Origin of the sequence: Nocardia sp. NPDC058518 (assembly GCF_042719655.1) — a bacterium.
GTDB lineage: Bacteria > Actinomycetota > Actinomycetes > Mycobacteriales > Mycobacteriaceae > Nocardia.
The window spans coordinates 1-56,682 of the sequence record NZ_JBHXNJ010000026.1 but is presented as its reverse complement, the minus strand read 5'-3'; the positions used below and the strand labels follow the sequence as shown (position 1 = coordinate 56,682).

The window sequence follows — 56,682 nt, the reverse complement described above, 5'->3', positions numbered from 1 at the left end:
CCGCGCCACCCCCCCCCCCGGGCGGGGGGGGGGGGGCCCCCACGCCGGCCTCGCGCTTTTCGGCGCCCCCCGCGGCGCGGGGGTCTGCCCCCGGCCCCCGCAACCGGATTCGCACCGTGCGCGCTGAACCCGGCCGCCGCTGTCGTCGACCACACGGTGCGAATGCTGGTCGTCGATGTGGACGACCTCCGCATTCCGGGCAAAACCGTCACTGTTGTTGCATTGACGGCGATTTCGCGTGCGCTGGCCGACTACCTCGCCGAGTGCGGCGAGCGGCCGGAACGGCTGGGGACGGCCCTGCCGATGGCACTTCCGGCGCCGAGCCCGGCGCGCAACAACTACCGCGGACTGTCCATCGACCTGCATGTCAACGAACCCGACCTGCGCATTCGCGCGAATCTCATCGCCGATGAACTCGCCGCCCGGCGCGAACGAGCGCTGAATCCGCTGCTTTCCGCACAGGATCGAGTCGGTGAGGTGGTCCCCGCTGTCCTGGCGGTACGCGATGTCGACCGTGCCGACCTGGACAACGTTCCAGCGACGCTCGACGGCAACACCGTTGTCTCCAGCGTCTACCGCGGTCCGGCTGACCTCGCCTTCGCAGGGGCTCCGGTCCTGTTCACCGGCGGTTTCCCTGCCCTCGGCAGTGTCATGCACCTGACCCACGGCGTCCACGGAATCGGCGAAACCATCACACTGTCAGTGCATTCCGATCCGCGGGTCGTGCCCGATCCCGACCGCTACCTGCAACTGCTCGCCGAGTCACTCGACGCGGTGGTCGCCGCGCACCGCTGATCCGCGCCCGGTTTCACCGAATTCGGCCGGGGCCGGTGCTGTTTCCCGCCCGGTTCAGCTCGGCACCCACCGCCAGCAGTGCCGAGTGCAACGCCGTCGCCGGATCTGTTCCAGCGGCTTCGCCCTCGATCACACCGTCGATCCGGAACGGGCAGAAGTACCCGGTTCCGCTGTCGCCCTGGTGCGGTCGCCCGATCTCGATGAGCGGGCCCTTTCGGTGTGCCGCGGCGATCGCCGTCGCGAGCGCCGCATCGGCGGCCCGCGGATCACGTCGACGAGCGACGGCTAGCGCGGGCGTCGATTGCGCGTGCACCCGCTCGTACCAGGCGATCACCTCGAAAGAGGCTGCTCGCGTGCCGGTTTCGTAGTGGCCGAGCGCCGCCCTGCTGTAGGGAACGCGCGTGGCCAACGCGGCCAGCGACAATCCCGCCTCTTCCCGCAGTCGCCGCAACCGAGCTCCGACGATGCCGTTCCCCTGCTCGCCCCGACTGGACATGGACTCATCGTAGAGAACTGTAGACGTTTGTAGACGCTTTTTGCTGTCCAAAAGGTCTTGACGGCGACCATACTTTTCGTGGCGGCTTGGTGACCACAATACCGCGCCACTCGTGCAAGCACTGACTCGTTCGGAGGGGAACCGATGGAGATCTTTCTGTGGATTGCTGTGGGGCTGTTCGTGTTCGGGGCGCTGAGCCGCTACCTACTACTGCTGCCGCCCGAAGACCACGGGCGCCCGAGCGTCGCCGAGATCCGGCGGCGGCTTCAGGCCGAGCGCGAGGGGCCGGGCCACGACTCGACACTGCCGTCGGTGCGCAGCATTTCCGCCAGCAGCTTTTCGGCATCGGACTTCTCCCGTGCGAGGACGCTCCAGCCGCGCACCAGACCGTCGGGGCCCGCCTTCGTCGTCCACGAGCCGACGGCGTGAGCACCCTGGGGATGGAGCGAGTAGTAGATGGTGCCCACCGGGAACGCGATATCCATACCGCGCACCCAGCCGGTGAGCGCCTCGCCCTCCCATACGCGCATCTCGCCACGCACCTGAGTGCCCGGATCCGACTCGGGCGCAGGCGATTCAGCGGCCGAGTCGAGCATCAGATGGTCGCCCTCGTGCCGGATGGTCACCGCCGCTACCTCGACCTCGTCCGGGTGGTTCGCCGGTTTCTGCCAGGCTGCCCACCAGTGACCCGCCAGGTCGACGCGGTTGTCCACGATGCCGGCCAGCTCCGCCAGCGAGACCTGCAACGCGTCGGCCAACCGGACCGCGACCGGCAGCGTCGGCGACTGCTCCTCGGACTCGTACCTGGTGATCTGGCGCGAGCTCACCCCGATCGCGGTGGCCAGCGCGGGCTGCGAGAGCCCGAGCAGCCTGCGCCGCTCCTGGATCACCTTCCCCGTCCCGGTGTTCATACAGTCATCGCCTCCATTGCCTGCCCCTCCCGTCACACCCTGCTGGACACATCCGCACCAGACCCGCCGCCATCGCGGGCGGCCACCCTCCGTCACGAAGAGCACTGGCGCGCCGCACATGCCGACTGTGTGGCCGATTCTTCCATTTCTTCGCTCCAGCAGGCCCGTTTCGTGCTGACTCAGCACAACGGATGCGGTCCGCGCTGTCTCCAGCACCTGGCAGCGACGGCTTACAGCACCGGATTGATCGACGACATCTGACCCTACGGCTCGACCTGGAACCTCGCCACGCGCTCCTCGCCGGCCGAATCCGGACCCGACACGTTGACGAACTGATTGCGAGAAGGCGAAGGTCCTGCGATCGCCGTTACCGTCGAGGTATGAGTGCGGACCCCTTGGCGGAAGGCGACGGCGCCACTGTTCTCGAGCGCCCAGGTCTGCGCCATCGATGGTGGCGATTGCGCAGGCCGTTCGTGTTGCCGTCGCAGCGGGCCACCGCCGACAACATCGTCGCCGCGCCGACCCCGCTGCAACCGATCGACCTCGGCGACGACGCCGAGGTGTCGCAGGTACTCGACCTCGCGGTGCGGGTGGGTGAGGTGGTGCTGTCCGCGGGCACCGGTGTCGGTGACACCTCCGCGCAGGTCCGCTTCATCGCCTCGACCTACGGACTGAACAGCTGCGATATCGATGTCACCTTCGACGCGATCCGCATCTGGGCCGATCGCGGGCCCAGCCTGCCACCGGCCAGCGATATGCGCGTCGTGAAATACCGTTCGCTCGACTTCACGCGGTTGGCCGCGGTCGACCGGCTCACGCGCCGCATCCGCAGCCAGATCGTCCCCGTCGACCAGGCGCACGCCGCCCTCGACGAGCTGATCTCCTCGCGACACCCCTACCCGCGCTGGGTGTCGACGGCGGGCTGGTCGCTGCTGGCGGCGGCGATCGCGGTGCTACTCGGTGGTGGGTTCGTCCTGGCCGCGATCAGTTTCGCGACCACCGCGGTGATCGATGTGGTGAACCGGTTCCTGCATCAGCTCGGGCTACCGATGTTCTTCCAGCACATGATCGGTGGTGTCATCGCCACCATCCCGGCCATCGCGCTCGCCTCGATCAGTGATCACTGGAGATCCGATGCGGCGCTGATCGTCGCCGCGGGCATCACGGTGCTGCTGTCGGGTCAGCAGTTGGTGGGTTCGGTGCAGGACGCCATCACCGGCGCGCCGATCACCGCGGCTGCCCGCATGCTCGAAGTGGTGATGATGACCGGCGGCATCGTCGCGGGCATCGGTCTCGCCCTGCGGATTTCGACGATGATGGGCATCGCGGTGCCGGAGATCGCGGCGAGTGCGGGCCGCGACACCGAGTATCTGGCGATCAAACTGGCGGCCGGTGCGGTCGCGGCGATCGCCTTCGCGCTGGCCTGTTACGCCGAGCGGCGGGCGCTGTTCGCGGCCGGGCTCAGCGGTGCGGGCGGCACGATGGCCTTCCTCGGCGCGCAGGACATCGGCTTCGGGCCGGTGGTGTCGTCGGGGCTGGCGGCCATCCTGATCGGTCTCGCCGGTGGTCTGATGGCGCGTCGCGCGCTCACGCCACCCCTGGTCGTCGCGGCGGCCGGTATCACCCCGCTGCTGCCGGGTCTGAAGGTGTATCGCGGGCTGTATGCCCTGCTCGAGGACGAAACGCTGCTCGGGTTCGGGCAGATCCTCGCTGCGTTCGGTGTCGGCTGCGCGCTGGCCGCGGGCGTCATCCTGGGTGAATGGTTCGACCGCTTGCTGAGTCGCCGCGGTGCGCCGCGCGACTTCGATCCGACCTACACCAGCGACCGATGAACTCCGACGAGCGTGCGGGCCTAGATCTGCACGAGGGTGCGTGGCCCGTCGGCCGCCGTCTCGGCGGGCGCCGGGTCCTGGACACGCGGTTTGCCTGCCGCCCAGCGCATCTGGCTGCGGGCCGCGGGTGCCTCGGTGGCCGAGGGGATGACCAGCAGCGCGAGCGCGGCGCCGTTGCTGCCGACCACGTGCATGATGCGCGCGGCCTGTTCGTTGGAGGCTGTGCTGTCACCGGATTCGCTGGTGGTCCAGTCGAATCCGAGCCGCGCCAGCTTGCCGATCCGCGGTCCGACCGCGGTCACCAACTGGTGCAACTCGGTCATCGGCTGGTCGGTTCGCGGCCACCAGGCGCCGTCGATCGGCCCCGTGGTGGCTGTGCGGTCACGCAGCATCAGCCGGATCGGCCCGGACGCGTCGCGCCCGATGCTCGTTTCTGGTGATGTATTCACTTCGTTCTTGTACTTTCTGATTTCTGTGCGATCGAGACCGCTCGCGGCATCGACCGGCGCGGTCCGAAGACGGACCGGCGCGAAGGCTGGGGTACCCACTGCGCAGCGTCATCATGCTCCGCACTGTGTCGGCACGCACATTGATGTTGGGGCGGCGACGACGGCTGTGGGTGTGGTGGGGGTCTCCCGCACCATCGGGGCTCACTCTACGGAAGCCCACTGACAGATCCACCGATTAAACGAACAGGGCCCCGACCGGCGAACCGATCAGGGCCCTGCTGTTGCGGAGGATAGGGGATTTGAACCCCTGAGGGCGTTAACCCAACCCGCGTTCCAGGCGAGCGCCATAGGCCACTAGGCGAATCCTCCGTGGAGCAGCATAGCGGGTCGCAGGGGGTCGATGCCAAACCGGGCCCATGCGACCGGTTCTGACCTGCTACTTCTTCAAAGCCGCAAGTACCTTGCGGACCTGCGCCTCGGCGGCGGTGCGCATGGCGGCCTTGTCGGCGGTGCGCGTTGTCGACACCTCGATCTCCACCTTCACCGAGATGTTGCTGTCGTGCGCGGCCACCACGACGGAGTAGTCGCTCGGGATGGAGCCGTAGATGTGCTGCTCGGTGGCGTAGTACGCCTCCGTGCCGAGACCGCTCACCGCTCCCTGGTCGTAGTCCTTGCCGGTGGTCTTGGTGTCGTAGCCCTTCCAGCGCGCATAGTCGGACTCGGTCTCGCTCTCGGTCTTGAACTCGACCTCGAGCCCCAAGCTCGCGGCGTTGGCGTTGCGACCCGACTCCTTGTTATTGGCATCGCAGTCGTAGGAGCCGCCACCGATGTACTCCGACGGTCCGCGCTCGGTGTGGGTGGTGGTCTCGCGCGTGGACGACCACTGGTTCAGCACGGTGAGATCGACCAGGTCGCAGGCGTTCTTGCCGTCTTTGTAGACGTAGCTGCCCGCCCATTTCTCCGGATCGGGTCCGAAGGGGTTGTCCTCGACCTTGTTAGCCGTGAACGCGATCAGCCCGATCACGAGAACGCCCACCGCGACGATGGCGCCACCGACGATCCACCACACCGCCTTGTTGCCAGAGGAAGGCGGCCGCGGCGGTGCGCCCCACTGCGGGCGCGGCGCCTGATAGGCGCCCGCTTGCGGATGCGCGAACTGCTGCGGCTGCGCGAACTGCTGAGGTTGCGCGAACGGTTGTGGGTTCGCGCCGCTCTGGTACGGCCCGGGCGGCGCGGTATAGGGCTGGGGGTTCGCGCCGCTTTGATAAGGCGTCGGCGGTGCGGTGTAGGGGCCGGGCGCGCCGATATTGCCGCGCAGCACCGTCGGGTCGGCTTGCGCGGGGTTCTGAACTGCGCCTTCGCCTGGTCGTTCCCACCACGCGACGGTGGGGTCGGACGGCGGCACGCCGTCGCCGGGTGGTTGCTGATTCGGGCCGGTCACGATCGGGCCCCCCTCTCCAGTCTTGGGGAACACCGAACCCCCCGCTGCCGATATCGGATAGATCGTAGCCAGCGTCACCGTCGGCGCGGTGGTTATACGGCTGCGTACACTCGAGTATCGACTGGTCGGGTGTGGTCGTCGCTGGATGGATATGAGGTGGAACACGTCGTGGGTACCGCGCGAACTCCCCGGGTCAGATGGGTCGAGGAAGGGCTGGCCGTGCTGGCGTCCTCGGGCGTCGACGCCGTCCGGATCGAGGCGCTGGCCAAACGCATCGGCGTGACAAAAGGTGGGTTCTACGGCTACTTCGCCGACCGCGACGCACTGCTCACCGCGATGCTCGACGTGTGGGAGAGCGAGGCGACCGACCAGGTGCTCGAGCGCGTCGAGCACGCGGGCCTCGACCCCAAGACCAAGGCGCGGGTGGCCGGGCTGCTCACGTTCTCCAGCAATCGGCTGCTCCCGATCGACCTCGCGATCCGCGACTGGGCCCGCCGCGACGACGACGTCGCCGAACGCCTGCGCCGCGTCGACAACGCGCGAATGGCATTGCTGCGCGAGACAATCGGCGTGTTCTGCGAAGATCCCGATGAGGTGGAAGCCAGGAGCCTGCTCGCCTTCTGCGCCACCATCGGCAGCCACTTCCTGGCAGCCGACCACGACGGCCGCACTCGCGTCGAGGTACTCACCCGTGCCGCCGACCTGCTGTTCGAAGACCGGAATCGCTAGTAGTGAGAACAACCGCTACACTGGCCGACGGATCCCGCGCGGCGAGCATCCTGTGAACTCCCCCAGGGCCGGAAGGCAGCAAGGGTCAACGGGCTCTGCCGGGTGCGCGGGGTCCCCTTTAGTTTCAGGGGACCCTCCTCCGACTGATCGGCCTACGCACCTTCGCAGCGTGCGAGCCTGATCCGGGCCCGGATACCCCGCCGATTCCGAGCAACCTCCGGGTAACGTTGCGGGTGTCAGCACGCACAGCGTGCACTCCCCTTGCTGCTTCGAAAGGCTGCCCAGGATGCCCCGGCAAACGCAGATCGGTTTGATGAGCCACGAGGAACTCGTGTCCGAGCACGAGTCCCAGACCGCGAACTACGCGACGCTCAAAACTGAGAAGCTCACGCTGGATCTCACCCGAGGTAAGCCGTCGCCGGAACAACTCGACCTGTCCTCGTCGCTGCTCTCCTTACCCGGCGACGGCGACTTCCGCGACAGCTCGGGAACCGACTGCCGCAACTACGGCGGCCTCACCGGCCTGCCGGAACTACGCGCGATCTTCGGCGAACTACTCGGCATCCCCGTCGAGCGACTGCTGGCGGGCAACAACGCAAGCCTCGAGATCATGCACGACCTCATCGTGTTCTCGATGCTCTACGGCACCCCCGACTCGCCACGTCGCTGGGTCGACGACGAGCCGATCAAGTGGCTGTGTCCGGCGCCCGGGTACGACCGCCACTTCGCCATCACCGAGGCACTCGGCATCGAGATGATCACCATCCCGATGCGCCACGACGGCCCCGACACCCACGCCATCGCGACGCTGCTGGCCGACGATCCGCAGATCAAGGGCCTGTGGGCGGTGCCGAACTACTCCAATCCCACCGGCGTCGTCTACTCCGAAGAGATTGTCCGCGAACTGGTTTCGATGCCCGCCGCGGCGCCGGACTTCCGCCTGTTCTGGGACAACGCCTACGCGGTGCACCCGCTCACCGACATCGCGGCGCCGGTCATCGACGTACTCGGTCTGGCCGCGGCGGCGGGCAACCCGAACCGTCCGCTGGTGTTCGCGTCGACCTCCAAGATCACCTTCGCCGGCGCGGGCGTGAGCTTCTTCGGATCGTCGCAGGCCAATATCGACTGGTACCTGTCGCACGCCTCGAAGAAGAGCATCGGTCCCGACAAGCTCAACCAGCTGCGCCACCTGCGCTTCTTCACCGACGCCGAGGGTGTGCGTGAGCACATGCAGAAGCATCGCGCGCTGCTCGAACCCAAGTTCGCGCTCGTGCGCCGCATCCTGGAAGACCGCCTCGGCGCCTCGAAGGTGGCGTCGTGGACCGAGCCCAAGGGCGGCTACTTCATCAGCCTCGACGTGCTCGACGGCACCGCGTCCCGGGTGATCGCCCTGGCCAAGGAGGCGGGCATCGCGCTCACCGCCGCGGGCTCGGCCTTCCCGTACAGCAAGGATCCCGAGGACAAGAACATCCGCATCGCCCCCAGTTTCCCGCAGCTGCCGGAACTGGAGAAGGCGATGGACGGACTCGCGACCTGCGTGCTCCTCGCCGCCACGGAAAAGCTCCTGAAGGGCTGAATTATCGGAGCGCTGGCGCGCTCGAGGCGTGGCCCTTCGGGCCCCTGATCTTCCCTCCCTCCGGGTACTCCTTCGTCGCGCCCTCCGGTCAGTCCAGATCAGGGCGGGCCCCGCCCTTGGTACGGACACATAGGTGTGGGGCTACCAAGAAAGGTGTCCGCGGGGCAGGCCTCAAGTTGGTTTGTGGACCAGGGCGCCGAACAGGGTGACGGAGATGTGGATGTCGCCTCGGTCGGCGCCGGTCTGTAGGTCGGCGAGGAGCTGGTCGCGGTCGGCCGGGGTGATCACCCCGCGCAGGACGGTCAGGTCCGCGATCCGGCGCACCAGGGCGCCCGCGCCGACCGTGCGGTCCTGGACCAGTGCGTGCGAGCCGATCTCGTCGATCACCAGCCCGGTGCCGCTGAGCAGTCCGGCGAGCCGGCGACCCGACAGCGGGTTGGTGGTCGAGGAGATCAGGGTGTCGATCACCGCGCTCACCACCCGCGGGTCGCCAGGATGGACGATCGCCGTCGCCCAATCGCAGTCCACCACCACCGCGCGCCCACCGGGCCGCAGCACCCTGGCGATCTCGGCCGCCGCCCGTGCGGGTGCGGTGAGGTGCTGGAACACCCGCTCACACAGCACCGCGTCGAAGGTGCCGGTGCCGAACGGCAGGCCGTAGGCATCGCCGGAGACGAACGCCGCGCTCGACCCGGACTCGACCGCGCGACGCTGCGCCGAGGCCAGCAGATGCGGATCCGGCTCGACGCCGACCGCGGTGCCACCGGGCCCGAGCTCCTCGGCGAAGGTGAACACCTCCGATCCGGTCCCCGACCCGACATCGAGAGCGCTCTCGCCGGGCTGCAGCGCCAGCGCGGCATGACTCCAGGCGCCGAGCGCGCGCATTCCGGGTTGGGCGACGTCCAGATCGTGGGCGTCGATCAGCTGATCCCGGGCCGCTTGGTCGAAGCGGGCCGGTCGTGGGGTGTAATCGGTCATACGCACCGCCAGAGTGGGAGCAGTCCTCATGAGCATGGACTCAGAGGCTACTGGTGAAATGTGTCACGATGAATGTATGACTCGCACGCTGTGCCTCGCGCAGGAATCCGAGGCCGACGAACTGCTCAGCACCGACGATTTCGCACTACTGCTGGGGATGCTGCTCGACCAGCAGTACCCGATGGAGCACGCGTTTCGCGGGCCGCGCAAACTCGCTGAGCGCATGGGCGGATTCGATCTGCACCGCATCGCCGAAGCCGATCCGGCCGAATTCGAGGAACTCGCGGCGACCCCGCCCGCGATTCACCGCTACGGGCGGTCGATGGCGAGGCGGGCGCAGGCACTCGCCCAGTATGTGATCGAGCATTACGACGGTTTACCAGCGCAGATCTGGACCGCGGGCGACCCAGATGGCAAGGAGGTGCTGCGCCGGTTGCAGGACCTGCCGGGGTTCGGGGCGCAGAAGGCGAAGATCTTCCTCGCGCTGCTCGGAAAACAACGCGGCGTGCAGCCGGACGGCTGGCGAAAAGCGGCCGGATCCTATGGCGACGATGGGTCGCGACGCTCGGTGGCGGATGTCGTGGATGCCGAAACATTGTCGGAGGTAAGGGAATTCAAGAAGCAGGCCAAGGCGGCGGCTAAGGTCGCGAAATGAATTCTTAGTTAAGATCTAGCTGCTTTTTTCCCTCGTCACAGCGATGGATCTGCTCGAAGCTGGCAACGCGAACAGCTCCACGACAGATGAGGGATTGGCAGTTTTATGAAGATGAGGAAATTCGCCGTGGTCGCGGCGCTGTTGACCGTGGCCACCGGTGTCACGGCGGGGACGGTGAATGCCGCGCCGGCCGAAGAGGCCGCCGCCCCGATCAACTACACCGCCGAGGTCGTCGACGAGTCGAAAGCCGTCATCACCACCGACGCCGGCTCGCTGGTCGCGGAAGACGGCGTCTTCAAGATCAAGGCCGCCAACGGCACCGTCGTCGCGGGCACCCCGCTGGCGTTCCGCCTCGACGAGTTCGAGCTGCCGATCGCCGCGGAGATCTCGGGCAATACCGCGACGCTGACGCCGCAGCTGGATCCGGCCAAGGCCGTGTACAAGCCGGTCGCGCTGCCCTATGAGGACAAGGCACCGTGGAAGACGGAATACGAGCGTGAGCAGGCTGCCTGGAGCCGTCTGACCTCCACCATCTCGCTCGGTGCCGCCATCGGTACCTTGGTCGGTGGACTCGGTGGCGCGGCCGTCGGTTGCGTCGCGGGTGCTGCCTCGGGCGCGGTTGCCGGTGGTCTGCTCGGCTTCCTGGTCGGCTCGGTCCCCGGCGGCATCGGCGGCTGCCTCGTCGGCGCCACCACTTTCGGTGCGCTCGGCGTCATCGCGGGCCAGATCCTCGTGACCGCTCCGGTCGCGATCGGTGCTGCGATCCAGTACTTCACCACGATCAACCAGCCCTTCAACGCGCCTGCTCCGGCCAAGTAAGAGCAGTTGACGTTCGAACCCTCTGCGGGAACTTCGGTTCCGGCAGGGGGTTCTGCTGTATCGCTGTATTGCGCTGCTTTGGCACAACGCTGACCTGCGGTGATGGTGTGCCGCATCGCACAATTCGCCGGTTCGGCTTGGATGGGTCTGGATTCGGTGTTAACTTGATTGTTATGTCCGGCAACCATCTCACCGCCCAGCGAGTCACCTATGTGACCGCCGCTCTGGGTCTGCGGTTGCCGTTGACGCGTGAACTGTGTCGTTCCTGCTCCTGCGGCTGAGTCTTTCCGGCTCCCTGGCTGCCACGTCATACGTGTAGGCAATCCCGTTGGGACAACGGGATTTCAGCAAGGAACTTCATATGTCTGCTCCCATCATCGATCGCCCCGTCTCCCGGACGGGCGCAGGTCGTCCTCGTGTTTCCCGCCCCGTTGTGCCGCCGGAGCTGCGGCGTAGCGACAACCCCGCCGCCGCGGTGCTGCGAACCGCGGCATCGGGTCCGGTCTCGCGTGACAACGCCGCGCGGGCAACGGGCTTGAGTATCGCCACCGTGAATCGGCAAGTGGCGTCGCTGCTTTCGGCGGGTCTGCTGCGTGAGCGGCCCGATCTGACCGCCGCGGGTGCTGTCGGCAGGCCGCGGGTGCCGTTCGAGATCGATCATGACGCCTACCTCACGCTCGGCATCCATATCGGTGCCGAGGCAACGAAAATCGTCGCCGCCGATCTGCGTGGGCGGATTCTCGGTGGGCTCGCCATCGCCACACCGCAGACCGGGCAGGAATTCGCGGTCACCACCGTCGCTCGCAGTGCCAAGGCGTTCCTGCAGCGGTGGCATCGGCGGACGCCGCTGTGGGCGGGTGTCGCCATCGGTGGGCGGGTGGATCCGCAGAGCGGTGTGGTCGACCACCCGAAGCTGGAATGGAAGGGCGCGCCGATCGGGCAGGTGCTCGGTGATGTGCTCGAGCTGCCGGTTTCCGTGGCACCGCACGTCGAGGCGATGGCGGCTTCGGAGCTGCTGCTGCCGACCTTCGATGCGCGCCGCCCCGAGCCCGATACCGAACTTCCCGCTGCTCAGCACGGCAGCAGCCTCTACTTCTATGTTCGTGAGACCGCGGGCATCGCCGTCACTCTCGACGGTCGGGTCCATACGCCGAGCAATGGCCCTGGGTCGATCGCGCATCTGCCGACGGGTTCCGATGTGCAGTGCACGTGCGGGCGGCGTGGGTGCTTGGAAGTGACCGTCGGTGATCGAGCGCTGCAAGCTCGGGCCGTCGGTCGCGGAATCATTCCGGCGCACAACGGGACCGCCGGGACGACGATCAACGATCTGTATCGGGCGGCTGAGTCCGGGTCCGAGTCGGCGCGGGAATTGCTCGCCGAGCGGGCGACGATGCTCGGGCAGACGGTCGCACTGGTTCGGGACATGCTGAACCCGGACCGAGTTGTGCTGGGCGGCCAGGCTTTTACCGGGTATCGGCCCGCGCTGGGACATGTGGCTCGGGCGTTCTCGCAGAGCACCCAGCTGGCCGCTACCGATATTCGGATCAGCGGATTCGGCGGGAAGGTACAGGAATTCGCCGCGGTGGTTACTTCGCTGAGCGCGCTGTACGCGGACCCGTTGGCGGCTATCCGCCGGGTGTAAGAAAAACGCCCTGCGACTCTCGATGAGTTGCAGGGCGTTTTCGCGTACGCGGATCAACGCGGGTTGAAAGCGCCTTCCAGAGCTGTGATGAAGAAGGGGAATTGGGCGGCGAAGCGGTGGAGGTTGGGGTCTCGGTCGTAGCCGGCGAACCAGTAGAGGCCCGGTTGTGAGTCGGCTGCGGGGTTCATGTCGCGGAAGGTGCGGATCCAGTTGTCCGCTCGGCCGCTGATCACCGTGTAGGGGAGGGCGCGGGAGAAGATCGTTTCCTGGTCGATCGGGGGGATGCGGTCGCGGGTGACGGTGTCGAGGCCGCGGTGCATGGCGCGGATCCGGCCTGCGACGGTGTCGCCGAGGGGAGTTCGGGTGGGGAGGTAGTTGGGCAGCAGCATCGCCGCGCCGCCTGCCAGAGCGATGGCTACGCCTACCAGAGCGTGGCCCGCGGTCAGTGCGAGTGCGACGGTGATGATCAGCCCGAGGGCGATCAGGGCGGCGCCGATCCAGCGGGGGAGGGCACGCTGCTTCGGGTCGGCGAAGGCACCGGTGGCGACCGCGTCGTTGCGCATGGCGGCGCGGATCGGGTCCAGGTGCAGTCGGCCGGGGGCGCGCAGTTCGCGGACGGCGACAGCGTCGGTGCCCTCGGGGAGCAGCATGTCGTAGACGGTGCGTTCGTAATCGCGCAACTGGTCGTCGGGGGCGTTGACGCGGCTGATACGCCAATCGTCTTCGCCGCGCGCGTTCACCGGGGTGATCCACAGGTAGCGCCGGACGGCGAGATCGACGACGGTGGCGGCGATGTCGACCGGGTCGGCGTGTTCGTCGATGATCAGGCCCGCCTCGCCGGGGAGCACACCATCGGGGGAGGTGAACTCGACGCGGCCGCCCTGCTGGATCAGCGGATCGAAGGCATCGCTGCCGGCGATCGCGGCGGCGGCGCGCTTTCGTGCCAGCAGCACGTAGGCGACCATGCCGGCCAAGGCCAGCAGGAAAGCGCCGAATGCGGCGAGCACGGGCGTGGTGAAAGCGAACGGACCCGTACCTCCGCCGCGCACATCGGCATTCGCGGGCACGGTGCCGGGGGGCATCTGCAAGGTGAGGTCGATGGCATCGCCCTTGCGCAGGTTCGTCTGGTGCAGGTAGAGCACGCCGTCGGGTTCGGTGTGGACATCGGCGCACGGCTTGGCATTGCCCGCGGAGCCGAGTTTGCAGTCCACGATGCCCATTTGGAAACTCGGGCTGATCACCGAGACGTCGAGCACAGCGATGTCGGCGTTGAGCACGCCCAGCCAGTGGAACACCTGTGTGCCGGGCATGTCGGAGACGGTGTTGTGCACCGTATACGTGAACTTCGATTCGCCGGGCTTGGCCTCGACGACGAACTGGTCGTTCACAGTGGTCGCGGTACCCGCACCGGTCGCGGTCACATCGGTGACCTTGAAGACCCGCTCGACATCGTCACCGACCTTCAGGCGCAGCGGCAGCGACATCGTGAAATTTCCATCGGCGGGCACCGCGACGGTTTCGATGACCTCGAGCACACCGGTTTCGGTGAGCGTGAGGTCGGCGGTGATCGAAACACCGGTGGTCTCGGGCTGCGTGTGGGCTACCGGCGCGGCCACGAGCAAACCCGCCGCAGCGAGCAGCAGCGCGCCAGCGGCGCCCCCCCGAAAAGTCAGCATGGGTGCTTACTCTAGACAGCTTGCTATTCTGCGTCAGCGGCTGTCGATGACTCATGAGACGAGGGGGGTACGGGGGAGTGACTCAACCACCGTACGGTTATGGGCCGAACGGCCCAGGTGGACGACCGGTTCCACCGCCCCCCGGCTATGGTCCGCCCCCGGGATATCGGCCACAACCGGGATACGGGCAGCCGGGTTATCCACAGCCTCAGGGTTATCCACAGGGTTACGGGCAGCGTCCGGCGTATGGTCCGCCGCCGGGATATCGCCCGCCGCCCATGCCCTACGGCCCGCCGGGCAGGCCGACTCCGCCGCCGCGTAAGCGCGGTGGTGGCTTCACCTCGGCAATCCTCGTGGTCATCTTCCTGCTGGTCGGTGGCCTGGTGAAATACGCCGTCAACACCGGTGTAGACCTCGGCATCGGCGCGATCGGCCCCAAACCCACCACCACCTACACCCCGCAGCCCGGTACCGCGCCCGCCGCGACCGGCGACAACCCACTGCTCACCGACTCCGACGGCACCCTGGTCCCGGCATCGTGCAATTACGCGCCGTGGAGCACCCAGGTCGACAAGGCACGCGCCTTCTTCGAATCGGCCGCGACGTGCCTCGAATCGGCGTGGAAACCGCTACTGGCGGAGAACAATCTGCCCTTCGAGTCGCCGACGCTCAGCATCACCGCCACCACCGACGGCATCTCCACCCCGTGCACCGGATCGACGAGCAACTTCGCCGCCTTCTACTGCCCGGCGAACAAGACCATCTACATGCCGATCAGCCAGCTGCAGACCGATCAGTTCCGCGACAACTGGGTCGTGTACCTGTCGGTGTTCGCGCACGAGTACGGCCACCACGTGCAGGCCCAGTCGGGCATCCTGCGCAAGGCCAACAGCGAGCGCGTCGACGCGGGCGCCCGCTCGGCCAAGGGCCTGGAGCTCTCGCGCCGAGTCGAGTTGCAGGCCAACTGTTTCGACGGCATGTTCATCGCCTCCTCGAAGGGCGGCGGCTCGCTGACCTCGTCGCAGGTCACGGTCGCCACCAAGGATTCCTATGGCCGTGGTGACGGTCCCGGCGACATGCGCGACCACGGCACCGCCGAGCACGGCGGCCAGTGGTTCGAAACCGGGCTCGACCGCAACCTCACCGCCCTGTGCAACACCTTCACGGTATCCGCGAGCGAAGTGAACTGATGTCACAACCGCCCGGCTACGGGCCCTATGGGCCTTACGGCCCGCCTGGGTATCCGCAGCAGCAGCCCTACGGATATCCCGCCCCGCAGTACCAGCGCCCGTTGCCGCCGCCCTACGGGCGGCCGTTGCCGCCGCCGTACGGCTATGCGCCGCAGGGGTATCCGCCGCCACGTCGTGGTGGATCGGGAGCGGTCGGTGCCGTGTTGACGGTGTTGACCGTGTTCGGGGTCATCGGGTTGCTGGTTGCCGCGGTGACCCTGTCCGATCAGAGCTCGCCGGGCTCGGTCGCGAAGACGACGCCGCCGAGTTTCACCTACAGCTCGAATTCGCCGGTGCCGACCACGAATCCGACGTCGGCGCGAGCCACGACCACCGCGCGCACCACGGCGCCGACAACGACCAAACCCGCGGGCCCGCAACCCGTTATCGCCCTCGGCCAGCATCCGCTGTTCAAGAACGACGACGCGGGCCTGACGAACATGGACTGCGATCTGCCGCGCTGGTCGACCAACGCGGCGGTGGCCAAGGCCTTCTTCGCGGCGGCGCAGGTCTGCCTCGATCAGATGTGGCGGTCGAATCTCGCCGCCGCGAATCTGCCGTTCAAGAGCCCGGGTCTGGTTGTCGCGGAACAGCCTTCGCAGCTGTCGTCGCCGTGCGGCGGCTCCACCAGCGACGCGTTCTATTGCAGTGCCTCTAGCACCATCTACATGTCGACGGCTGGCTTGGTCCTGAACAACACCCCGTACCCGCCGATGGAAGCGCTGTCGGTGTACGCCCACGAATACGGTCACCACATCCAGGGCATCACCGGCTTGATGCAGGCCTCGTCGAATCAGCGCCGTGAGCAGGGCGCGATATCGGCGGGCGGGTTGGAGACCTCACGTCGAATGGAGTTGCAGGCCAGCTGTTTCGGCGGCATGTACATCGGTTCGTCGGAAGCGGGTGGGTCGTGGACCTCGCAGGAGGGCTACGCCGCGGTGAAGCACAACTACAACCGCGGTGACGGCCCCGGCCGCCACCGCGATCACGGCACCTCGGACCACAACGGCAATTGGTACAACCAGGGCTACACGAAGAACCGCAACTTCCAATGCAACACCTGGCTGGCACCAGCCGACGAGGTCAGCTAGCTGCCGTAGTGGCCTTCGCCGAAGCGGCGAGGAGAAGAGCCGTGAACGCCTTCCGCATAGGCGGTTTCGGCGTGGAGGGCGAAGTCGATGCCCGCTGTTTCGTCTTCCTTACTCACGCGGAAGCCGATGATCTTGTCGATGCCCTTGCCGAGCACCCACGAGACCGCGAAGGCGTAGGCCGCGACCACGAGTACCGCCACGAGTTGCTTGCCGAGCTGGGCGAAGCCGCCGCCGTAGAACAGGCCGTTCACGCCGCCGGTCATCACCTGGGTGGCCAGCAGGCCGATCAGGATCGTGCCGACGATGCCGCCGACGAAGTGCACGCCGACCACGTCGAGCGAATCGTCGTAGCCCGCTTTGTGTTTCCAGCCGACCGCGAACGCACACACCACACCGGCGGCCAGGCCGACGATCACCGCGCCGAAGGTGTTCACCACGCCGCAGGACGGGGTGATCGCGACCAGGCCGGCCACCACACCTGAGGCCGCGCCGAAGGTGGTCGGCCTACCGTCGCGGAGCTGTTCGACGAGGAGCCAGCCGAGCATGCCGAGGCTGCCCGCGACCAGGGTGTTCAGGAAGACCGCCGCCGCGGCACCGGTGGCGCCCAGCGCGGAACCCGCGTTGAAACCGAACCAGCCGAACCACAGCAGACCGGCGCCGAGCAGCACGAACGGCAGGTTGTGCGGACGCATCGCGTCGATGTTGAAACCGATCCGCGGCCCGAGAACCAGCGCCAAGGCCAAGGCCGAAGCACCGGAGGCGATCTCGACCACCAGGCCGCCCGCGTAGTCGAGCGCGCCGAAGTTCAGCAGCCAGCCGTCGGGTCCCCACACCCAGTGCGCGATCGGCGCGTACACCGCCAGCGTCCACAGCGGAACGAACACCATCCAGCCCGCGAACTTGGCGCGGTCGGCGATGGCGCCTGAGACTAGGGCCGCGGTCAGGATGGCGAACGTCAGCTGAAAGGTGACGAACAGCAGCTCCGGGATGGTGCCGCGGACGGAGTCAGGGTTGATCCCGGCCAGCCCGAGGTGCTCGAGATTGCCGATCAGGCCACCGCCCGCGTCGTCGCCGAAGGCCAGGCTGTAGCCGGCGACCAGCCAGACCACGGTGACCAGCGGGATCGCGATGAAGCTCATCATCAGCATGTTCAGCACGCCGGTCGAGCGCACCATCCCGCCGTAGAAGACGGCCAGTGCGGGCGTCATCAACAGCACCATGGCGGTAGCCGCGAGCAGCCAGGCGGTGGCCGCGGGGTCGATCGTTGCGGGCACGGTAACTCCTTTCACGCGTGAATGCGTTGCGAGAAAGTTACCGAACACTCACCGCGGGTGGCGGCGCTAGGCCCGGTTTTCCTTGGCCAGTGCCCGCGCGCCGCGCTTGCCGGGAACGGGCAGGTCATCGCCGTCCGCGAGCCATTCGGCGGTGGTGAGCCAGCGGCGCTGGGCATGCGCGTCGGCCACGTCGAAGAACAGGCGGCGGCCGCGATCGTCGCGCGCGTCGCGGGCGAGCACCGCCCAGCTCGGCGGCTTGCCCCGGTCGGCGGTGTGTTCCACGACGAAGCCTGCGACCAGCTTGCCGACCATGTTGACCGGCTTCTGCGAGACCCGATTGCCGTACTTCGCGGTATGCCAGCGCCGGGCCGGGCACAGCGAACCCGGGCTGGCGTTCGAGGCGATCCAGCCGGCGCGCTGCGCCCGTTCGATCAGCCACAGATGCTTGACCGCCGACGGCGCGATCTCGCCAACCCGTTCGGCGATGAGCTCGCAGACCTCGGTATCGGCGAGGATGTCGCGCCTGGTGGGCCCGATATTGTGGTCGGTCCAGTGCGCGGCGGCGAGGCGGGCGAGGATGCGGCCGAACTCGTCGATGCTGCGCTGGGCACGACGGCCGAGCCGCTCGATCCGCTCGGCCTCGCGGCGCATCTCGTTCTGCGCGGTGAGCGTGCGGATGGCCGCCATCGTGGGTACCTGCCCGCGTTCGAGCAGTTGCAGGATGGCGTCGGCGGTCGCCGGGTCGGCCGCGGCCGCGACGGGTAACGAGTCGCGTTTGATGTCGAAGTCTTGTGGGCTGATCGCCCGGCTCAGTAGCCCGACCGCGGCGTTGTCGCCGGCGAAGTCGGTGTGGGCCAGCCAGGCGGTTGCGATGTCATCACACGACAGCACGGTGAAACGTTCCTCCGGTCGGTGCGGTGGGGGAGCGATCGGTGCGCGAAGGTTGTGCCCCGGTCGGGATGAGGGACCGGCCGGGGTCACCAACCTGATGAAGGTTTGGCCACCGAAGTTGCCGAGACCCACGGTAGCCAGACACTTGCGCCACTGTCACGACCGTTCATGGTTTCGTTACATCCAGTAAGAGGCCGTCAACCAGGGAATAGGTTCGTATTTCCGGTGTAACCAGGATCGACGGATTGGTCGATGGCGGATTCGCCGCTCGGATGGCAGTCGATAGCTCGGCTGTTGCACCTGCCGGACCGCTTTGCTGCTACGCTTCATACCGCGCAATTCAATGTGATTTGCATCACAACGTGGTCATCGCTTCGTTACCGCGTTACCGCGCAGTGCCAGCCGCCGATAAACCCTGTCGGATGCTCTCGGTAGCCTGTGGGTCGTGGCTCTGTACCGGAAGTATCGACCGGCGACATTCGCGGAAGTAGTGGGTCAGGAGCACGTCACCGACCCGCTGAGTACGGCGCTGGATACCGGACGGATCAGCCACGCGTACCTGTTCTCCGGGCCGCGTGGCTGCGGTAAGACCTCGTCCGCTCGCATCCTCGCGCGCTCACTGAACTGCGTGGACGGACCTACCTCGACGCCGTGCGGTACCTGCTCGTCGTGTGTGGCGCTCGGACCGGGCGGGTCGGGCAATCTCGACGTCATCGAGCTCGACGCGGCCAGCCACGGTGGTGTCGACGACACCCGCGAGCTGCGCGATCGCGCGTTCTACGCGCCCGCCGAGTCGCGCTATCGCGTGTTCATCGTCGACGAGGCGCACATGGTCACCACGGCCGGTTTCAACGCGCTGCTCAAGATCGTCGAGGAACCGCCCGCCCACCTGATCTTCATCTTCGCCACCACCGAGCCGGACAAGGTGCTGCCGACGATTCGCTCACGCACGCACCACTATCCGTTCCGTCTGCTGCCACCCGCCACCATGCGCGGACTGCTCGGCAAGATCTGCGAGCAGGAGCACGTGCCGGTGGAGGAGGCGGTGTATCCGCTGGTCATCCGTGCCGGTGGTGGTTCACCGCGCGACAGCCTGAGCGTGCTCGACCAACTGCTCGCTGGTGCCGGACCCGACGGTGTCACCTACCCGCGCGCGGTCTCGCTGCTCGGCGTCACCGATGTGGCGCTGATCGACGACGCCATCGACGCGCTGGCCGCCGATGACGGCGCGGCACTGTTCAACACCGTCGACCAGGTGATGGAAGCGGGCCACGACCCGCGCCGTTTCGCCGTCGACCTGCTCGAACGCCTGCGCGACCTGATCCTGCTGCGTGCGGTCCCCGACGCCGCCGACCGCGGTCTGGTCTCCGGCCCCGGCGACGTGATGGAACGGATGCGCGACCAGGCCGAACGCCTCGGCCCCGCCACCCTCACCCGCTACGCCGAACTCCTGCACGAGGGCCTCGGGGAGATGCGCGGCGCCACCGCCCCGCGCCTGCTCCTCGAAGTGATCTGCGCCCGCATGCTCCTGCCCTCGGTCTCCGACACCGAGTCGGCGACCCTGCAACGGCTGGAGCGCCTGGAACGCGGATTCGCCGGTGGATCTGTTCCCGCTCCGGCCCGTCCCGGCCCCGCCGCAGGTGAGCCACCTGCGCAACGTCCGTCCGCACCCCCGTCGAGCGGCCGTCGCGGCGCGGAACTGCTCGCCGCCGCCCGCGCCGAGAAGGAAGCCGCGACTGGCGGTTCGCCGTCACCCGTCGCCGCGAGCCCCGTTGTCGCGGAACAGAAAACCCCGGCTCCCACAGTTCCCACCCCGAGCGTCACGCCGACCGAGCCTGCGCCGCTCGCTGAGCCCGCACCACCGGCGCCCGCCACGCCACCCGTACCCACGCAGTCAGCGCCGCCCGTGCAGGCCCGGCCTGTGTCCGAGCCGCCCGCGCAGTCCGCACCGCCTGTGCCTGTGGCGCAGTCCGCACCGCCTGTGTCAGTCGCGCAGTCCGCCGCACCACCAGTCGATTCCGGGCCAGGTGTCGGCGGTATTCCTTCGGGAAATGTTGGCCCCCAACGACTTGCGGCCGATGTTCCCCCGGCCGAAACGGGCAGCTCCGCGCAGTCCGGCGCGCGCGTTCGATCGGAAAGCTCTGGCCCTGGGCAGTTCTCTGGGTCGCCGACCGAAACCGGCTCGCGCCCCGCTGAGGTCGAACCGGCACCGGAAGCGGTAGCACCCCAGGCGGATTCGCCGGCTCAGCCGGAGCCCGAGCCGGCTGACGCCGATGCGCGGTCGCCGCTCGAGGCCGCACCCGTGCAGTCGCAGGTCAGCGAGGCGCAGCCACCGGCGCCCACCGAGGATCTGGTCGGCATCGTCGACGCCGCATGGCCGGAGATCAAGGGCCGGGTGCGGGAGTTCGGTGCCACATTGCAGGCGTTGTTGTCGGGGGCTGCGGTGTCGCGGGTGGACGGTGACGTGATCGTTTTCGCGCATCAGAGTGCGCCGTTGGCGCAGCGGTTGTCCGATCCGCGCAATATCGATGCGGTGCGTTCGGCGGTGCGGGCCGTGCTCGGGCGTGAACTGGATGTGCGCTGGGAGACCGGAGCCCCGGCGCCGCGACCCGCGCCCGCCGCCAAGACCGGGGCGGCACGGGGGACGGGAAGTCCGGAGAGCAAGCCCGCGGGGCGGCCGAAGTTCTCGCGGCCGAGTCAGGCGGCGGGCAACCAGTCGCCGAACCGGGCGAACCGGCCGTCCGACGATGACATTCCACCGCCCGATTTCCCCGACTTACCCGATGACCCCGGCCCGGACGACGGGTCCGAGTCCCGCTCCGGCGCCGATTCCGCGCGCAGTGCCGCCGTGCTCGCCCCGCCGACCCCCGAGGAAGAACGGGAGATGCTGGCCGCCGCCGCGGTGCCGGTGGCTCCCGGCGACCGTCAAGACCCGGACGAGGTCGCTCTGGCGTTGCTACGTGAACAGTTCGGAGCAAAGAGTCTGGATGGTTGACAGCCACCGTCCGTACCGCGTTAAGTTAACCGGAGTTCGCACACCACGGTAGTATGAACGGGTGGCCGGGATCACCGGATGAGCATGGTTCTATGCTCCGCTGGTGCTTGCCGGGATTTGTACGGCGCCGAGGCGATCGGTCATGGCGTTCGTGCGGCCACCGCACCCCAAGGAAGGAAACACTCCGATATGACCACAGAGGCCTACATCTACGAGGCCATCCGCACTCCGCGCGGCCGCGGCAAGAAGAACGGCTCGCTGCACTCGGTCAAGCCGATCGATCTGACTGTTGGTCTGATCCAGGAGCTGCGTGGCCGCTTCCCGAACCTCGACGAGGACCAGATCTCTGACCTGATCCTCGGCGTCGTCACCCCGGTCGGTGACCAGGGCATGGATATCGCCCGCACCGCGGCCACCATCGCCGGGCTCCCCGACACCGTCGGCGGCTTCCAGCTGAACCGCTTCTGTGCTTCCGGCCTCGAGGCCGTGAACCTGGCTGCGCAGAAGGTTCGCTCCGGCTTCGACGACCTCGTCATCGCCGGTGGCGTCGAGTCGATGTCGCGTGTTCCGATGGGCTCCGACGGTGGACCGTGGGCGCTCGACCCGGCTACCAACTACGACGGCTACTTCGTGCCCCAGGGCGTCTCGGCCGACCTGATCGCCACCATCGAGGGCTTCTCCCGCGATGACGTCGACGCCTACGCCGTGCGCTCGCAGGAGCTGGCTGCCGCCGCGACCACCGGTGGTTACTTCGCCAAGTCGATCGTTCCGGTCAAGGACCAGAACGGCCTCGTCGTGCTCGACAACGACGAGCACATGCGTCCCGGCACCACCGCCGCCGACCTGGGCAAGCTGAACCCCTCCTTCGCCGGCATCGGTGAGATGGGTGGCTTCGACGCCGTCGCGCTGCAGAAGTTCACCTACATCGAGAAGATCAACCACGTCCACCACGGTGGCAACAGCTCGGGCATCGTCGACGGCGCCGCCCTGCTGCTGATCGGCAACGAGGAAGCGGGCAAGGGCTCCGGCCTGACCCCCCGTGCCCGCGTCGTCGCGACCGCCACCTCCGGTGCCGACTCGACCATCATGCTGACCGGCCCGACCCCGGCCGCGAAGAAGGCTCTGGCCAAGGCAGGCCTGACGATCGAGGACATGGACCTCGTCGAGATCAACGAGGCGTTCGCCTCCGTGGTGCTGAAGTTCCAGAAGGACCTCAACGTCCCGGACGAGAAGCTGAACGTCAACGGTGGCGCGATCGCGATGGGCCACCCGCTGGGTGCCACCGGCGCGATGATCACCGGCACGGTGCTCGACGAGCTGGAGCGTCGCAACGCGCGCTACGGCCTGATCACCCTGTGCATCGGTGGCGGTATGGGCGTTGCCACCATCATCGAGCGCGTCTGAGCTCCGGCCGACTTTCACTTCTCATAGGAGAGAACGAAAAACTATGACTGACAACATCATCGGCTGGGAGAAGGACGCCGACGGCGTGGTCGTCCTCACTATCGACGACCCCAGCCAGGGCGCCAACACCATGAACGACGCGTACCTCGCGTCGATGAACGCCACCGTGGATCGGCTCGAGGCGGAGAAGGACGACATCACCGGTGTCATCCTCACCTCGGGCAAGAAGACCTTCTTCGCCGGCGGCGATCTGAAGAACATGATGAAGGTCGGCCCGGACAACGCGGCCGAGGTCGTGCAGATGGTCACCGACGTCAAGGCACCGCTGCGTCGCCTCGAGCAGCTCGGCAAGCCGGTCGTCGCCGCCATCAACGGTGCTGCCCTCGGTGGCGGCCTGGAGATCGCGCTGGCCACCCACTACCGCATCGCGGCCGACGTCAAGGGTTCGGCCATCGGCCTGCCCGAGGTCTCCCTCGGCCTGCTGCCCGGTGGCGGCGGCGTGACCCGCACCGTGCGCATGCTCGGCCTGCAGAACGCGCTGATGCAGGTGCTGCTGCAGGGTCAGCGTCACCGCGTCACCAAGGCCAAGGAAATCGGCCTGATCGACGAGGTCGTCGCCACTGTCGAGGAGCTCATCCCCGCCGCCAAGGTGTGGATCGCGGCCAACCCCGAAGCGGCCCAGCCGTGGGACAAGAAGGGCTACCGGATCCCCGGCGGCACCCCGTCCACCCCGGCCTTCGCGGCGAACCTGCCCGCGTTCCCGGCCAACCTGCGCAAGCAGATCAAGGGCACCAACATGCCGGCGCCGCGGGCCATCATGGCCGCCGCGGTCGAGGGCGCGCAGGTCGACATCGACAACGCGCTGACCATCGAGGGCCGTTACTTCACGAGCCTGCTGACCGGTCCGGTCGCGAAGAACATGATCCAGGCGTTCTTCTTCGACCTCAACCACATCAACGGTGGCGGCTCGCGTCCGTCGGTCGAAGATGTGCCCAAGCGCGACATCAAGAAGATCGGCGTCGTCGGCGCGGGCATGATGGGCGCGGGCATCGCCTACGTCTCCGCCAAGGCAGGCTACGACGTCGTCCTCAAGGACGTCGAGCTCGCCAACGCCGTCAAGGGCAAGGGCTACGCGGAGGCCATCGAGGCCAAGGCGCTCTCGCGTGGCAAGACCACCCAGGAGAAGTCCGACGCGCTGCTGGCTCGCATCACCCCGACCGCGGACGCCGCCGACTTCAAGGGCGTCGACTTCGTGATCGAGGCCGTGTTCGAGAACCCGGACCTCAAGAACAAGGTCTTCCAGGAGATCGAGGACATCGTCGACGCCGATGCCCTGCTCGGCTCGAACACCTCGACCCTGCCGATCACCCTGCTGGCCGACGGTGTGAAGCGCTCCGAGGACTTCATCGGTATCCACTTCTTCTCCCCCGTGGACAAGATGCCGCTGGTGGAGATCATCAAGGGCGAGAAGACCTCCGACGAGGCGCTGGCCCGGGTGTACGACTACACCCTCGCCATCAAGAAGACCCCGATCGTCGTCAACGACAGCCGTGGCTTCTTCACCTCGCGCGTGATCGGTACCTTCATCAACGAGGCCATCTCTATGGTCGCCGAGGGTGTCGACCCGGCCACCGTCGAGCAGGCCGGTCTGCAGGCGGGCTACCCGGCCGCGCCGCTGAAGCTCAGCGACGAGCTGAACTTCACCACCATGCAGAAGATCTACAAGGAGACCCAGGCGGCCATCCTCGCCGCCGGTGGCGAGCTGAACGCGGCCTCCGCGAAGACCGCCGAGGTCCTCAACACCCTGGTCGACAAGTACGACCGCAAGGGCAAGCTGGGCGGTGCGGGCTTCTACGAGTACGTCGACGGCAAGGCCACCGGCCTGTGGGACGACCTGCGTGAGATCTTCAACTCGAGCCGTGAGCTCCCGGAGGGTGTCACCTTCCAGGACCTCAAGGACCGGATGATGTTCGCCGAGTCCATCGAGACCCAGAAGTGCTTCGACGAAGGCGTGCTCACCAGCACCGCCGACGCGAACATCGGCTCGATCTTCGGCATCGGCTTCCCGGCCTGGTCGGGTGGCTCGCACCAGTTCATCGTCGGCTACCCCGGTGGCCAGGAGGCCTTCGTGGCCCGCGCAGACGAGCTGGCCGCGAAGTTCGGCCCGCGTTTCGAGGTCCCGGCCTCGCTGCGCAAGTAAGTAGGTAGTTCCGGTTCGCACCGGATCGCCGACGCCCGCCACCTCACCGAGATGGCGGGCGTTCTTCGTTGTCAGCGTTTGGCGTAGTCGGCGAAGCCCTGCCAGTCGAGCATCACGCACGGCTCGTCACCGACGGTCCATGCGTCATGGCCGGGGGCGACGATCATGACATCGCCGGGGCCGAATTCCTGTCTTTCACCGTCATCCATCTCGACCACGAGCCGTCCGGACAGGCAGTAGCCGATGTGTGGGGCTTGGCAGCTGTCGGTGCCCGCGATCGGCTTCACGTGGTCGCTCCACCGCCAACCCGGTTCGAAGACAGCGCGGCCGACCGGACCGCCTTCGACATTGACCAGGTCGAGACGACCTTTACCTTGCTCGAACGGCCGGGTTTCCTCGGGCGCGTCGAAACTCATACGTACCAGCGCGGACATGACATCTCGCTTCTGCTCGGGTGATGAGCGGTCATGTCGTGGTCCACCGAGTGGAGGCCAGCACGGCCCACGGCCGCGCCCATCGAGGATCCAATTCTTCGCGCATTCGGGGTAGGTAGCAAGGCCCCTAGCGGAAGGCGAGCGCCCCGACGATGTCGCCGTGGCGGTACCGCAGATACTTCTCGACGAGGGTCGAATCGACAGCCGCCGTCGCGGTCACGAGCGTGATCACCACGAATTCCTTCGATGCCCCGGCCTTCCATTTGCCGGTCTCGAAGTCGTCGATCATGCCCGCGGGGCGCACTTTCAGATCCTTTTGCTCGATCTTGTCGGCCGCCGCTTCAGCCGCCGCCGCGTCCGGCATCGCCAGCACGAACTGGGTCAGCTTCACTGCTCCGGCCTCGGCCGAGAGCAGCATTTCGACCGCGTACTGGCACCCGAGCCCGGTGAGCTTCCCGTCCTTCTCGACCGCGGCGCAATTGTCGTGATCGCGCCCTTCCACCCAGTCGGCCTTCATCTCGACCTCGCCGAGCTTGAAGTTCCACGGCCTCTCATAGTCGGCATAACTCAACTTCGCCCCGGCCTTGGGCTTCGGCTTGGTAGTCGTCGTCGGTTTCGCGGCCGTGGTGGAAGTAGCCGGAGCATTCGCGGACGCGGCCACCGCGGTACCCGCAACCCCCTCCCGACCGGCCGACACGAGCAGCCCGGCACCGATGGCCAAGCCGGCGATCACCACCAGCGCGACAACGATCCACCCCGCGTTCGACTTCGGTGGCGGTCCGAGCGGCGCGATCTCCTGCGCATACGGCTTCGGACCGGCGGCACCGTACTCCTGCGGTTGCCCCCAAGGTGCCGGATCCTGCTGCCCCGACGGATACGTCATAACCAACTCCCCCTCGTCATCCCCGGCGCGCTCCGAGCCCGCCCACCCTCGACATTACTGACCCGTTGGGCAGTGACCGATAGTTCGGGTGGTGTTCACCTGGGGGTGTGGTGGGGTGGATAGCTTGTCGTTCATGGGACGTCGCGTGGCTGCAGTGGTTCTGGGAATTGTCGTCGCGGGGGGCGCGGTGCCGGACGCGACGGCTGCGGTGGGTGGCGTGCGTGTGTTGGGGGAGCACGTAGTCGCGCACGATTTCGAATTCGGCGGGACGGTGGTCGGTGGGTTGTCGGGGATTGACTACCTTTCCGGCAGTGGGGAATTCGTACTGATCAGCGACGACCGGTCCGAGAAGGGACCCGCTCGGATATACACGGCTCGAATCCCGTTGGGGGCGAACGGGATCGGTCCCGTGAACTTCGTCGGAACGAAGCCGCTGCTGCGCCCCGATGGTGGTGTGTATTCGCCGAAATCGGTGGATCCGGAGGATATTCGGGTTGATCCGTGGACGGGCGACTACTTCTGGACGCAGGAGGGCGAACGCGCTGGTGGGGTGCTCGCCGATCCGTCGGTGCGGGTGGCTCGCCCGGACGGCGGGTTCGTCGCGGAGTTGCCGATTCCGGAAAACGAACGCATGCGCGCCGATTCGGGACCTCGGCAGAATCAGGCGCTCGAAGGGGCGACGTTCGCGGCCGGTGGGGCGTTGTTCGTGACCGCGATGGAAGGACCGCTCCTCCAGGACGGGCCGGGCGCGACCACGACGGCGGGGGCGACGACCCGGATCACCGTGCAGGCCAGGTTCGGACCGGTGCTGGCGCAGTACGCGTATCCGTTGGAGCCGGTATTCGCCGAATCGCGGCCGGAGGCGGGGCAGGCGAGCAACGGCGTGACCGCGATCCTCGCCGACGACACCCTCGATCCGACTCGATTCCTGGTGGTCGAACGGGCTTTCGCCAAGGGTGTGGGAAATCGGGTGCGGATCTTCGAGATCGACACAGCGGCCGCGAGCAATGTGCTCGACGCGCCGGTCGCGGGTGCTCGTCCGGTGACGAAGCGGCTGGTCGCCGACCTCGCCGAGCTCGGGATCGAGGCGGTCGACAACATCGAGGCGATCACGTGGGGTCCGCGCCTGCCTTCGGGTGAGCGCACGTTGGTGCTGGTCGCGGACAACAACTTCGCGTCCGAGCAGCGCACTCAGCTGATCGCGCTCGCGGTGCGCTGAATTCCAGTTCGGACAACCGTTGCCGCCACAGCGTCGAATCTCCACCCGATAGACGCCGGATCGCGCTAGCTTGGATATGTGCGGTGATGTCGGTGACGGCCCCGCATGCCGACCGAAACGCCGGTGACGCCGATGGTGAGAGGTGGTCACATGGATCCGGAGCAGACGCGTATGCAGCGCGGGCTGGCCGAGGCGGCTCCGGTAGGGCTGAATACGCAGCGGACGATGGCGCCGGGGGTGCCCGACGAGGCCGTGATCGCCGAACTCGATGCCATGGGGCTCACCGGAGCCAAGGAGATCGGGCGCGGCGGGTTCGGCGTGGTGTACCGGGCCTTGCAACCCGCGCTGGATCGAGTGGTCGCGGTGAAGGTGCTGTCCTCGGAGATCGATGTGGAGAGCCGGGAACGGTTCCTGCGCGAGGAACAGGCGATGGGCAGGCTGTCGGGTCACCCGAATATCGTCGACATCCTGCAGGTCGACGTGACCGAGACCGGGCTGCCGCTGATCGTGATGCCGTACTGCTCGCGTGGCTCACTCGAACGCCTGATCCACGATCGCGGCCCGCTGACCTGGTCGGATACCTTGCGGGCCGGGGTGAAGCTGGCGGCGGCGATCGAGTCGGCACATCGGGCGGGCATCCTGCACCGGGATGTGAAACCGGCGAACGTGCTGATCAGCGGCTACGGCGAACCGCAACTCACCGACTTCGGTATCGCCCGCATCCCCGGCGGATTCCAGACCTCGAGCAGCCTGATCACCGGCTCGCCCGCGTTCACCGCGCCGGAGGTGCTCAAGGGCAACGAACCGACCGTGCGGTCTGATATCTACGGCCTCGGCGCGACCCTGTTCGCCCTGCTCACCGGCCACGCCGCGTTCGAGCGCCACGCGGGGGAGAAGGTGGTCGCCCAATTCCTGCGCATCACCACCCAGAACGTCCCCGACCTGCGTGCCCAGGACATCCCCGGTGACGTGGCCGAGGTGATCGAACGGGCGATGTCGCCCGAGCCTGCCGACCGTCCGGCCTCGGCCTACGAATTCGGCGAACTGCTGCGCGATGTCCAGCGCGCACACGGCCAGATGCCCGACGAAATGGCGCTGCTCGACGCCGAGGAGACCACCGACGACACACCGGAGGTCCTGAAATCGGTCACCGGCCGCCGCAGCTGGCCGCTGACCTTGCAGCCCGCCGGTGCCTCGGTACCCATGCCGAGCACGACGACCGGCACCCTGCCGCCGACCGCCGCCACCAAATTCCGCCCGCCCACGCCCGCGCGCGAGCCCTTCCCCCGCCAGCGCCTGCTCGACGTGTTGCGCGAGGGCGGCGAGCGCCGACTCGCCCTGATCCACGCGCCCGCCGGTTTCGGCAAGAGCACCGTCGCCACACAGTGGCGCGCGGATCTGGCCACCCGCGATATTCCGGTGGCCTGGCTGGGTGTCGACCAGGACGACGACAGCGAGATCTGGTTCCTCGCCCACCTCATCCAAGCCATCCGCCGGGTGCGCCCCGATGTCGGCGCCGGCCTCGAGCAGGTGCTGGAGGAGCGTCCCGCCGACGCCGTCGCCTACGTGATCGCCACCCTGATCGATGAGATCCACGCCAGCGGGCAACCGGTGGTCGTCGTGGTGGACGACTGGCACCGCGTGCGCGACCCCGGCGTGCAACGGGCGATGGCGACCCTGCTCGACAACGGCTGCCACCATGTGCGGTTCGTCATCACCAGCCGCGATCAGTCCGGCCTGCCGATCAGCCGGTTGCGGGTACGCGACGAACTGGTCGAGCTGGACGCCGCCGCGCTGCGGCTCACCGAATCGGAGACCCGCCAGATCCTGGTGGAACGCAACGGTTTCGCGCTCACCGACGAGCAGGTCGAGCAGATCCACGTCGCGACCGACGGCTGGCCCGCCGCGATCCAGCTGGTGAGCCTGACGCTGCGCGGTAAGGCCGACCCGGCGCAGTTGCTCGCGTCGCTCGCCGAGGGCGGGCACGGGATGCGCGAGTACCTGGCCGAGAACGTGCTCGACGCGCTGGCGCCGGAGCAACTGGAGTTCCTGATGGCGATCTCGGTGGTCGAGCGGGTGAACGGTTCGCTGGCCGGGGTGCTCGCCGACGTCGCCGATGGTGCCGCGATGCTGGCACAGGCCGAGCAGCGTGAGCTCTTCCTGCACCGGATCCAGCACGACCCGGAGTGGTATCGCATGCAACCGCTGTTCGCCGAGCACCTGCGCGCCCGGCTGGACCGCGAACATCCCGGACGTTCGAAATCACTGCACCGCAAGGCCGCTCGCTGGTACGCCGAGCATCAATTGCTGCGCAAGTCGGTGGATCACGCACTGGCGGCGACCGACCTCAAACTCGCCGCCGACCTGCTCGAAAGCGGCGGCATGGACCTGATCGACGGTTCCCGGCTCGCCACCCTGCTCGGCACCGTTTCGAAACTGCCCGTGCAGCAGGTGACGTCACGGTCGAAGCTGCTGATGGCGGTGGCCAGGGCGAACATGAACATGCAGCAGACCGGGACCGCCCGCAACGCGCTCGGCAGGCTGTCGAACCTGCTGGCCCGCAGCGCGCCCGGTGCGCCGGAACTGACCGAACAGCGTTGCGTGGCAACGGTGCTGGATGCCGCCGACCGGGTCGCGCACGATGACATCGCGGAGGTGGCCGACACCCTGGCCGCCGTATTGGAAGAACCAGGCGACCTGCCCGCCTGGACGGTGTCGACCGCCGCCAATCTGATGTCGTTCATCCGGCTGTGCGAATTCGACTTCGACGCGGTGACCGAGCTGCAGGATTGGGCCGCCGACTATCACGCACAGTCGAAGGACCCGCTCGGTCCGGTATTCGGCCTGTGCGCGCTGGGTGATGCCGCCTACGAGCAACTCGACATCGCCGCTGCCACCGCTTTGTTCGAGCAGGCTTACGAGACCGCGCGGACCAAGGCAGGGCCGCGCTCGGACGCCGCCCGGATCGCGGCCGCGCTGCTCGGCGAATTGGCTTATCGCCGTGGTGATCTGGCACTGGCCGATCGGCTGCTCGACGAGAGCCATGAGCTGGTCACCCGGGTCGGTCCGGTCGACTTCCTGATCGCGACCTTCGTGATCGGTGCCAGGGTGAAGGCCGCGCTCGGCGACCAGTACACGGCCTCGGCGCGCCTGGACGAAGGCGCGCGAGTGGCCGCGGAGAACGGGTTGGCCCGCCTGGACGCCCATGTGCGGGCCGAGCGGTCCAGGCTCGGATTCCCCACCGGCGAGGACGGCTTCGTCCCCGACACCTCCGGAAACGGTGCGCGGCGCAAGAAGGGCGCCGCGGCGCTGATCACCGAGGCGCGCGCCATCGCCGAGATCCGCATCCTGCTGGCCGAACAGCGGCTGCGGGCCGACGATCGCGCCGCCCGCCACGCCAGGGTGATCTACGCGAAAACGCTCGACCAAGGCCGTCCCCGCGCCGAATTGGACGCGACCCTGCTGCTCGCGGAGTGCCTCGCGTCGGCGGGGTGGGTCGGGGAAGCGACCGGGCTGGTGCTGCCGGTCCTGCGCACCTGCGCCGAACTGGGCTGGACCAGACCGCTGCTGGACGCGGGGCCGGGTGTGGTCGGCCTGCTGCACGTGCTGCGCACGCAATCCCATGACGGGCAGGAGCATCCGATCCTGCGCGAGCTGCCCGGTCACTTCCTCGACGAACTACTAGCCTGACGCGGCCCGGAATCCCGGGCCGCGATCAGCGATCTACGGCTGCCACCACGGGCGCAACGGGACATCCCAGGTGCCGTTCGAATCGAGCTTCACACCGAGCACGTGGTGCAGCTGGATCACGTTGCGCTGGAAGCCGAGCCGACAGCCCGCCATGTACAGCCCCCACACCTTCGCGGTGCCCTCGCCGACCTCGGCGACGGCAGCGTCCCAGTTGGTGACCAGGTTCTTGCACCATTCGTGCAGCGTCAGCGCGTAGTGCTCGCGCAGGTTCTCCTCGTGCAGCACTTCCAGGCCGACATTCTGGATATCGGAGATGATGCGGCCGGAACCGATCAGCTCACCGTCGGGGAAGACGTAGCGGTCGATGAAGTCGCCCGCCTTGGTGGTGCGGGTGTTGTCGTGGCGGGTGATGCAGTGATTGAGGAACAGCCCGCCCACCCGCAGCTTGTCCTTGATGTAGCCGAAGTAGAACGGGTAGTTGTGCACGCCGATGTGCTCGGTGAGGCCGATCGAGGAGACGGCGTCGAATTCGCCCTCGGGGATATCGCGGTAGTCGCTGTGCCTGACCTCGGCGAGCTCGCCGAGACCTTCCTCGGCGATCTTCTGCTGCGCCCAGGCGGCCTGTTCGGCCGACAAGGTCGCCCCGATCACCCGCACACCGCGGCGTGCCGCGTAGCGAACCATGCCGCCCCAGCCGCAGCCGATGTCGAGCAGCCGGTCGCCTTCCTTCAGGCGCAGCTTCTCGAAGATCAGGCGGTACTTGTTCTCCTGCGCCTGCTCGAGCGTCGAGTTCTCATCGCCGTACACCGCACAGGTGTAGGTCATCGACGGGCCGAGGACGTACTCGTAGAACTTGTTGGAGACGTCGTAGTGGTGGTGGATCGCCTCCGCGTCGCGAGTCTTGGAGTGGCGCAGGCCTTCCAGCGCGATCCGGCGCCAGCGCGGCAACGTTTCCTGCGGCGGAGGTGCGATCGGCTTGAGCCGCTCCCAGCCGAGCGAGCGGGCGATGGTGACCAGTGACAATGCAGAAGGACGGTGGAACTTCATGTCCTGCATGGCTTTCAAGATGTCGTACGGGTCACCGGGATGCACCCCCTCGGCGATCATGTCACCCGCGATGTAGGCCCGCGCCATCCCGAGGTCGCCGGGGGCGCCCGCCAGGTAGTTGATGCCGCGTGGGGTCTTGATCTCGAGGGTGTAGGGCGCGTCCTCCGGGCCGGTCGCGCTGCCGTCGTAGGCGGTCAGGCGCACGGGAATCTCGCCGTCTACGAGGCTTTCGACGACCTCGGCGATGTTGAGCCGGGTCCCCAGCTCTGCCAATACCTCGGATCGGTCCTTGAATGTCGTCACTTGCGTTGCACCGCCTTCGAATACAGATTCAGCAGTCGTTGGTCCGGGTCGTAACGGGTCTTCAGTTCGGTGTAGGTGTCGCCGCCGTAGAGCTCGGCGAACTCGGCCTCGTCGTAGTAGGAGTCCGAGTAGAGCGACTTGTGCCCGTCGAACGCGGACACGATCTTCTCGATGGCGCGGTTGGCCGCCCCTTCCGGTTGACCTCGCTCGGCCGGCACCGCCGACCAGAATCCGACATTGACGTAGGTGCGCTGTGGCTCGAGGGGATACAGCGGCCACGGACGGGCACCGTCCGTCGCCGGCGCGTCGTCGAGCGCACGCAAGCGCAATGGGCACAACCAGATCGGCTCGATAGGTATTTCCCGCAGGAACCATTCGACGAAGTCGGCGGTGTGCTGCACCGGCACCTCGATGTCCTGCACGACGCGTTCCTGCGGGGGGTTGCCCCTGCGGGCCTGCCTGCGGTCGTCGATGCGGTACTTGCGGTCGAGCGCGACCAGTTTCCAGTAGAAACTGCTGCGGCGGCGCGACTTCGGCCAGAGCCTGCGGATCTTCGGGTTCTGGGCGCCGAACGCGCGTGAGCACCAGAACCAGTCGGTGTCCCAGCGCCACAGGTAGTCGTGGATGGTCAGCCGGTCCCGTTTCACGCCGTCGGCGTGTTGCAGGGAGCGGTAGAAGATGTCCATGCCGGTGTAGTCGCTGACCGGGCCCGGTTCATCGGTTTTGCGACCGAGGGTCAGGTAGCTCTCGTTCGCGCTGAACACCACGCCGTCGAGGTAGTCGACGTCCTCGCCGTCGAAGCGGCGTTCGATGACGATCCGATCGAGTTCGGCTTCCAGTTCGCGCAGGTCGTGGAAGCGCACGTGTCGCAGTTCCACGAACGGCAGCACGGGTTCGAGCTCGATCTTGAGCCGGACGGAGTATCCGAGAGTGCCGTAGGAGTTGGGGAAGCCGTGGAAAAGGTCGGCGTGCTCGCCGGTCGGTGTCGCCGTGACGATCTCGCCGGAGCCGGTCAAAATGTCCATTTCCAGCACGGATTCGTGGGGTAGACCGTTGCGGAACGAGGTCGATTCGATGCCGAGGCCGGTCACCGCGCCGCCAAGGGTGATGGTCTTGAGCTGGGGCACCACCAGCGGCGCCAGCCCGTAGGGGAGGGTGGCCGCCACCAGGTCCTCATAGGTGGTCATGCCCGCGACGTCGGCCGTGCGGGCTTGCGGGTCTACCGCGATCACCTGCCAGAGGCCGGACACGTCGAGGCCGGGCGCGGTGGGTGCCGCCCTGGCCCGGAACAAGTTCGATGTCTTCTTCGCCAGTCGGACGACGGCACCGGGTGGGATGGCGCGATAGCTTTCCAGCAGTCGCTCCACACCCGCCCGATGCGCGGCATATCCGGACTCGCGCGCGGCCGGTTCGTGACCAGCCCTACCCAAAAGACTCACTGCCACCCCTTTGACGCTAGTACGACCCTGTCCGCCGGGCCACCGGATACTTGCGCGCCGCGACAAAATGTCACGCACATGTTCCCGCGCCGCCCCAACCTGGTCGGGTGAACCGCTGGGGGACAGGGCAGGATGTAACCCGGTCGAGATATCGCCACACCCCCAGCAAGGAGTCAACAGTGGGACAGGTCAGCGCCAGCAGTTCGATCGTCGTCGCCGCGGATCCGCAGCGCACGCTCGCAGCGATCGGCGATTACGAGACGATCCGGCCGCGCATTCTTTCCTCGCACTACCGCGACTACAAGGTTGTCGAGGGCGGTAACGGCGCGGGCACCGTGGTGGAGTGGACGCTGCAGGCCACCGAGAAGCGCACCCGCAACGTGCGCGCGACCGTGACGGTGGCGGATTCGGTCCTCACCGAACGCGACGCCAACTCCACCATGGTCAACACCTGGACCGTCACCCCCGACGGCACCGGCTCGAAGGTCACCGTCGAGACCACCTGGAAGGGCGCGGGCGGCATCTCGGGCATCTTCGAGGGCATCTTCGCCCCGCTCGGCCTGAAGAAGATCCAGGCCGAGGTGCTCGGCAACCTCGCGCGCGAACTGGCCTGAACTCGGTTCGCGGTAGTCGATCAGTCCTTGCCGATGTCGAAGAGGTTTCCTTCGGGGTCGGCGAGGGTGGTCCACCGCATGCCGTACTCGTCGAAGTCGCCGATGTGCTTGCCGCCCAGGCTGATCGCGCGCTCGATGTAGTCGGCCCACTCGGCTGTGTGGAAATCCAGGTGGACCACATTCTTGCCAGGGGTCTTGTCGGGGACCTGGATGAACATCAGGATCGGAGCGTGGCCGGCGGATTTGCCGACGGTGGCGAAGAACTGCGACGCCTCCGGGTCGACGGGCACGTCGAGCAATTGCGCGTAGAACTCGGCCTGGGCGGTGGCGTTGTGGCAGTCCATGGTGATGTTGGCCAGGGCGATGGTCATCAGATTTCTCCTTCGGTGATCGGCCAGCACACTTCGGTGCGGTAGTCGGCCGGGTTATCGGTGGTATCCGGTCCCACGAGGTAGCGCTCGCGGACCGGTTCGTCGGGCAGTGCGGCGCCGTGCTCGGCGACGTGGCTGCCGAGCGCGCCATAGGTGCGGTCGAAGTCTTCGAACGGGCCGTCGTGAACGGCCACGGCGAAGTGGCGGCCAGGGAATTCGACAACGGCGAAGCCGCCGGTGGGGACGAATTCCGCGCCGGGCGGTAGCGGCACGAACGCGGTGACCGCGCCGTTGTCGTCGGTGAAGAATTCGTTCGAATAGGTCGCTCCCGCAGCACCTCCCGGGGCGATGCCGGACTCGATCAGCGTCGTGTACAACTGCTCGAACGCGATGCCACACCAGTCGGCGATGGCAGTGCGCTCGACCTGGCTGGTGAACGTGAGCGCCGTGAAAGCGGGCTCTGTTCGATAGTCGACCTCTATCGGTGGTGGGGGTGCGGTGAGCAGGGAGCGCAGCGAGACCACCACCTCGCGGGTGCGATCCAGCGCCGCCTCCATCCTGATCAGATGCGCCCGCAGCGCGGAGTCGCGCTCGGCGGGATCGGCCGCGGCGAGCACGGTGCGAATCTCCGGGAGCGGCATGTCCAGATCGCGCAGGCGCCGGATCAGGTGTGCGCGCTCCACCTGGTCGGTGGAATATCGGCGATAGCCGGTGCCGACGTCCACCGAGGCAGGCGCGAGTAGCTCGATCTCGTGGTAATACCGCAGCGTCTTGACGCTCAGAAGGGTGAGGCGGGCGAACTCGCCGATCGCCACGGTTGCTGTCATAGGAGCTAGACAACACCCTCCAGCGGGTGGAGGGTCAAGACCCGGTCAGGCGGGCGCCAAGACGAAGGCGGCGAGCAGCGGCCAAGCGCCCTCGCGCCACCACGAATAGCCGAACCAGACGCCTGGGGTCACCTCGCGGATCTCGTCGTAGACCTGCGGTGTGGGTGACGGCGCGTAGTTCAGCGCCCAGGTGGGGGCACCATCGAGGATCGACGGTGCGCGATAGACATCGGCGGGGAAAGCCTCGATCCCGGCGCCGGTGATCCGGTTGGTCAGTGAGCCGCCGTCCGGCCCGGTGCGGAACACCTTGCCGATCCACAGCGCCGGTCCGGCCGCTTCGAGTTGCGGCGGGCGCGTCACCCAGCCGTTGGTGAGGCCCGTCGCCACCGCCCCCGCCTGCGCGTCACGGTAGATCTGGTCCTGCTGGGTGACGCTGCAGCGGAAGCGCAACGAATCGATGGTCGCCGCACGATTGCCCGGATCCAGTACGCAGCCGGCGCCGTAGTCGGTGATCGCGGCCCCGGAATCGGCTGATACGGCGGCGGGAGAGAGAAGTAGCAGGCTAGCGACAGATGCGACCACGGCCGAAAGCGACGCCGGGCGCACACGGGAAGCATTCATCTGATCTCCTAGAGATTGCTGAATCATTGCCAGACCTTGCCTGATCGTATGCTCGAATCCCCGGCGGAGCCATCGTTTCAGCGGCCATTCTCCACGACTAAACTGGCAACCGCACGCGGCCAGAGCTCCGCACCCGACGCACCCCACGGTTTTCGGCTGCCTCGTACCCGAGGGGCGAGACGGAACGCCGGAGGCGCAGTATCGTCGCTCGGGTGTGCGGCCCCAGGGCCGAAAACCCCGCGGCGCCAGCCGCCAAAGACACAGGAGTGTTGTGCAACCCGGTGATGGTCAGTTCGATATGCAGGCACTGCTCGCCCAAGCTCAGCAGATGCAGCAGGCAGTGATGCAGGCGCAGGCCGAGCTCGCCGAGACCGAGGTGTCCGGTCAGGCAGGCGGCGGTCTTGTGCAGGCCACGATCAAGGTCAGCGGTGAGGTGATCGCGCTGACGATCGACCCGAAAGTGGTCGATCCGGACGATGTCGACGGACTGCAGGACCTGGTCATCGGCGCGATCAACGCCGCGATGGCCAATGCGCAGCAGCTCGCGGCCGAGCGCCTCGGCCCGCTGTCGCAGGGCCTCGGCGGCGGTTCGCTGCCCGGTCTGCCCGATTTCTGATGTATGAGGGGCCGGTTCAGGATCTGATCGACGAGCTGGGCAAACTGCCAGGCGTCGGTCCGAAGAGCGCGCAGCGCATCGCTTTTCATCTACTGCAGGTGGAGCCGCCGGATATCGACCGGCTGCAGGCCGCCCTGCAGAAGGTGCGCGACGGCGTTCAGTTCTGTGTCTCGTGCGGCACTGTCGCCGATGGCGAGCTGTGCCGGATCTGTGCCGACCCACGCCGCGACCGCACGATGATCTGTGTGGTCGAGGAACCCAAGGATGTGCAGGCGATCGAGCGCACCCGTGAGTTCCGTGGTCGCTACCACGTGCTCGGTGGTGCGCTCGATCCGCTCAGCGGTGTCGGGCCCGATCAGTTGCGGATCAGGGAGCTGCTCACCCGCATCGGTAATCAGGAAGACGGCATCGATGTGAGCGAGGTGATCATCGCGACCGACCCGAATACCGAGGGCGAGGCGACGGCCACCTATCTCGTGCGGATGCTGCGCGACTTCCCCGGGCTCACCGTCACCCGGTTGGCCTCCGGGCTGCCGATGGGTGGCGACCTGGAATTCGCCGACGAACTGACCCTCGGCCGGGCGCTTTCCGGTCGGCGGACGCTGTAGGACCAGGCGCGACGGCGGTAGGCGTGATTGCCGCCGTCGCGGCCGTACGAGGATCAGAGCTCGACGCGGGTCCAGGTGATGCCGTCGGTGGTGGCGGGCTTGCCGTTGGCCCAGTCCCAGATGATGCCGGCGACCTGTGCCGGGTCATCGAGGGTCGTGCCGAAATGCCGGTCGGGGGCGCCGTCGCGATATTCGAGGGTGTAGGGGCCGCTCGGGTCGCGGTAGGTCTGGATGTAGCGCTGTTCGCCCTCTTCGACGATGAGGTACGGGTTGGGGGCGGCGAGCCCGGCGACCCACTGGTGTGCCAATTCCTCGGTGAGATACGGGAATTCGCCCGCGCCGCCGTGCGTGACGTTGATCGGGATGTGGTCGGCCGGGTCGATGATCCAGGTCAGCTGCGGATCGTAGACGGCGTAGCCGCGCGGGGTGGCGAGGTCGAAGAGCAGGTTGCGGACGAAGCCGATGGCGTCGTACGGCGAGGGGATGTAGAGCGTGTCGCCGCTGGGGCCGCCGACGGATTCGACGCTGAGGAACGAGTCGTCCACCGGCAGTTCGGCGTTGCGCGCGTTCAACTCGGCCGCGATCTCGGCGATCGGTTCGGACTCGGTCAGGCCTTCCTGGGCGGCGAGGTAGGCGTCGATCTCGTCGACAGAGCTGGCGACGCCGGACGGCAGCAGGATGTGGTCGTAGCTCACGGTGCCAGCTTAGCTGCTGGTGCCCTGCGTCTCGGCCCGGTAACCCGCCGGGCTGACACCGGCTATTACCGCGGTGTTTCGAAAGGGGGGCCGGTCGGGAAACTCCGGTTTCGTCGGCCCGCGCGGTGTCGGGGGTTTGTGGTCCACTTGGTGAATGGGCATCAAGGTGTCACTCGAGCACCGCACGGCATACTCCTTCGATCGTCTCGTAGAGGTGCATCCGCATGAAGTGCGGTTGCGCCCCGCGCCGCACTCGCGCACACCGATCGAGGCGTATTCCCTCGAGGTGTCACCGGCCGAGCACTTCGTCAACTGGCAGCAGGACGCGTTCGGCAATTTCGTTGCGCGCCTGGTGTTTCCGAATCCGACGAAGGAGTTGTCGATCACGGTGGGGTTGATCGCCGACCTCGAGGTGGTCAACCCGTTCGACTTCTTCATCGAGGATTACGCCGAGTTCTTCCCGTTCGAGTACGACACCGCACTCGCCGAGGATCTCGCGCCGTATCTGCGGCGCGTCGACGAGACGGAGCCGGGCAGCGGGCCGGGGGAGTTGCTGCGGGAATGGGCGCGGGTGCACCGGCCGCAGGGCCGGACCAGGGCCATCGACTATCTCGTCGAACTCAACTACGCGCTGCGCAATTCGGTCGACTACACCGTGCGCATGGAGGCGGGTGTGCAAACGCCCGATCACACTTTGCGCACCGCGCTCGGATCCTGCCGCGACTCGGCCTGGTTGCTGGTCGGCGTGCTGCGTGAGCTGGGGCTGGCCGCCCGCTTCGTCTCCGGCTACCTGGTCCAGCTCACCTCCGACGTGCCGTCGCTGGACGGTCCGTCGGGCCCGGCCGCCGACTTCACCGACCTGCACGCCTGGACCGAGGTGTATCTGCCCGGCGCGGGCTGGGTCGGCATGGATCCCACCTCCGGCCTGTTCGCGGGTGAAGGCCACATCCCGCTCGCCGCCACCCCGCATCCCGGGGCCGCCGCCCCGATCACCGGGGCCACCGGGATCACCGAGGCCACCCTCGACTTCAGCAATGTGGTTCGCCGTATCCACGAGGATCCGCGAGTCACGCTGCCCTACACCGATTCCCAGTGGGAACGCATCGTCGCCTCCGGTGCCGCGATCGACGCGCGAATGGCGGCGGCCGATGTCGGCCTCACCATGGGCGGCGAGCCGACCTTCGTCTCCATCGACGACCAGGTCAGCGCCCAGTGGACCACCGACGCCGACGGCAGGCACAAACGGGAGCGCGCCGTCGACCTCGCCGACCGCCTCCGCTCGATCTACGCGCCGACCGGCATCGTGCAGTACCGCCAGGGCAAGTGGTACCCCGGAGAACCGTTGCCCCGCTGGGAGATCGCGATCGCCTGGCGGGCCGATGGCGTGCCGATCTGGCGGCGTCAGGACCTGCTCACCGACCCGTGGACGCCGGTGGCGCGGCACACGCCGCAGACGCGGGTCGCCACCGAAACGGCAGAACCCTCCCACTCGAACGGATACGCGGCTGCCGAGGTCGCGCCCGCTGTTGTCGCACCGAGGGAGCCCGGCCCGGTCGACATGGTCGCGGTCTTCGATGCGCGTCGTCGGATCGGTGGTGACGAAGTCGCTGCCGCGGTTATCGCGCTGGGGCTCGCCGATGACGACGATGTGCGGCGCAACGGCGAGTCGGGCGGTGTCGACCTGCTCGACATAATCGACTACGCCGATGCGGCCGATCTCGCGGAGGAGGCAGAGCCTGCTGAGGAAGCGGTGAGTTTCGACGTGGTGGAGTTCGACGACGGACCGCCGCTGATCGAGGAGCCCGTCGAGCTGGTCGCCGCCGAACATCGCCGCGCCGCGGAGAGCCAGCAGGCCTGCGCCGACGCCGGTGGCGATGCTCGCCCGGCGAAGGAGGTCCCGGCGAAGGAGGTCAAGGTCTCGAAGAAGGAAGCCAAGGAGTCGGCCAAGGCGGCCAAGAAGGCTGAGGCCGAGCTGCGAAAAGCATCGAGGAAGAACAAACTTCGCGGGAAGAGGGACAAGGGAGCTGGGAGCGGTCCGCCGTCGGTCCACCCGCCCATCCAGTTGACCCGCTCGCAGCCGAGCAACTCGGCCGCCGGGGTGATTCCCGACCGAGCGCCCGCGGCCGACATCGGTGCGGCCAAGGCGTTGATCGCCGAGATCGCGGGCACCCTCGGGTTGCCGGAGGTGCAGGTGCGGCCCGCGTTCGAGGATCCGTTGGCCCGGTTGGCGGCGACCGTGAGCGCGCCGTACGGCGATCCGCCGCCCGCGGACATCGACCCGGCCGAGGACTCGCCCGAGGTGCGGCGGGTCTTGCTGGAGAGTTTGGAGGAGTCGGTCGATCAGCCGTCGGCGTACGTGCTGCCGATTCATCGGCGGGCCGACGGCGCGGGCTGGGCCAGTGCCGACTGGCAGCTGCGCCGTGGACGCGCCGAGAACAGTCGCGGCCGGATCGTGTTGGCCGATGGCGATTCGCCTGCCGGACTTCGTCTTCCGATCGGGTCGGTGTCCTGGCACGCGCCGCCGATCCTGCCCGACAGCGACCCGCTCTACCAGAAACCGCTGAGCGCGGAACGGGTCGAGCCGCCCGCCGCGGTGGAGCCTGCCGATTTCACGCCGACGACCGCGCTGGTCGCCGAGGTCAGGCAGGGCCGGCTGCATGTGTTCCTGCCGCCGGTGACCGAACTCGACGACTTCCTCGATCTGATCGCCAAGGTCGAGGCGGCGGCGGTGGCGATCGGGCAGCCGGTGGTGTTGGAGGGCTACGCCCCGCCGAGTGACGCACGGCTACAGACGTTTTCGGTGACGCCCGACCCCGGTGTGATCGAGGTGAACATCATGCCGACCAGCTCGTTCGCCGAGCAGGCCGAGGTGCTGAACACCCTCTACGAGCAGGCAAGGCTCGCCCGGCTGAGCACCGAATCCTTCGACGTGGACGGCACCCACGGCGGTACCGGCGGCGGCAACCACATCACCCTCGGTGGGGTCACCCCGGCGCGTTCGCCGATGCTGCGCCGCCCCGACCTGCTCGTTTCCATGCTCACCTACTGGCAGCGCCACCCGGCGCTGTCGTACCTGTTCGCGGGCCGTTTCGTCGGCCCGACCTCGCAGGCGCCCCGCGCGGACGAGGGTCGCGAGGGCGCGCTCTACGAACTCGAGATCGCCTTCGCCGAGGTGGCCAGGCTGTCCGCGCAGGCTGCGGGGCCCACGCCTTACGAAATCCAGTCGGCCCCTTGGCATATCGACCGCGCACTGCGGCATCTGCTCACCGATCTCACCGGCAACACCCACCGCGCCGAGTTCTGCATCGACAAGCTCTACAGCCCCGACTCGGCTCGCGGCAGGCTCGGGCTGCTGGAACTGCGCGGCTTCGAGATGCCGCCACATTTCCAGATGGCGATGGTGCAGTCGTTGCTGGTGCGCGGCCTGGTCTCGATGTTCTGGGACAAGCCGCTGCGCGCGCCGCTGATCCGCCACGGGTCCAACCTGCACGGCCGCTATCTGCTGCCGCACTTCCTGATGAACGACATCGCCGAGGTCGCCGCCGACCTGCGCGCGGCGGGCGTCGACTTCGACACCGCCTGGCTCGACCCCTTCACCGAATTCCGCTTCCCCCGCATCGGCACCGCCATGATCGGTGAGGCGGAGCTGGAACTGCGCGGCGCGATCGAACCGTGGCTCACCCTCGGCGAACAGACCACCGGCCAGGGCACCGCTCGCTACGTCGACTCCTCGGTGGAACGCCTCCAGGTGCGGTTGGTCGGTGCCGATCGCGGCCGATACGTCCTGACCTGCAACGGCATGCCGATCCCGCTGCTGGCCACCGACAAATCCGATGTACAGGTGGCGGGCGTGCGCTACCGCGCCTGGCAGCCGCCGAACTCGCTGCACCCCTCGATCACCGTCGACGCCCCGCTGGTGTTCGACCTGGTAGACGGCGCGACGGGCATCTCCCGCGGTGGCTGCACCTACCACGTCGTGCACCCCGGCGGCCGCGCCTACGACGACGCGCCCGTCAACGCCGTCGCCGCCCAGTCGCGCCGCAATCGCCGTTTCGAGGCCGCCGGACATACGGTGAACCCGATGGATCCCGCCGAACTCCGTGCGAAGATCGCGGCACAGTCGACCGATGTCGGCGCACCAGGCATCCTGGACCTACGCCGCGCGCGAACAGTGTGGGGTACCTAGTCGGTCATTTGGCGCCAGCCGCAATCAACACAGGAGGCTCGGTGGCTCAGCGCGATGAAGCGCTCAGGGACGGGAATCGGCAGGGATCGGGCGTACGCGCTCAGGTCGCCGAGCAGTTCGCGCGGTATCGGGCTGACAGCTTGGCGGGTGCGCGCTTCGACGAGTGCGGCAGGCCGACCACGGGCTATTACGACGAGCTGGTCGACGGTCGTGGGCGGGTGCGATCGATGTGGTCGGAGCTGTCGGCCGACTTCATCGATCAGGGGATCGGCGGGATCGATCGGATCGATCACCGGGTGCGCAGGCAGATCGAGGACGACGGTGTCACCTACACCGAGGTCGGTCTCGGCGGCGATGACGACACCGCGATCCCGCAGCCGTGGCGCCTCGACCCGATTCCTCTGCTGGTCTCCGCCGAGGACTGGACCCGCCTGGAAACCGGGCTGGTGCAGCGCTCGCTGGTGCTCGACGAGGTGCTCACCGATGTGTACGGTCCGCGCAGGCTGCTGAGCTCGGGCCTGCTGCCCGCGGAGGTGGTGTTCGGCAATACCGGGTATGTGCGGGCCGCGCACGGCATCACGATCCCCGGCACCCATCAGCTGTTCCTGCACGCCTGCGACATCAGCCGGTGGAGTGACGGGCAGTTCCGGGTGCTGGCCGACTGGGCGCAGGCACCCTCGGGTGCCGGGTACGCCCTCGCCGACCGTCGTGTGGTGGCCTCGGCGATTCCCGAGGCTTTCGAGCACGCGGGGCCGCGACCACTGAGCCCGTTCGCACGGGCCATGCGGTTGATGCTCGAGGAGGCGGCGCCCGAGCTGGCCGACGGGGAAGAGCCGGTAGTCGTCGTGCTCAGCCCGGGTTCGCATTCCGAAACCGCCTTCGACCAGGCATATCTCGCGCAGATGCTCGGTTTTCCGCTGGTGGAGAGTTCCGATCTGGTGGTGCGCGACGGCGCGCTGTGGATGCGCTCGCTCGGCAGCTTGGAACGAGTCGACGTGGTGCTGCGGCGCGTAGACGCCGAATTCTCCGACCCGCTGGATCTGCGACCCGATTCGCGCCTCGGGGTGGTCGGGCTGGTCGAGGTGCTGCGCCGCGGGGCGGTGACGGTGGTGAACACCCTCGGTAGTGGGCTGCTGGAATCGCCCGCGCTGAGCCCGTTCCTGCCGCGCATCGCCCGCTCGGTCCTCGGCGAGGATCTGCTGCTCGACGCCACCCCCACCTACTGGGGTGGCGACGACACCGAGCGCGCGCACCTGGTGTCGCACGTCGGTGACCTGGTGATCCGCTCCGCCGTCGACGGCTCGACGATCTTCGGGCCGAGCCTGTCGGCGGCCGAGCGCACCGACCTCGCCGCCCGGATCGAGGCGGAACGGTGGAAGTGGGTCGGGCAGGAACCCGCCGAGTTCTCGGTCGCGCCCGCGGTCGACGGCCCGGCGGGCTTGGCGCCCGCACCGGTGGGCATGCGGTTGTTCTCGCTGGCCAGGCGGGGCAGCTACACGGCGATGTCGGGCGGACTCGGCCAGCAGCGCATGCGGCTCGAACCGACCCGCAGTGTGATCAAGGTGGCCGCCAAGGACGTGTGGGTCCGCGCGGCCCCGGCCACCGTGCCCGCCGTGAGTTCCGAAGCCCCGCACGAGGAACGGTTGCGCAGGGCGGTTCCGGTCGTCGAGGCGATCAGCTCACCGCGTGTACTCAACGACCTGTTCTGGATGGGCCGCTACAGCGAACGCGCCGAGTCGGTGGTCCGCCTGCTCGCCGCTACTCACGACGTCTACCAGGACTACCGCTACCGCCCCTGGCTCGACGGCGCCGAAGCCTTGCCGATCCTCATGCGCGCGCTGTCGATCACCACGGGCACCACCGCTCCACAGTCGGTGCTGCCCGACGGAATCGGTCAGCTGGTGGCGGTGCGGTCCGACGCGACGCCGTCACCGCGCTCCGCGTCCGACGAAGTATCAACGGACGCAACACCTCACGACTCAGCCTCCGATCCGATGGCATCGGCGGGGCAGAGCCAGTCCGCAGCGGATGAGGCGGAACTCGACTCCGAGGACGACGAGGCGGAGGCGCCGTGGGAGCGGGCGGGGACCAGTGCGCTGGCTCGCGCGCTGCGCACCACCGGTGTCACGCCCGAGCGTGGGGCGGAGCCGGTGCCCGCGCCTGAGCCGGAGCCGGTTCTCGCCCGGTCGCGGCAGGCGCAGGGCCAGTTCACCCATCGTGCGATGGATTCCAGTGGTCAGGACGGTGTGGCGGCGCGCCGGGCGGTCGCGGGCGCCTCCGCGGAGGGGTTCCAGTACCTGGCCTCGTTGACCGGTGACCGCGAGCTGGCCGGATCGTTGTCGTACGCCGTGGACCACTACGGGTCCGCCGCGCGGGCGGTGCGCGATCAGCTGTCCAGCGACACCTGGATGATCATCGGTGCTGTCGATCGCGCGCTGGCCGAATTCCGCAGTGCCAGTACCGAACAGGAGACGGCGCTGTCGGCGGTGCATTCGCTCACGCTGGCGGCGTTGCTGTCGCTGTCGGGGATCGGCGCCGAGTCGCTGGTGCGCGACACCGGCTGGTACGTCATGGATATCGGCAAACGGATCGAGCGTGGACTCGCCGTGACGTCGCTGATCAATGCCGCACTGGGGCGGCGGAGTTCTGCCGAGGTGCAAGGGGTGGTCGCGGAGGCCGTGCTCACCGCGACCGAGTCGGCGGTGAGTTACCGTCGCCGCCATCGTGGTTCGGCGCATGTGGCAGCGCTGGCCGGACTGCTGCTGTTCGATCCGGGCAATCCGCGTTCGCTGGTCTATCAGCTCGACCGCCTCGAGGCCGACTTCCAAGCGCTACCAGGCGGTTCCGGCGCCACGCGTTCGCAGCGACTGCTCGCCGATGCCCAGCGCATGCTGCGCCGCGTCGACCCGGCCGACCTGGAACACACCGACGACGACGGCGTCCGAACCGAGCTGGTGGAACTGCTGGAGGGGGTGCACTTGCGATTGCGCAAGCTGGCCGAATCGTTCGAAGCCACCAAACTCACTGTCCCGCTGGGTATTCAGCCGCTCTGGGGTAATACCAGGATGGTCGGATGACCCGGCGATACATGGTGGTGCACCGCACCACCTACAGCTACTCCGACGAGGTGACCAGCTCCTACGGTCGCGCGTACCTCACCCCGCGCGAATATCCGGGCCAGCGCCTGCTCGAGCACGAGATCTACATCGACCCTGTGCCTTCGGACCGCTCGGTGGGCACCGATGTGTACGGCAACACCACGACGTATTTCCATGTGACCTCCGAGCACCGCAATCTCGAAGTCACCGGCGAGTCCCTGGTCGACGTCGACGGCGAACATCCGGGGCACCTGCCGGGTGTCGACCTGCCATGGGAGTCGGCGCGTCCGAGCACCGCCACCGGCCCACTCGCCGTCGAGTTCACCCTCGATCTGCTCCCGCCCGAGATCACGCCCGACGTGATCGACTACGCCGCGCGGAGTTTCCCGCCGGGACGGCCGCTGCTCGAGGCGGTGACCGAGCTGAACACCCGCATCCACGACGACTTCGAGTATCGGTCCGGCTCCACCACGGTGAGCACCAGCGTGGCCGACGTCTTCGCCGCCCGCGAAGGTGTCTGCCAGGACTTCGCCCGGATCGGCGCGGCCTGCCTGCGCTCGCAGGGTCTGGCCGCCCGCTACGTCTCCGGCTATCTCGCCACCGATCCGCCCCCTGGCAAGGAACGCATGGTCGGCGTCGACGCCACCCACGCCTGGGCGGCGGTGTGGCTGCCCGGCACCGACGACACCGATCGCACCGGCCGCTGGATCGCCTTCGACCCCACCAACGACCAGTTCGCCGACGAGCGGTACGTGACGGTGGCGTGGGGCCGCGATTACCAGGACGTTCCGCCGCTGCGTGGCATCATCTACACCGATGCGAAGCAGTCCACAATCAAGGTGTCGGTCGATGTAGCTCCGGTGGAGGTGTAGTCCGTGCGTGATTTCGTCTGTCCGAATTGCGGTCAGCAGCTGGCTTTCGAGAACTCGGTCTGCCTATCCTGCCGCAGCGCACTGGGTTTCAGCCTGACCGACCGCACGCTGGTGGTGATCGGTGACCCGCCGGGCGACGCCGCGGTCGATCACGCGGCAGGCGTCGTCGACAGTGATCGTTTCCGCCTGTGCGACAACCTGCATGTGGCGCAATGCAATTGGCTCGTCGACCGGGAGGGGTCTGGTCCGGCGCTGTGCCTGTCGTGCCGGCTCACCAGGACCAGGCCCAACGATTCCGATACCAGCGGTCTCGCCGCGTTCGCCGAGGCCGAGGCGGCGAAACGCCGGTTGATCTTCGAACTGGTCGAACTGGGCCTGCCGATCGTCGGCCGTGACGAGGACCCCGAGCACGGGCTGGCCTTCGACCTGCTGTCCAGCCGCACCAAAGGCGTGCTCACCGGCCATAGCGACGGAGTGGTCACCCTGGACCTCGCCGAGGCCGACGACCCGCACCGCGAGCAGTTGCGGATCGAGATGGCCGAGCCGTATCGCACCTTGCTCGGCCACTTCCGGCACGAGATCGGGCACTACTTCTTCCCCGTTCTGGTCGCTGATGACGCGGCGCTGCGACGCTTCCGGGATCTGTTCGGCGATCCGTTCGCCGACTACCAGGCGGCGCTGGATCGCCACTATTCCCAGGGTGCGCCCCCCGGCTGGAAGCGCGACTACGTCTCCTCCTACGCCACCATGCACGCCGCCGAGGACTGGGCCGAGACCTTCGCCCACTACCTGCACATCCGCGACACCCTCGATACCGCGGCGGCGTTCGGCCTCGCACCCGCCGGCGCGACCCTCGACCGCCCGCAGATCGGCCGCGCCGGGTTCGACAAGATCATCGAGCTCTGGTTGCCGCTGACCTGGTCGCTGAACATGGTCAACCGCTCGATGGGCCGCGACGACCTGTATCCCTTCGTGCTGCCCGATCGGGTGCTGGAGAAGATGCGCTTCGTCCACGACCTGTGCGCCGGTAGTCATGCCGCCGCCCCGGAGATCATCGCCTCCACGGGATAACGCATTGTCGATTTCGCTGCGACGAGGGTCACAGCTGGCTACTCTTCGAGATTGAGACCGGAGCGTCTCAATCCGGTCGGTACCTCGACTCGGACTGCTCGATGAGAAGTGTGTGGCTATGAACTCTCCACTGGTATCAGTCGGTCTGCCGTTGGCGCTGGCGGTGATCATGTTCGGCCTCGGGCTCTCGCTCACCGGCGCCGACTTCGCCCGCATCGCGAAGACACCGCGCATCGTCGCCATCGCGCTGGCCTGCCAATTGCTGGTGCTACCGGTGGTCGCGTTCGGCCTGGTGCTGCTGTTCGATCTGTCGCCGATTCTGGCGGTCGGCATGATGCTGCTGGCCGCCTCGCCCGGCGGGACCACGGCGAACCTGTTCAGCCACCTGTTCCGTGGTGACGTGGCGCTGAATGTGTCGCTGACCGCGGTCAATTCGATCATCGCGGTTGTCACCGTGCCGTTGGTGACCAACTTCGCCATCGGCTACTTCGAGCCGGCGGGCGAGGACGGTTCCGTCGGTCTGCAGCTGAGCAAGGTGGTGCAGGTCTTCGCCATCGTGCTGGTTCCGGTCGGCCTCGGCATGCTGGTGCGCCGCTGGTCGGCGGCGTTCGCGAACCGGATGGACAAGCCGGTGCGCATCGGGTCGGCGATCACGCTGCTGCTGGTGATCGTCGGCACCATCGTCAGCGAGCGCGACACCCTCACCGGCTCGCTCGCCGATGTCGGCGCCATCACCGTGGTGTTCTGCCTGATCAGCCTGTCGGCCGGCTACTACCTGCCGCGCCTGCTCGGCGTCGCCGACCGCCAGGCCATCGCCTGCTCGTTCGAGGTCGGCATCCACAACAGCACAATCGCCATCACCATCGCGATCAGCGTCCTCGACAGCACCGAAATGGCCATTCCCGCAGCGGTCTACGGCGTACTGATGTTCCCCCTCGCCGCGCTCGTCGGCTGGCTCATCACCCGCCGACAGGTGCGTGCCGAGGTCGCCGCCGAATGAGTCGGACGTGTGACTGAATCAGGCGCGCAGGCGTTCTTTGCGGAGCTGGTCGACCTCGGGGAGGTCGAGGGGGGCCAGGTCGGTGGCGGGGATGCCGAGGGCCTTGGCGATCAGGAGGTCGGCGAGTTCGGGGTTGCGGGCCAAGGCCGGGCCGTGCAGGTAGGTGCCGAAGACCGAGCCCTGGACGACGCCCTCGGTGCCGTCGCCCACGCCGTTGCCGACGCCGCGGGTGACGCGGGCCAGCGGGGTGGCGTCGGGGCCAAGAGTCGTTCCGCCCCGGTGGTTCTCGAAACCGGTGAGGGGTGCTTTGAGTCCAGGGACCAGTGGCGTCGTGGTTACTTCGCCGATGGCGCGGACCTTTTGGGGAGAGGTGGTGACATCGAAAAGGCTTACGCCGTCGACCTTTTCGCCCGCCGAGGTTTCGTACCAGTTGCCGAGCACCTGGATGGCGGCGCAGATGGCGAGGACGGGGGCGCCCTTGGCGGCGGCCTGCTGGAGGCCGGGGTATTTCTGGAGGTGGCGGGTGGCCAGGCGCTGCGCCGAGTCCTCGGCACCACCGAGGGTGTAGATGTCGAAGGAGTCAGGGACGGGATCGGCGAGGGTGATGTCGATGATCTCGGCGTCGTAGCCGCGCATGCGCAGGCGTTGCCGCAGGACCAGCGCGTTGCCGCCGTCGCCGTAGGTGCCCATCACGTCGGGCAGGACGAGGCCGATACGAATGGTTGACTCGCTCACTTGCGGGCCTCCAGATCACGGTTGAGATCGCGGAACGCGGTGTAGTTGGCCAGCACCTCGACGTGTCCGGCGGGGCAGGACGCGATGGCGCGCAGGGGATCCGGGACGAGCGTGTGTTCGACACCCGCGTAGGTGAGGCGCACGGCGAGGTCGGTCGCGCGCTCGCCGGCGGCGACCACCTGCACGCCTTCGAAGTGCTCGAACCGCACATCCCACAGCCAGGACAGATCCTCGCCGTCGGGCACCTGACCGTTCACCGCGATCACCAGACCGGCCGAGGACGGCTCGATCATCGACAGCGCTTCCTGCCAGCCCGCGGGATTCTTGGCCAGCAGCAGCCGGGCATCGTGATCACCGACGGTGACGGTGCGGTAGCGGCCCGCGATCTCGCGCACGGTGCCGGTGGCATCGGTCGCCTTCGCGGGCTCGGCGCCCATCGCGACCGCGGCGGCCACAGCCTGCGCGGCATTGCCACGGTTCGCGCGACCCGGCAGCGCCAGGTGCAACGGAGCGCGGAAACCATCAGGGCCGCACAGGTCTTCGCCTTCGAGCCACCAGACCGGTTGCGGGCGGTGGAAATCCGCACCGGTCGAGCGCCAGTTCTCGCCTTCCCAGACGATCGGCTCACCGCTGCGCGGACAACTCGTCGCGTCGACGGCCCAGCCGCTGCCCGCCGACACCCACACCACATTCGGATGGTCGTAGGCGATGGAGGCCACCAGCACGTCATCGCAGTTGGCGATGACGACCGCGTCGGGATGACGCAACAGCCCGGCGCGCAGCTTGCGCTCGATCATGTTGATCTCGCCGACCCGGTCGAGCTGGTCGCGGCTGAGATTGAGCAGGACGACAGCGGCGGGGTCGAGCGCGTCGCTCACGTGCGGCAGGTGCAGCTCGTCGACCTCGATCGCGGCCAGCGACACCCCCTGGTGCAGGCTGAGCGCGGCCACGATGCCCGCGTCCATATTGGCGCCGTCGGCCTGGGTCGCGACATCGCCGAGCGTGCCGAGCGCGGCGGTCGTCATCCTGGTGGTCGTCGATTTGCCGTTCGTGCCGGTGATCAGCACTGTTCGCCGACCGCGCCCGAGCTGCGTCATGATCGACGGATCGATCTTCAACGCGATCAGGCCGCCGATCATCGAACCCTTGCCGCGACCCGCCTTCTGCGAAGCCCACGACGCTGCCGCCGCTGCTCGCAAGGCCAAGCGCCCACGCACCGAGATGTCTGCCACGCCGCGAGTCTATGTGCGCGGTGTCCGGGCGCGCGTGCGGGAGCGGTGTGAGCTGCGTCCGCGTCAGGCCGGGACGTCGAAAAGGTTGGGTAGACCCTTGGCGTAGCGGTCGACGTCGATGATCCGCAGCGGCTCGAGTTCGGGGGTGCGGCGCAGGCGGAAACCACGGCAGCGCGGCGCCGACGAGCCCGCCACGTCGAGCAGCGCGTTCACGGCGGCGCGGGCCGACTCGTTGGCGCCCTCCATGGTGGCCAGGTCGACATCGGTGCGCACATAATCACCGGCGAGGAACAGGTTCTCGATCGAGCCGTGCGGCTCGGGGCGGGCGTCCCACGAACCCGCGGTATTGATGAGCAACGGGTCGGCATTCGCGTTGCGGCTGCCCTGCCAGGTGATTCCCGGATCGAGAAACCAGGAATGCACGTCGGCGGGCCTGAGTAGTTGTTCGCGATCGTTGAGATGGCTGCTCAACTGCTCCCAGACTTCGCGGAAGATCTCCTCGTGGGTGCATTCGGTGGCGGGTTTGCCGTAGAGCATTCCGGGCGAATTCCAGTCGGAGATATCCACCGAAAGGCAATCGGCCACCGACCCGTCGCCGAAAGACGGCAGTTTGTCGGTCCACAACTGATTCTGGCTGATCGAGGTGAGCGACCACGGCGAATCGACATAGGCCGTGTGTCCACGTGAAATACGCAGTGGCGCACGGAAATAGATCTGAATTCCGTTCATCCAATCGACGAAGAGCCGATCCGTCGCGGCGAGTTCCGGTGCCACGGCCAGCACTTGCGACGACCACAGTTTCCTGGCCTGTTCCACCGGCAGCGCCACCACGAAATAGTCGGCGTCGACCGTGCGTGCCCCGGTGGAATCGGTGATTCGAGCAGCTCGGATCCGCCGGTCGCGCACCTCGAGCTCGCTGACCCGTGCGCCGAGTTCGAACCGAACGCCCAGGCCACGCAGGTGGCGCACCCATGGATCGATCCAGGCGGTGTTGGTCGTGTTGTTGAGCACCCGGTCCAGGCCGCCGTCGTTGCCGATGCCGAGCGGGTTGCCGAGGAACTGTTCGCCCATGCTGCCGATGGTGCGGGTACTGGCCAGGTTCTCCTTGGCGGCGACCATGATCGAGGTCAGCGACCTGGACACGATCGCGCGGAACTCGTGCGAACGCTCGTGTCCGTGCACGAAGTCGTACCAGGAGGTGTGCTCCCACTGGCCGAATCGGCGGGCATCGCAGCTGGTGTTGAACACCATCAGCCGGTTGGCGAAGTACATGCCTTCCGTGGGCGACATCCTGGAGATCGTGGTGATCGTGGCGGCCAGGGTTTCCCGGATCGAATCCGGGGTCACCTGGGCGGCGGTGATGCTGTCGGGCAGGGCGAGCAGGATGTCGTCGCCGTCGCGGCGCGAGAACCTGGCCTCCGGCACCGCGATGAGGTTGTTCCACACGCCGTCGGCATTGCCTGCGAACGGAATTCGGCGCATCGTGTCGGGCAGGTTCTGATAGAAGCCGGGGAAGAAGCGGAACCCGTGCTCGCCGGGCAGATCGGGCCTGCCGTCGCGGCCGGTGCCGGGCACGCCCACGCTGCGCGCCTTGCCACCGAGCGCCCGCGCCTCGTACACGGTGACCTCGAACCCGCGCTCGGCCAATTCGTGGGCGGCGGTCAGTCCGGCGACACCGCCGCCGAGTACCGCGACCCGACGGCCGGGTGGCGCGGCGAATCCAGGCGCTCCCGCTACGGCCCCCGCCGATATCACCCCCGCTGCGACCGTGCCGCGAAGAAGGTTCCTTCGCGAAACGGGCCACCGCTGTTCCGCCATACGCTGTTCAGCTGCCTTGCTCGAGTTTTGCCTGGGATTTGCTACCACTCTAGAGCGCGGCGAAGACCAAGCTTTATCGACCTGTACGTCGTTCGCGAGCTCGAAACCGACCGGTCGCGCGGAAACGCATCGGGCGACCGATCACATGCTAGCCAGAGCTCGAGCGATCGTGGGTTGAATTCGGGTTCAGGCTCGGGCCAATTCGGGGATGGGGGCGGGCGCTGGTGTTTTCCCGATGCCGCGGCCGGTGGTCGCCGCGAAGGCACCCGCGATCACGACCGCCCCGCCGATCAGCGCGGCCACCGACGGCTCCTCGTCGAGGACGGTCCAGGCCGCGGCGATGCCGACGACCGGCACGAGCAGCGACAACGGCGCCACCGTCCCCGCGGGGTAGCGGCTCATCAGGTAGGTCCACAGGCTGGATCCGCAGACGGTCGAGAGGACGGCGATGTAGGCGAGTGCGGCCAGTGCGGGCAGGCCGTCGGCGGAGAACGCGGTGCCGACCGCGCGAAAGCCTGTTCCAGGCCCCTCGACAGCCATCGACAGCGCCAGCATCGGCACCACGGGCACCACCGACATCCACAGGGTCAGGTGCAGTGGGTTGTAGCCGGGGGAGTCGGCACCGGCCTGGCGGGCGCCGATATTGCCGAACGCCCAGCCGAGGCCGCCTGCCAGCGTCAGCAGAACCGGGAGCAAGGTGGCGGTGGCCATGCGGTCGGCGCCGATGACGACCATGCCGAGCACGGCGACCACGAGACCGGCCACCTGCACGGGCCGCAATCGCTCGCGCAGCAGGACCGCGCCGAGCACCACGGTGAACGGTGCCGACGACTGGAGTACCAGTGAGGCGAGACCGGTCGGCATGCCGGTGCGCATCGCCGTGAACAGGAACGCGAACTGCAGGGTGCCGAAGCCGGTGCCGTAGAGCAGCAGCCAGCGGGTGCGCACCGCCGGGCGCGGGATGAAGATCAGCACGGGGATCGCGATGACGGCGAAGCGCAGCGCGACGAAGAAGAAGGGCGGGAAGTGGTCGAGGCCGATGCGGATGGCCAGGAAGTTCAGGCCCCAGAGCACAACGACGGTCAGTCCGAGCAGGCGGTCACGGGAGGTCACGCCCTTATCGTGCGGGCCGCTAAAGATCAGCACAATCGAATAAATATGGATGGATAACGTAGTTTTACTTCATGTTCTCGATCGAGCGATTGCGGATTCTGCGCGAGCTGGCCGACCGTGGCACGGTCGCCGCCGTCGCCGAGGTGCTGTCGATGACGCCGTCGGCGGTCTCCCAGCAGCTGAAGGTGCTGGCCAGAGAGGCCGGGGTCGCGCTGCTCGAACCGGACGGGCGCCGGGTTCGGCTCACCGATGCCGGGCAGGCGCTGGTGTTGCGGGCCGACGACGTGCTCGCCGCGATGGAGCGGGCCACCGCGGAGATGGCCCACTATCGGGGCTCGCCGCGCGGACAGGTGCGCGTGGCGTCGTTCCCGTCCGGAGCCGCGCTGCTGCTGCCGCCGGTGCTGGCCACGTTGGCCACCAGCGGGGTCGAGCTGGTCGCGGGTGACGAGGACCTGCCGCCGAGCGAGGCATCGAAATTGCTGGCCGACTACGACATCGTGCTCACTCATCGCGACGAACGCGCGCGGTCGCTGTCCGGGCCGCGGCTGTCGGCGCGGGTGCTGATGCGTGAACCGATCGATGTCGTTGTCGCGCCGGATCATCCGCTGGCCGGGCGTTCGTCGGTGCGTCCGGAAGAACTCGCCGAAGAGACCTGGGTGAGCGTGCGCGGTGGGTTCCCGATCGACGATGTGCTCGAGTCCATCGCCACCGTCACCGGGGTGCGACCGCGGATCGCGCAGCGGCTCAACGAGTTCCGGGTGATCGAAACGCTCGTTGCGTCCGGCTACGGTGTCGCGCTGATGCCTCGCTATGCCGTCGCCCACCCCGACGTGTCGGTGCTACCGCTGGCCGGGGTCCGTGCGGCCAGGGTCTACGAGGTCATCACCCGCCCGCAGGCATACCGCAGCCCGGCCATCGCCACGGTGCTCGACGCGTTCGAGGCCGCGGCGCGCGAACGCGTCGCGCGGTGACCGAACCCATCCCGTCGCCGCCGGTCGGGTAGGCCGCGATAGCCACCTACCCGCCGGCGATGTTCGGCGACAACGGAATTCGGTGTGACGTCAGAACTGGCCGGGCTGGTACTGCTGACCCGGGTAGGGCTGGCCCGGCTGATACGGCTGCTGCTGCTGGTTCTGGTGCTGACCGTGGTAGCTGAAGTCGTCGGCGACCATCGCGGCCAGTTCGAGCAGGGCCCGCCTGGTCGGCTTGCTGACCAGTTCGAGGTCGATCTCGGCGCCCTCGGCCAGGTGATCGTCGAACGGGACGATCTGCACGGCGCGGGTGCGGTCGAGGAACAGTTTGCGCAGCTGGTCCAGGTCCACCGTTGACGCGCCACGCCGCGAGGCGTTGACGACGACGACGGTGCGTTCGACCAGCTTGGAGTAGCCGTGGTGGTCGAGCCAGTCCAGCGTCGCCGAGGCGCTGCGCGCACCGTCGATGGCGGGGGAGGTGACCAGCACCAGCGAGCTCGCCATATCCAGCACGCCCGACATCGCCGAGTGCATCAGACCGGTGCCGCAGTCGGTGAGGATGATGTTGTAGAACGACTGCAGGATGCCGATGGCCTTGCGGTAGTCGGCCTCGCTGAAGGCCTCCGACACGGCCGGATCCTGTTCGGAGGCAAGCACTTCCAGTCGGCTCGGGGCCTGCGAGGTGTGTGCGCGCACATCCGAGTAGCGGGTGATCTGCTGGTCTTCGAGCAGGTTGCGCACCGTCGAGCGGGTCTGGCGCGGCACCCGGTGGGCGAGCGTGCCCAGGTCGGGGTTGGCGTCGATGGCGATGACGCGGTCACCGCGCTGTGAGGCGAAGGTGGAGCCGAGACCGACCGTGGTGGTGGTCTTGCCGACACCGCCCTTGAGCGAGAGGATCGCGATCCGGTAATCGCCGCGCACGGGCTGGTTGACCCGCTCGCCGAGATCGCGGTAGACGACATCGGCCGCCGACTCACCGGGGTTGATCACACCGCCGGACACCTTGTGCACGGCCTTGCGCCACCCACTGCGCGGCGACTTACGCGCGCGCTTGAGCAGGTTCAGATCGTTGACCGAATGGCCGGGCTGGCCCGGTCCCTGCATGTGCTGCGGCTGGAACGGCTGCTGCTGCTGCTGGGGCGGGCCGCCTTGCCACTGCTGGCCGGGCGGCGGACCCGGCTGGCCGAGCTGGCCGGGGAACTGCCCCGGCTGACCGGGGAACTGTCCCGGCTGCTCGGGCTGCTGGCCAGGGGGCATCCCACCCTGCATCGGCTGCTGGTACATCGGCGGCGGCGGAGGCGCCCAGCTGTAGATGGGCTCGGACTGCGGCCCCTGCTCCTGGGGCGGGAACTGTTGCTGCTGTTCGGGACCGGGGTAGGGCTGGCCATCGGCACCCGGATACTGCGGCGGCATGCCCGGTTGCGGCTGCTCGCCGGTCGCGTGCGGGCCGGGGTAGGGCTGTTGCTCGCCCGGCTGACCCGGCAGCCACGGCTGCTCGCCCGGCTGACCCGGCCACGGCTGCTGCTGCTCGGGGCCGTTCATCGGCGGCGCGCCATTGTGCTGGTACGGATCTGGCACCGAGTACGGAGCGCCCTGCGCGAACTGACCCGGCGGCGCGAAACCGGCGGGCTGGTACACGGTCTGGTCGGCGAGTCCGGCATGGCCGGGCTCGGCGACGGGATGCTCACCGGTCGACGGATCGCCGAGTTCACCGCTCGGTTCGGCGGCGGTGTCGGCGGGCTCGATGTCGTCCTCGGTCGCGGTCTGCACACCGGAGGGACCGGACGCAGCTTCGGACACGTCAGCCGACGGACTCTGCAGCCACGGCGGAGAGGTCGGATTATGGTCGTTGTTGGTCACAGTTCCCCCACTTGCTCGCTGAACGAGCAGGAAAGCTCGGCGCTGAATATGCCCTAAAACGCTAACACGGTGTTTATTGGTGCGCTGGCGCGCACGTGTCCGCGGCCCCGAGGGGTCGCGGGTGCGGGGCTGGGAGTGCGGTCATGGCGGATATCAGGTGCGCGGTGGGGGGGGGGGGGGGGGGGGTGGGGGGGGGGCCCCCCCCGTCAGACAACAAATGTGAGGGCCGGGGATAGGCCCAGAGACGCCGGCCCAGCGCGAGCGGGGGGGTGAGGG

44 protein-coding genes, 1 tRNA gene and 1 other RNA gene are annotated in these 56,682 nt (G+C 67.9%); 24 read left to right on the top strand and 22 right to left on the bottom strand.

The genetic code is table 11. From position 1 onward, the window contains the following. Positions 1-162 precede the first annotated feature (162 nt). The gene (locus ACFWPX_RS31965; protein ID WP_378931730.1) at positions 163-795 is read left to right on the top strand and encodes a WS/DGAT domain-containing protein; all 633 of its coding nucleotides are present in this window, start codon (positions 163-165) and stop codon (positions 793-795) included. Positions 796-808: 13 nt separating this feature from the next. On the opposite strand, the gene ACFWPX_RS31960 is transcribed toward ACFWPX_RS31965, so the two are convergent. Next, positions 809-1,291, bottom strand: coding sequence for a helix-turn-helix domain-containing protein (locus ACFWPX_RS31960; protein ID WP_378931728.1), 483 nt, complete (start codon positions 1,289-1,291; stop codon positions 809-811). Positions 1,292-1,557: 266 nt separating this feature from the next. After that, positions 1,558-2,202: a helix-turn-helix domain-containing protein gene (locus ACFWPX_RS31955; protein WP_378915189.1), complete on the bottom strand. Its 645-nt coding sequence runs from the start codon at positions 2,200-2,202 to the stop codon at positions 1,558-1,560. A 380-nt stretch (positions 2,203-2,582) separates the two neighbouring features. Here ACFWPX_RS31955 and ACFWPX_RS31950 point away from each other — a divergent pair, with 380 nt between their 5' ends. Then, entirely contained in the window at positions 2,583-4,034 is a 1,452-nt protein-coding gene (locus tag ACFWPX_RS31950; RefSeq protein ID WP_378915191.1) for a threonine/serine exporter ThrE family protein, read from the top strand. 20 nt (positions 4,035-4,054) lie between these two features. Here the strand turns inward: ACFWPX_RS31950 and ACFWPX_RS31945 are convergent, their stop codons facing one another. From ACFWPX_RS31945 to ACFWPX_RS31935, 3 genes are all read right to left on the bottom strand, one after another. Continuing rightward, positions 4,055-4,483 carry a DUF5994 family protein gene (locus tag ACFWPX_RS31945; RefSeq protein ID WP_378931726.1) on the bottom strand — a complete coding sequence of 143 codons (429 nt, stop codon included), beginning with the start codon at positions 4,481-4,483 and terminating at the stop codon, positions 4,055-4,057. 284 nt (positions 4,484-4,767) lie between these two features. After that, a tRNA-Ser gene (locus ACFWPX_RS31940) sits at positions 4,768-4,852 on the bottom strand. Positions 4,853-4,919: 67 nt separating this feature from the next. Then, positions 4,920-5,924: a hypothetical protein gene (locus ACFWPX_RS31935; RefSeq protein ID WP_378915195.1), complete on the bottom strand. Its 1,005-nt coding sequence runs from the start codon at positions 5,922-5,924 to the stop codon at positions 4,920-4,922. Between the two features lie 156 nt (positions 5,925-6,080). Here ACFWPX_RS31935 and ACFWPX_RS31930 point away from each other — a divergent pair, with 156 nt between their 5' ends. From ACFWPX_RS31930 to ACFWPX_RS31920, 3 genes are all read left to right on the top strand, one after another. Continuing rightward, on the top strand, positions 6,081-6,653 hold the full coding sequence (locus tag ACFWPX_RS31930; protein ID WP_378915197.1) for a TetR/AcrR family transcriptional regulator: 573 nt from the start codon (positions 6,081-6,083) through the stop codon (positions 6,651-6,653). Positions 6,654-6,679: 26 nt separating this feature from the next. Continuing rightward, positions 6,680-6,774: signal recognition particle sRNA small type (ffs, locus tag ACFWPX_RS31925), an RNA gene on the top strand. A 165-nt stretch (positions 6,775-6,939) separates the two neighbouring features. Beyond that, a complete protein-coding gene (locus tag ACFWPX_RS31920) occupies positions 6,940-8,229 on the top strand; it encodes an aminotransferase class I/II-fold pyridoxal phosphate-dependent enzyme (protein WP_378931724.1) in 1,290 nt (429 codons plus the stop codon). Positions 8,230-8,400: 171 nt separating this feature from the next. Here the strand turns inward: ACFWPX_RS31920 and ACFWPX_RS31915 are convergent, their stop codons facing one another. Continuing rightward, positions 8,401-9,207, bottom strand: a complete 807-nt coding sequence (locus ACFWPX_RS31915; RefSeq protein WP_378931722.1) for a methyltransferase domain-containing protein — start codon at positions 9,205-9,207, stop codon at positions 8,401-8,403. A 76-nt stretch (positions 9,208-9,283) separates the two neighbouring features. On the opposite strand from ACFWPX_RS31915, the gene ACFWPX_RS31910 reads away from it, so the two are divergent. The 3 genes from ACFWPX_RS31910 (at position 9,284) to ACFWPX_RS31900 (ending at position 12,323) form a co-directional block, all read left to right on the top strand. Continuing rightward, on the top strand, positions 9,284-9,862 hold the full coding sequence (locus ACFWPX_RS31910; RefSeq protein WP_378931720.1) for an HhH-GPD-type base excision DNA repair protein: 579 nt from the start codon (positions 9,284-9,286) through the stop codon (positions 9,860-9,862). 105 nt (positions 9,863-9,967) lie between these two features. Next, entirely contained in the window at positions 9,968-10,681 is a 714-nt protein-coding gene (locus ACFWPX_RS31905) for a hypothetical protein (protein ID WP_378931718.1), read from the top strand. Positions 10,682-11,042: 361 nt separating this feature from the next. Continuing rightward, a complete protein-coding gene (locus tag ACFWPX_RS31900; RefSeq protein WP_101464856.1) occupies positions 11,043-12,323 on the top strand; it encodes an ROK family transcriptional regulator in 1,281 nt (426 codons plus the stop codon). Positions 12,324-12,376: 53 nt separating this feature from the next. On the opposite strand, the gene ACFWPX_RS31895 is transcribed toward ACFWPX_RS31900, so the two are convergent. Next, positions 12,377-13,999, bottom strand: coding sequence for a DUF2207 family protein (locus ACFWPX_RS31895; RefSeq protein WP_378915208.1), 1,623 nt, complete (start codon positions 13,997-13,999; stop codon positions 12,377-12,379). Between the two features lie 278 nt (positions 14,000-14,277). Between ACFWPX_RS31895 and ACFWPX_RS31890 the strand changes: the two genes are divergently transcribed. Together ACFWPX_RS31890 and ACFWPX_RS31885 are read left to right on the top strand one after the other, a co-directional pair. Beyond that, complete coding sequence (locus tag ACFWPX_RS31890) at positions 14,278-15,189, top strand: neutral zinc metallopeptidase (RefSeq protein WP_378931716.1); 912 nt, start codon at positions 14,278-14,280, stop codon at positions 15,187-15,189. After that, complete coding sequence (locus ACFWPX_RS31885) at positions 15,189-16,319, top strand: neutral zinc metallopeptidase (RefSeq protein ID WP_378931714.1); 1,131 nt, start codon at positions 15,189-15,191, stop codon at positions 16,317-16,319. Before ACFWPX_RS31890 ends, ACFWPX_RS31885 begins: the two co-directional genes overlap by 1 nt. Here ACFWPX_RS31885 and ACFWPX_RS31880 read toward each other — a convergent pair. Both ACFWPX_RS31880 and ACFWPX_RS31875 read right to left on the bottom strand, forming a co-directional pair. Then, positions 16,316-17,593: an ammonium transporter gene (locus ACFWPX_RS31880; protein WP_378915214.1), complete on the bottom strand. Its 1,278-nt coding sequence runs from the start codon at positions 17,591-17,593 to the stop codon at positions 16,316-16,318. The genes ACFWPX_RS31885 and ACFWPX_RS31880 overlap by 4 nt on opposite strands. Positions 17,594-17,659: 66 nt before the next feature. Then, positions 17,660-18,484, bottom strand: a complete 825-nt coding sequence (locus tag ACFWPX_RS31875; protein ID WP_378915216.1) for a hypothetical protein — start codon at positions 18,482-18,484, stop codon at positions 17,660-17,662. 445 nt (positions 18,485-18,929) lie between these two features. Here ACFWPX_RS31875 and ACFWPX_RS31870 point away from each other — a divergent pair, with 445 nt between their 5' ends. The 3 genes from ACFWPX_RS31870 (at position 18,930) to ACFWPX_RS31860 (ending at position 25,083) form a co-directional block, all read left to right on the top strand. Further along, complete coding sequence (locus ACFWPX_RS31870) at positions 18,930-21,479, top strand: DNA polymerase III subunit gamma and tau (RefSeq protein ID WP_378931712.1); 2,550 nt, start codon at positions 18,930-18,932, stop codon at positions 21,477-21,479. 189 nt (positions 21,480-21,668) lie between these two features. Next, positions 21,669-22,883 (top strand): acetyl-CoA C-acetyltransferase, encoded by a 1,215-nt coding sequence (locus tag ACFWPX_RS31865; protein WP_378915219.1) that lies wholly within the window; start codon positions 21,669-21,671, stop codon positions 22,881-22,883. 43 nt (positions 22,884-22,926) lie between these two features. Next, positions 22,927-25,083, top strand: a complete 2,157-nt coding sequence (locus tag ACFWPX_RS31860; RefSeq protein ID WP_378931710.1) for a 3-hydroxyacyl-CoA dehydrogenase NAD-binding domain-containing protein — start codon at positions 22,927-22,929, stop codon at positions 25,081-25,083. 71 nt (positions 25,084-25,154) lie between these two features. On the opposite strand, the gene ACFWPX_RS31855 is transcribed toward ACFWPX_RS31860, so the two are convergent. Both ACFWPX_RS31855 and ACFWPX_RS31850 read right to left on the bottom strand, forming a co-directional pair. Then, on the bottom strand, positions 25,155-25,517 hold the full coding sequence (locus ACFWPX_RS31855) for a cupin domain-containing protein (RefSeq protein ID WP_378931708.1): 363 nt from the start codon (positions 25,515-25,517) through the stop codon (positions 25,155-25,157). A gap of 127 nt (positions 25,518-25,644) precedes the next feature. After that, a complete protein-coding gene (locus tag ACFWPX_RS31850) occupies positions 25,645-26,400 on the bottom strand; it encodes a hypothetical protein (protein WP_378931706.1) in 756 nt (251 codons plus the stop codon). 145 nt (positions 26,401-26,545) lie between these two features. On the opposite strand from ACFWPX_RS31850, the gene ACFWPX_RS31845 reads away from it, so the two are divergent. Both ACFWPX_RS31845 and ACFWPX_RS31840 read left to right on the top strand, forming a co-directional pair. Continuing rightward, positions 26,546-27,619 (top strand): esterase-like activity of phytase family protein, encoded by a 1,074-nt coding sequence (locus ACFWPX_RS31845; protein ID WP_378931704.1) that lies wholly within the window; start codon positions 26,546-26,548, stop codon positions 27,617-27,619. 150 nt (positions 27,620-27,769) lie between these two features. Beyond that, complete coding sequence (locus ACFWPX_RS31840) at positions 27,770-31,309, top strand: protein kinase (protein WP_378931702.1); 3,540 nt, start codon at positions 27,770-27,772, stop codon at positions 31,307-31,309. Positions 31,310-31,342: 33 nt separating this feature from the next. Here ACFWPX_RS31840 and ACFWPX_RS31835 read toward each other — a convergent pair whose 3' ends face one another. Next, positions 31,343-32,659 carry a class I SAM-dependent methyltransferase gene (locus ACFWPX_RS31835; protein WP_378915231.1) on the bottom strand — a complete coding sequence of 439 codons (1,317 nt, stop codon included), beginning with the start codon at positions 32,657-32,659 and terminating at the stop codon, positions 31,343-31,345. Beyond that, the gene (locus tag ACFWPX_RS31830; protein ID WP_378931700.1) at positions 32,656-34,098 is read right to left on the bottom strand and encodes an FAD-binding oxidoreductase; all 1,443 of its coding nucleotides are present in this window, start codon (positions 34,096-34,098) and stop codon (positions 32,656-32,658) included. The genes ACFWPX_RS31835 and ACFWPX_RS31830 overlap by 4 nt, the downstream gene beginning before the upstream one ends. A 179-nt stretch (positions 34,099-34,277) precedes the next feature. Here ACFWPX_RS31830 and ACFWPX_RS31825 point away from each other — a divergent pair, with 179 nt between their 5' ends. Next, positions 34,278-34,712, top strand: coding sequence for an SRPBCC family protein (locus ACFWPX_RS31825; RefSeq protein WP_378931698.1), 435 nt, complete (start codon positions 34,278-34,280; stop codon positions 34,710-34,712). Between the two features lie 20 nt (positions 34,713-34,732). On the opposite strand, the gene ACFWPX_RS31820 is transcribed toward ACFWPX_RS31825, so the two are convergent. From ACFWPX_RS31820 to ACFWPX_RS31810, 3 genes are read right to left on the bottom strand one after another with little or no spacing between them, the layout of a single operon-like run. After that, positions 34,733-35,083: a VOC family protein gene (locus ACFWPX_RS31820; protein WP_378931696.1), complete on the bottom strand. Its 351-nt coding sequence runs from the start codon at positions 35,081-35,083 to the stop codon at positions 34,733-34,735. Continuing rightward, the gene (locus ACFWPX_RS31815; RefSeq protein ID WP_378931694.1) at positions 35,083-35,910 is read right to left on the bottom strand and encodes a MerR family transcriptional regulator; all 828 of its coding nucleotides are present in this window, start codon (positions 35,908-35,910) and stop codon (positions 35,083-35,085) included. Before ACFWPX_RS31815 ends, ACFWPX_RS31820 begins: the two co-directional genes overlap by 1 nt. 45 nt (positions 35,911-35,955) lie before the next feature. Then, positions 35,956-36,531 carry a hypothetical protein gene (locus ACFWPX_RS31810; RefSeq protein WP_378915241.1) on the bottom strand — a complete coding sequence of 192 codons (576 nt, stop codon included), beginning with the start codon at positions 36,529-36,531 and terminating at the stop codon, positions 35,956-35,958. Positions 36,532-36,802: 271 nt separating this feature from the next. Between ACFWPX_RS31810 and ACFWPX_RS31805 the strand changes: the two genes are divergently transcribed. Then, the gene (locus tag ACFWPX_RS31805; RefSeq protein ID WP_378915243.1) at positions 36,803-37,147 is read left to right on the top strand and encodes a YbaB/EbfC family nucleoid-associated protein; all 345 of its coding nucleotides are present in this window, start codon (positions 36,803-36,805) and stop codon (positions 37,145-37,147) included. After that, positions 37,147-37,755: a recombination mediator RecR gene (gene recR / locus ACFWPX_RS31800; protein WP_056822003.1), complete on the top strand. Its 609-nt coding sequence runs from the start codon at positions 37,147-37,149 to the stop codon at positions 37,753-37,755. The genes ACFWPX_RS31805 and recR overlap by 1 nt, the downstream gene beginning before the upstream one ends. Positions 37,756-37,808: 53 nt before the next feature. Here the strand turns inward: recR and ACFWPX_RS31795 are convergent, their stop codons facing one another. Next, positions 37,809-38,450, bottom strand: coding sequence for a hypothetical protein (locus ACFWPX_RS31795; protein ID WP_378915246.1), 642 nt, complete (start codon positions 38,448-38,450; stop codon positions 37,809-37,811). 154 nt (positions 38,451-38,604) lie between these two features. On the opposite strand from ACFWPX_RS31795, the gene ACFWPX_RS31790 reads away from it, so the two are divergent. The 5 genes from ACFWPX_RS31790 to ACFWPX_RS31770 all read left to right on the top strand — a co-directional run bounded on the left by ACFWPX_RS31790 (position 38,605) and on the right by ACFWPX_RS31770 (position 48,677). Further along, positions 38,605-42,636 (top strand): transglutaminase family protein, encoded by a 4,032-nt coding sequence (locus ACFWPX_RS31790; RefSeq protein ID WP_378931692.1) that lies wholly within the window; start codon positions 38,605-38,607, stop codon positions 42,634-42,636. Between the two features lie 41 nt (positions 42,637-42,677). After that, a complete protein-coding gene (locus ACFWPX_RS31785) occupies positions 42,678-45,713 on the top strand; it encodes a circularly permuted type 2 ATP-grasp protein (RefSeq protein ID WP_378931690.1) in 3,036 nt (1,011 codons plus the stop codon). Continuing rightward, positions 45,710-46,606 (top strand): transglutaminase N-terminal domain-containing protein, encoded by an 897-nt coding sequence (locus tag ACFWPX_RS31780; protein WP_378915251.1) that lies wholly within the window; start codon positions 45,710-45,712, stop codon positions 46,604-46,606. The genes ACFWPX_RS31785 and ACFWPX_RS31780 overlap by 4 nt, the downstream gene beginning before the upstream one ends. 3 nt (positions 46,607-46,609) lie before the next feature. Next, positions 46,610-47,677 carry a putative zinc-binding metallopeptidase gene (locus ACFWPX_RS31775; RefSeq protein ID WP_378931688.1) on the top strand — a complete coding sequence of 356 codons (1,068 nt, stop codon included), beginning with the start codon at positions 46,610-46,612 and terminating at the stop codon, positions 47,675-47,677. Positions 47,678-47,795: 118 nt separating this feature from the next. After that, positions 47,796-48,677 (top strand): bile acid:sodium symporter family protein, encoded by an 882-nt coding sequence (locus ACFWPX_RS31770; protein WP_378931686.1) that lies wholly within the window; start codon positions 47,796-47,798, stop codon positions 48,675-48,677. A gap of 18 nt (positions 48,678-48,695) precedes the next feature. On the opposite strand, the gene ACFWPX_RS31765 is transcribed toward ACFWPX_RS31770, so the two are convergent. The 4 genes from ACFWPX_RS31765 to ACFWPX_RS31750 all read right to left on the bottom strand — a co-directional run bounded on the left by ACFWPX_RS31765 (position 48,696) and on the right by ACFWPX_RS31750 (position 53,575). Then, complete coding sequence (locus tag ACFWPX_RS31765; RefSeq protein WP_378931684.1) at positions 48,696-49,412, bottom strand: type 1 glutamine amidotransferase; 717 nt, start codon at positions 49,410-49,412, stop codon at positions 48,696-48,698. Next, positions 49,409-50,644 carry a MurT ligase domain-containing protein gene (locus tag ACFWPX_RS31760; RefSeq protein WP_378931682.1) on the bottom strand — a complete coding sequence of 412 codons (1,236 nt, stop codon included), beginning with the start codon at positions 50,642-50,644 and terminating at the stop codon, positions 49,409-49,411. The genes ACFWPX_RS31765 and ACFWPX_RS31760 overlap by 4 nt, the downstream gene beginning before the upstream one ends. 63 nt (positions 50,645-50,707) lie before the next feature. Continuing rightward, positions 50,708-52,462 (bottom strand): FAD-dependent oxidoreductase, encoded by a 1,755-nt coding sequence (locus ACFWPX_RS31755; protein ID WP_378931680.1) that lies wholly within the window; start codon positions 52,460-52,462, stop codon positions 50,708-50,710. 186 nt (positions 52,463-52,648) lie between these two features. Next, positions 52,649-53,575, bottom strand: coding sequence for an EamA family transporter (locus ACFWPX_RS31750; RefSeq protein WP_378931678.1), 927 nt, complete (start codon positions 53,573-53,575; stop codon positions 52,649-52,651). Between the two features lie 71 nt (positions 53,576-53,646). Here ACFWPX_RS31750 and ACFWPX_RS31745 point away from each other — a divergent pair, with 71 nt between their 5' ends. Further along, on the top strand, positions 53,647-54,546 hold the full coding sequence (locus ACFWPX_RS31745) for a LysR family transcriptional regulator (RefSeq protein WP_378931675.1): 900 nt from the start codon (positions 53,647-53,649) through the stop codon (positions 54,544-54,546). Positions 54,547-54,636: 90 nt separating this feature from the next. On the opposite strand, the gene ACFWPX_RS31740 is transcribed toward ACFWPX_RS31745, so the two are convergent. Then, positions 54,637-56,088, bottom strand: a complete 1,452-nt coding sequence (locus tag ACFWPX_RS31740; protein WP_378931763.1) for an AAA family ATPase — start codon at positions 56,086-56,088, stop codon at positions 54,637-54,639. Positions 56,089-56,682: the final 594 nt, after the last annotated feature.

Coding starts and splice junctions, on each gene's coding strand:
- ACFWPX_RS31965 (WP_378931730.1), top strand. CDS start 163: ATGCTGGTCGTCGATGTGGACGACCTCCGCATTCCGGGCAAAACCGTC.
- ACFWPX_RS31960 (WP_378931728.1), bottom strand. CDS start 1,291: ATGTCCAGTCGGGGCGAGCAGGGGAACGGCATCGTCGGAGCTCGGTTG.
- ACFWPX_RS31955 (WP_378915189.1), bottom strand. CDS start 2,202: ATGAACACCGGGACGGGGAAGGTGATCCAGGAGCGGCGCAGGCTGCTC.
- ACFWPX_RS31950 (WP_378915191.1), top strand. CDS start 2,583: ATGAGTGCGGACCCCTTGGCGGAAGGCGACGGCGCCACTGTTCTCGAG.
- ACFWPX_RS31920 (WP_378931724.1), top strand. CDS start 6,940: ATGCCCCGGCAAACGCAGATCGGTTTGATGAGCCACGAGGAACTCGTG.
- ACFWPX_RS31915 (WP_378931722.1), bottom strand. CDS start 9,207: ATGACCGATTACACCCCACGACCGGCCCGCTTCGACCAAGCGGCCCGG.
- ACFWPX_RS31910 (WP_378931720.1), top strand. CDS start 9,284: ATGACTCGCACGCTGTGCCTCGCGCAGGAATCCGAGGCCGACGAACTG.
- ACFWPX_RS31905 (WP_378931718.1), top strand. CDS start 9,968: ATGAAGATGAGGAAATTCGCCGTGGTCGCGGCGCTGTTGACCGTGGCC.
- ACFWPX_RS31900 (WP_101464856.1), top strand. CDS start 11,043: ATGTCTGCTCCCATCATCGATCGCCCCGTCTCCCGGACGGGCGCAGGT.
- ACFWPX_RS31895 (WP_378915208.1), bottom strand. CDS start 13,999: ATGCTGACTTTTCGGGGGGGCGCCGCTGGCGCGCTGCTGCTCGCTGCG.
- ACFWPX_RS31890 (WP_378931716.1), top strand. CDS start 14,278: ATGCCCTACGGCCCGCCGGGCAGGCCGACTCCGCCGCCGCGTAAGCGC.
- ACFWPX_RS31885 (WP_378931714.1), top strand. CDS start 15,189: ATGTCACAACCGCCCGGCTACGGGCCCTATGGGCCTTACGGCCCGCCT.
- ACFWPX_RS31865 (WP_378915219.1), top strand. CDS start 21,669: ATGACCACAGAGGCCTACATCTACGAGGCCATCCGCACTCCGCGCGGC.
- ACFWPX_RS31860 (WP_378931710.1), top strand. CDS start 22,927: ATGACTGACAACATCATCGGCTGGGAGAAGGACGCCGACGGCGTGGTC.
- ACFWPX_RS31855 (WP_378931708.1), bottom strand. CDS start 25,517: ATGTCCGCGCTGGTACGTATGAGTTTCGACGCGCCCGAGGAAACCCGG.
- ACFWPX_RS31850 (WP_378931706.1), bottom strand. CDS start 26,400: ATGACGTATCCGTCGGGGCAGCAGGATCCGGCACCTTGGGGGCAACCG.
- ACFWPX_RS31840 (WP_378931702.1), top strand. CDS start 27,770: ATGGATCCGGAGCAGACGCGTATGCAGCGCGGGCTGGCCGAGGCGGCT.
- ACFWPX_RS31820 (WP_378931696.1), bottom strand. CDS start 35,083: ATGACCATCGCCCTGGCCAACATCACCATGGACTGCCACAACGCCACC.
- ACFWPX_RS31815 (WP_378931694.1), bottom strand. CDS start 35,910: ATGACAGCAACCGTGGCGATCGGCGAGTTCGCCCGCCTCACCCTTCTG.
- ACFWPX_RS31810 (WP_378915241.1), bottom strand. CDS start 36,531: ATGAATGCTTCCCGTGTGCGCCCGGCGTCGCTTTCGGCCGTGGTCGCA.
- recR (WP_056822003.1), top strand. CDS start 37,147: ATGTATGAGGGGCCGGTTCAGGATCTGATCGACGAGCTGGGCAAACTG.
- ACFWPX_RS31790 (WP_378931692.1), top strand. CDS start 38,605: ATGGGCATCAAGGTGTCACTCGAGCACCGCACGGCATACTCCTTCGAT.
- ACFWPX_RS31780 (WP_378915251.1), top strand. CDS start 45,710: ATGACCCGGCGATACATGGTGGTGCACCGCACCACCTACAGCTACTCC.
- ACFWPX_RS31770 (WP_378931686.1), top strand. CDS start 47,796: ATGAACTCTCCACTGGTATCAGTCGGTCTGCCGTTGGCGCTGGCGGTG.
- ACFWPX_RS31755 (WP_378931680.1), bottom strand. CDS start 52,462: ATGGCGGAACAGCGGTGGCCCGTTTCGCGAAGGAACCTTCTTCGCGGC.
- ACFWPX_RS31745 (WP_378931675.1), top strand. CDS start 53,647: ATGTTCTCGATCGAGCGATTGCGGATTCTGCGCGAGCTGGCCGACCGT.
- ACFWPX_RS31740 (WP_378931763.1), bottom strand. CDS start 56,088: ATGAACGGCCCCGAGCAGCAGCAGCCGTGGCCGGGTCAGCCGGGCGAG.